This window comes from Cohnella algarum, from assembly GCF_016937515.1.
Taxonomy (GTDB): domain Bacteria; phylum Bacillota; class Bacilli; order Paenibacillales; family Paenibacillaceae; genus Cohnella; species Cohnella algarum.
The window spans coordinates 3919861-3977531 of the sequence record NZ_JAFHKM010000002.1; the positions used below are offsets into that span (position 1 = coordinate 3919861).

Below are 57671 nucleotides of genomic sequence, written 5' to 3' on the forward strand. Positions count from 1 at the left end.
CTTGATATCCGAGTGCCACAAGCGATTACGATGGCGCTTTTGGAACCGCCGTGCGGCGACGCCCGATTCGGCGTACATGCGCATATGGCGCGTGCTGTAACCGCGCTCTGCTAATCTTTCCTGCAGCGTGCTGCGCTTGATCTGCCCGGGTTTTATACGGCCTTCCCATTCCAGGATCTGAATGAGCTGGGCAACGCTTCGGCCGGGCACCTCCCGGCGCAGCAAAATGGCCTGCTCCACAATTTCTGGTGGAATGATCTCCTCTGACGGCTGGCGTCCCTTGCCTCGTGGCTTCAGGCCGCCGAAGCCGTCTTGGCGATACTTGGCCAGATACCGGCGCAGCGTCCGCTCGGAGAGTCCAGTTTGCTCACATATCTGTCGCTTGATCTGGCTGGCTTTGGCGGTGTCCAGCCCTTCCGCCAGCAGCGGCGACAGGAGCTGCATGCGTTCCGACGCGACGGCCTCTGCTTTCTTCTGATCTTTCATCTGTTCTGCACCTCGCTTGGTAGACTTCCAGATGAGTCTACCGCAGCATCTTGCCGGACAAGAATGCAGAACGGGTATGTAACCACAAATTTGAATTTGCGACCGGGCGGACAATTCGCGCCAGCCAGCCGGGGGCGTCCCCGACGTAGTGTCCGAAAGGGTGATGTGCAGTCTGCGTAGAGACGGACGGCTTCTTCGCAGGGTCCTGATGAAAGCGAATGGCGATAGATCTTAGAGCTCCGAGCAGGTATGTGGTCTGTTCGCGAAACCAGTTCTTCCAGCGAAGCAAAGTCGCGTCATCTGCCGCTACCGTAGATGGAGCCGCATGTTCCGATACGACTTGTTCCACGCATGCCGATTCGTACCGTTTGTACGGCACCACACAATCCGGGAGCTCATGGTGGATCTTCCGGCATTGTGTACAACGCAGCCGGCGAATGACGAGCAAGCGGCGATCTCCGTCCTCGCTGGTGAGCTTCCGCTTCCGACTGCCAATGACACTAAGCGCTTCTCCACAGCAGGGAGAGGGAACCAATTCTGCACATCGAACAAAAAACGCCGGGTGACTTCTCATCCAGCTCATACTTTGATACAATGACCATGTTGTTTGGGGGATGCATCCCGTGAGCCTGTTCCCGCAGGCCCACATACATGGGAGGCATCCTTTTCCTTTTCTGTGATACGGTCATTATATTCAGCAACTCTCGGACAGGCAATCCCGCCAGCAATTGGACGTTATCTTTCGGCGGCAACACGAAATGCTGGCATGACTATGGCGTAGCTCGTGGAACTTAACTCTGGTTACTCCAGCCTTATGAATAATCCGATACAAGCTTCGTCTTAAATTACTTGGATTCCAAGGTGTTCCAATACTTGTAGGACATACTAGGTTGTTGTCCTGATAAAGCTCACCTGCAATGTCCTTGTATTTCTCAACCAATCGTTTTTGTGCAAGCAATACTTCTACAATTTCGTCGTCAATTTCTATTGAACGTGTACCGGCAGATGTCTTCGTTCCATCGGTAATTGCCTGATGATCATCCTCGTGATCTAGGGTTCGAACTACCTGTATGATGTTATTATCGAAATCTACATCATCCCATCTCAATCCCAGAACTTCCGCTTCTCGCATTGCACAAATTAAGCCGAGATAAATCGGACAGTATGCCGGATCACCTTTAGCCGCTGTCAAAAGCAAATTCACTTCTTCTGCCTTTAAAATCTTATGATTAGTCTTGAGAAGCTTTGGTGACTCGATTTGTGCTGCGATATCTTTGGGGATCTTTTCATCCTTATAGGCTTGGATCAGAGCCATTTTGAGAACCTTATGCGTATCGTGGATGGATCTGCTTGATAGCTTTTTGTCGGTAACAACCTTCTTTTTCCCGTTAAATATTTCCTTATTCTTTTGCTTGAGTTCTTTGTAAAAGTCGTGGATGTGATCTTTCGTTAGCTCACTAAGCCGAACATGACCAATACTTTCAATTATGTGCTTTGCTCGATTAGTATATGAATTCAGCGTAACCTTCTTTAAGCTGAGTTCCTTGTCACTTAACCATTTCTCTAACCATTCCTTTAGGGTCATCTTTGTTGGCTCTATATATTTTCCTTTCAAAAGCTTATCTTTAGAATCAATTAGATCCTTGTACGCATCAGCAGGATTGGAGTAGCTCTGAGATTTTTTTTGTGACCGTTTTCTAGTCCTGGGGTCAGTTGTAGAGATCATAAAATAGTAAGATTTCGTCTTCGTATCGTTTCGTTCATAAACTCCAGGATATTTTTTCGTTCGTGCCATGATATTACGCTCCTAATTTATTTGAATAGTTGTGGTTAAAAAGGTCTTCTCCACGCCGGATTTTACATGCTTGGATGAATACCTCGAATATCTCGCATCCCCAATTTCCTAGCGCCAGATACAAGGAGAAATCGTCGTAATTGTTGTACAGGTTTAAGCCTGCTTGAACCAGTTGCCGATAGCCATTTGAAAGTCCTGCTTTATTGCATTGATCGTCAAAGAACCAGTCGAAGGGTCCGTTGTCATCCGAGACGGGATTCCCACTGCAAAAATCAAAGATGACAGGATGAGCAACAATATAGAAGCCAGTTCGATACTCTTTATCCTTGATTGCGATAGGGTACTTTTCAAGAAAGTAATTAAAGTTTCGTTCATGTTCATCGTTAACATAGAACATTTTAATTCCTCCATATTGTTCGCCGCCTGACTTTATGGCGGGAAAAAGGCATGAATTCGCCATTCGGTGTGGCGGAGCCAAACCGAATAAACAGCCGACAATAGCCTAATCCCTTCTGTACAATGACGGTGGATTAGGCTATTGTCGATTAAAAAGGAAAATGCTCCCGAACCTTTGGCGAGGATCCCCGGGAGCATTCACTTCATCATGTCAAAAATACTTTATTTCGGCCTTTCTTGCAAGGCTTATTTACGCACATTCGGAAATCAATCTCCTGACGTCCAGCTCTGCTGTGAAAACTGCGGTCGGCTTCTCCATAAACACGGTCGTTATTGGCGAGGAATTGTGACGAAGCATGAGGTCATCCAGATCCCGATCTACCGTCGATATTGTCCTACCTGTAGAATAACAATCTCCCTCCTGCCGGAGTTCCTGATTCCATGGGCCCGGTATGCGACTTGGGTGCGAGAAGCGGCATTAAAGCGCAAGCACAAGGGATTCTCTTGGCGGCAGACGACAGAAAGCACAACAACTCCTGCCGTGCGTTATAGCCGCCGTACGTTGAAACGCTGGTGGGCAAGACATCTGCGCCGCGCAGCGGATGCAGCACTATGGGTTGCTGGGAAACTCGTAGCCCAGGGGGACGACACGGATATGCTCCACCTTTACCCCACCATGATGAACCCAACGCCAATGGATACATTGGATTGGCTGGACAAACTGTTACCCCGATTCATCCCCGCTGGCGCATCCAGACGGGGCTATTGGACGTTTCTAAATGCGAGGTTACCTGTAGCATCACGCTTATAAATCCCTTCAGCATCCACCGCCAAGGAGCAAGGCAAACGAAAATCGCCTCCAAAATTGCTTTAAAAATCGCCTGGACGGCAAGTTGCCCTCCTGATCCCACAAAATATGCGCCCTCCCTGGCTTCTAGCGTCTATGCGATACTCTCATAGACCACAGGGAGAGGAGATTTAGCATGGATGAGCAAGCAAGGCAGCAAGAAGCCAACTTCCGTTATGGCTTAATTGCATCACTGGTTAGCCGCAAATTGGATCCCGGAGAACAGATGGCGTTGATGCGCGAAATTGTAAGCCATGAGTATGAAACGTCGTCGGGACAGCGAAGGAGAATTAGTCTACGAACGCTTGAGCGATATTTAAAAGCGTATCGCGAAGGCGGATGGGAGGCGCTGTTGCCCTCCGTCCGAGCAGACAAACTCACGACCAGGGAAATCCCCGAGGATGTGCTTGCCAAAGCGATTGCCTTAAAGCAGGAGCAACCCGGCCGAAGCGTCAGGCAGATTATTGCGATTCTGGAACTGGCGGCATTCGTGGCCCCCGGCACCCTGAAAGAAAGCACGCTTAGCAAGCAGCTTCGCCGCCGCGGCGCCACGCGCAAAGCGTTACTGAATACGGGGTGGAGCCACTTTCGCCGGTTTGAAGCCACGCACCGAAATAGCATGTGGCAAGGCGATGTGCAGCATACCCTTTACCTTCCGCATCCGGACAAGCCCGGCAAGAAGGTCATGGCCTATCTGGTTATTTTCATTGACGATTACTCTCGCTTCGTTGTGCATGGCCAGTTCTATTTCGAGGAACGTGTGGCCCGGCTGGAGGATTGCCTGAAGAAGGCGATTTTAAAGAACGGAGTGCCGGAAATGATCTATGTCGATAACGGCGCCATCTATTCTTCACACCATTTTGAGCGGATTTGCGGGCGACTGGGGGCAGAGCTTAAGCATACTCGCCCCGGACGTCCTATGGGACGCGGGAAGCAAGAAAAGTTCTTCCGATTTGTCGACCAGAGCTTTGTGCCGGAGGCATACGACCTGATTGAACAAGGGAAGATCCAGACGCTTAACGATTTGAATCGATTCTTCTCGGCGTGGCTTGAGATTGCTTACCACCAGAAAGTCCACAACAGCTTTAAGCAGCGCCCAGTCGACCGATACCAAAAAGACGACCACCCGATTCGCATGTTGCCGCCGCATGAACTCATAGAAGTATTCTTGCTGGAGGAATCCCGCAAAGTGGACAAAACGGGATGCATCTCGCTGCTGGGCACGATATTCGAGGTCCAGACAGAGCTTGCCGGCTCGAAGATTCAGGTGCGATTCGATCCGCACGACCTGTCCGTCATCCAGGTGTGGAAGGACGGCCAGCGCTATGAAGACGCGAAGCCAATGAAGCTCCGCGATCCGAAAAACCGGCCGAAGCAGGATGAACCGAAGGCCGTCATGCAACCGCCGAAGACGGGCCTCAACTATGTGGAATTATTGGTGGAAGAACAGAAACGGCAGACCCGCGAAGCGCAAGGCGCTGCGCTTTCGCGAGCGATGAAAGAGGTGAAACGCTCATGATTCGTGGTTTCTTCGGGTGGGAGCGCGTTCCGTTCACCCGGGAGATTGAAACACGGCATCTGCACCGCTCCAAGCGATTCGAAGAATGTGTAGCACGGATGCAGTATATGGTGATGACTCGCTCGATTGGCTGCGTCACCGGTGAAATTGGCTGCGGCAAGTCGACAGCCGTTCGCTACTTGAAAGACCAACTGGATCCGAACAAGTACCGGTTTATCTATCTGTCGGATGCGAATCTGAAACCAAGGGACTTTTACCGTGAACTCCTCCACCACTTCGGCTTGCCGCCCAAGTTTCTGCGCAGCGAAGCCAAACGGCAATTCCAGCACCTCGTATGGGATTTGTACGAGAACCAGCAGAAGGTCGCCGTTATTGTCGTGGATGAAGCGCACCTGCTTTCAGGAGACATGCTGCAAGAAATACGCTTTTTGACGAATTTTCGTATGGACTCGATTTCGCCGCTTGCCCTGCTGCTCATTGGACAGCCGGAACTACAGGCCACGTTGCAACTGAGAATCTTCAAGCCGATTACACAGCGGATGAACGTGCGTTTTCATTTGGAAGGCTTGTCGCTCGAGGAGTGCCGCGATTACATCTCCCACCAATTGGAGGTTGCCGGAAGTACAGGGCCGGTGTTTACGACAGAAGCGATGGACGCCATATACGCGCATGCTCGGGGGATATGCCGAGAGATAAATAACGTCTGCACCGCTGCGCTTCTGGATGCAGTGCTGCGAAAAGACAAAATGATTGATACCGTCCATGTGACGAGGATCCTAGCTGAATTTAAGGAACAGTGAGGGATGACAAATATGAATGAGATACGATTTCATGGAGATACCGAGCGTTGGAACGTGTACGATGGAGAAGAGTTGCTTTGCTCGCTACGTTGTGGTGATGCCGTGATGATTCAAGTAGGAAAGCACTTCTTGCCATCCAACCTTGAGCTCGATACGGACTGGTACGTGAAGTTTGGAAATTCGAAGTTCTGGCTCCACCGACATGCCAAGTACCGCGTCCGACCGCTGTTCTAACTGCTCTTCGGAGCAGTTTTTTTACGCCGACAAACAAAGGCGAAATATAATTGTCTCCGAAACGGCGGTGAGGAAAGCAAAAAGCCACCGTCATTGGCGGTTCCGAATCTACCGTCAATTAAAGTGGCTGATGACACCATATCGTCTTAGTTTTATTACCTAACCTGCTAGAAGTTAGGGAGCACTCTAAACGTTTCAAACGAGTAGAGCTTGTACCGCTGTGAAACAGCGGACAATTGAAGCGGTTTTGCATATGATATCTGGGAACGGAGACTTGTCAACAAGATTTCCCTTCCCAATATGGAACATTTATTATGAAGCCTCATTGCCTTCGAACCAGTTAAGAAAAACCTTCTTACTGATACGAATACTTCTTCCAATTTTGACACTACGAAATTCTCCAGCTTTGATTAGCTCGTACGCTTGCACTCTCCCGATATCTAGTTTAATGAAATCTTGTTTTCGTCCAAGGCCACCTATTTCAATGACAATCAACAGGAGGAGAAGAGCCTATGTCAGTGAAGAAAATAACTTCTTTATTCATCACAGCAATATTATTGTTCAGTATGTTCGGAACGGCATCGGCGGCACTGCCTGGGTACGGTGAAGAATTGCAGAATGCACCATCCGGTACATCGACCGTTACCTTTACAGACGTACCGACTACGCATTGGGCGAGCAAATACATATCGGAAATGGCATCCCGGAAAGTCCTCGAAGGTTACCCGGATGGCAAGTTCAGACCGGAAAATCAAGTATCCCGAGCCGAATTCGCTACGATCATTGTCAAAGCGTCGGGTCTTCAAGCGAAGAAAGTAAACTATTCATCGTTCAGCGATGTTAAACCGACAGATTGGTACTCGCCTTTCATCGAGGCTGTTAAAGATTATATGACGGGTTATCGTACCGCCGACGGGAGCTACATTTTCAACCCGACAGCCCCGGCATTACGTGAAGATATCACGGTCGCACTTGTAAAACTCAAGGGATACGACGTTTCCCGCCTTGCGAACCGGAGTATTATTGAGGCCATGTTCAAGGACTATGCAGGTATTTCCGAAGCCGCCAAGGATTACGTTGCAGTCGCTGTTGAAAATGGGCTCGTATCCGGTTATCAGGATGAAACATTCCGTCCGCAGGCTTCGATAACCCGTGCTGAGGCCGCTACATTGCTCTGGAGAGCTTATCAATACGGTAATGATAACAAAAGTGTTGGCGGCGGAAATCAAACGACCACAACAACGCCTACGCCGCCGGTAACGCAACCGACTTCACCGACAACGCAACAACCACCCCTGCCAGTGAAGTTTAGCGTGGATACCTTGGTGGGCGGACTCGGGAAAGGCCAAATCGATGGGCCAGTCAGACAAGCAAAAATTTCCGAAGTTCAAAGTATGGTTATCGATAAGGATAACAACATTTTCTTTCTTGATGGGGACGACAGGAACTTTTTGAAAATACGCAAATTCAACAATGCCAATGGTACAGTGGAAACAAAGACCATTGACCGGTGTCACCGCCGGGATATAATTGACCCACCAGCGCCGGAATGAAAATGACCCACCCCTGTAGAATATATCTCCTCTGTAGTATCGGCCAAGATATTTCAAGAGGAGGCAATATGCTAAGGAGTGGGACAGTGATTAGATTACATGAACTTCAAGCTAGCGGCAAGAGTATCCGTGAGATCATGCGGGAGACGGGTCATTCGAGAAATACGATTCGTAAATATCTAAGAGCCGATGGTATCCCTGAACCCAATTCCCGCAAGAAAAGAGCATCAAAACTCGATCCATTCAAGTCCCTGTTGGATCAGTACTTGGCCAGAGGCATATTCAATTGTGAGGTGCTTTTACGCCTGTTAAAAGATCAAGGCTACAGCGGCGGGATCACGATCATCAAGGACTATGTGAAACCGAATCGTCCTCCAAAACAGGCGCCGGCAGTACAACGCTACGAAACGAAGCCCGGACAGCAAGCGCAGGTGGACTGGAAGATTTGCGAGTACGTTGATCTAAACGGCGATGTCCGGAAGATCCCTGTCTTCGCTATGGTTTTGGGATATTCCCGCCTGACATACATGGAGTTTTCGAAGCGCTGCGACATTCACAGCTTCCTACGCTGTATGATGAACGCCCTTGAGTATTTTGGAGGCGTTCCGAAAACGATGCTTACCGACCAGATGAAAACCGTCATACTCGGTATGGGCGATGATCGTAAGCCGCGCTGGCATCCGTTGTTCGAGGACTTCGCTGCAACCATAGGTATGGTCCCTAAGGTGTGCCGCGTGCGACGTCCGCAAACCAAGGGCAAGGTTGAACGTAGCGTTCAGTTCATCGAGCAGAACTTCATGCCGGGAAGACAATTCACGGATCTCGGAGATCTGAACCGCCAGCTTCGGCAATGGTGTGACGAACAGAATCGCCGTATTCACGGCACAACCGGCGAAAGACCGATCGACCGTCTGGCCCATGAAGCGTTGGGGCCGTTACCAACTCCGGAGCGCTGGGCGAAGTACCGATTCGAGCCTCGGAAGGTCAGCCGGGACGGATTCGTGAGCTACGACGGCGTACGTTACGGTGTTCCTTGGAGATACAACTGTCGTGAAGTGAAAGTGCGGGAAGTGAACGGCCATGTTGAAATTTATTTCGAGAAGCAGCTCATCGCACGGCATGAGAAGAGGTACCGATCACGAACGCTTGTGATGTGCGAGAACCAGTACACTAACCTGAGCACTACTCAAGGCTATGCCTACCCAAGGCCTCAAGGAATACAAGTGCCCGAGCAGGACGTAGAGGTGCGACCACTTGATGTCTACGATCGCCTCATGGAGGTGGGCGCATGATTGAACTCGAACAAGCTCGCCTCCGTCTGGAGGAACTCGGCTTAGACCAAGCTGCCGAGGCTCTCGACGCAAAGCTGGAGGCCGCTAGCCGAAACCAAAGCACATACCTTTCATTCCTGAATGAACTGCTAGAAGCTGAAATTCTGGAGCGCCAGCGCCGAAACGTCGAAGTACGGATGAAGCTTTCGCATCTGCCGTACCGACGAACGCTAACCGAATTCGATTTCTCGTTTCAACCTGGGCTTGATGAGCGACTGATTCGGGAACTCGCCGCGCTAACGTTCGTCGGGAGGCAAGAGAACGTACTCTTTCTCGGCCCTCCTGGCGTCGGGAAAACCCATTTGGCCGTTGCAATTGCGATGGAGGCGATAGGACAAGGTTTACCGGTGTATTTTGTATCGCTGGCCCAGTTGGTTGGCGATTTACGGAAGGCGTACGAGGAAAACCGACTGGACAAGCGAATGAGGGTTTATCTTCGCCCTCGGATCCTCATTGTCGATGAGGTGGGCTACCTCCCCCTCGATCCGCTGGCTGCGAACCTGTTCTTCCAATTGGTCTGTGCTCGTTACGAAAAAAGCAGCATGATTCTTACCAGTAACAAAAGCTTTGGCGAATGGGGTGAGCTCATGGGGGACACAGTTCTGGCGACGGCCGTGCTCGATCGCCTCCTCCACCATTCCCATGTTGTGAATATCCGTGGGAACAGCTACAGGCTTAAGGAAAAACTAAAAACCGGAATCTATTCGGCACCAAGCGCGCAGGTGGGTCAAAAATATCCCGGCGCTAGTGGGTCAAATTAATTCCGGCGTTGACAACCGGACATTCGATTGGGATTATATCGCCGATGATAAAACAGTAACGCATCTGGATTACAGCAAGTTCAAACCGCAAAAGCTGGCATACAACGGAGCCAGCAATAAAGTTTATGTGGGTGGTACTAACCATATCGACATCATCTATGAACTGTCTCTCGTTGTTCAAGTAGCCACATAAAGCAGTGATAGCAATGGCAAGTTTGACTTTATCGGGTTTGATAATCATCAATCGTTGACGTTCGGCGTGAGCTATTATGGCAATGGCAGCACAAAGATATTTCAGGGAGAGAAGGGTGGACAAGCTTCCTCTTTAGCCAATAGCAAAGAATCGACAGGCGTTGATCTCTTGCCTCGTTCCATAGATGACCTGTATCGAACCATGTCAGATGCGATCATTGCAGAACAGGCAATCTATACATTGAACACCTATAACAAATCCCTCTCAAAGGTTCAGCTTTATCCTCGTAAAGTCGAAACCATTGCGACTTTCAACAATATCGAGTTTGACTGTCTGGTCGCACATGAAGGCAAATTCTATGTAGCCAGCGGAACTACTATTTATGAAATCGGACTGGACGGCAGCCGCTCGATCTACCTAGACGGAAAAGACCTGACCTACAATGACGGCAACCCGATCAATAAAATCAGCCAGTTGAGTTTCGACAGCAATGGCAACGTTATTGTCTACGACGACGACAACAAAGCAATCCGTCGAATCAATCTTGTATGACAGCAGGGAGCCGCGTGCTCCCTTCCCCTTTTCATACGATGCAAGAGGAGGGAACTACTTGGGTAACAGCTATTATTGCAAGAAGTGCCGAGCTGACCACGAAATAATGAGCCAAGTTGGCGTCCGGCATCTTCATCATACCCTTTCCGAAAAAGATGTCGCCAACTTCGTTAATTTAGCTACAACCGTACCGACTTACGAGGTAATCAGTAATGGTATTCCGGGGGTATTTGAAGGGACTGATGCATTCGTTCGAGAAGTTGCCATCGCACAGACGCTTCAGCAGAAATTTCCGAATGTCGATGCTTTCAAGACGGATGAAGGCTTGAAGGAATGGTTGACGGAGCAGTTGCAGGGAAGCAACAACGCCGCCGCCAATGCACTGAGCCGCATTCAGGGTGACGCGGCGGGAGAAGTGGATTTCATCCGCGAAATGCAGGGCAATCTCCGCAATCTCTTCACGAAAATCGATTTCCCGCGTAATGCGGACGGCAGGATTGTCAGCAATAATCCCGGCATTGATGCTATTGAGATTAACCGTTTCACCGGAGATATTGTAAGGGAATATCAAGTCAAGACGCTCCGTTCCGCAGACAGCATCAACGAGACGCTAAAGGATTTTCTGAACAACGATCACTACAAGCCTACAACCGTGCTTGTCGGGCCGCAGGAATTGATAGATCGTGCCCGTGAAATGGGTATCCCGAATCCGACAAAGGCAATGGGTACGCTTCAAGACAATATGGATTCCGCACATGAATTAAGCAACAAGATCCTGCATGGGCAACTTGCAATTGGCATGACACCAGTTTCTGTGGCAGGGGAAATGTTGAACGGAGCGGCCATCGGAGCAGTCGTCTCAGTCACCGTATCGGGTCTCATCACTTATCTGCAATACAAGTCCGGAAAGATCACCTTTGACCAGATGAAAATGAAAATCGCAAAAGACGGTTTGAAAGGAGCAATCACCGGAGGGGCACTGGCTGGCTTATCATTGTTCATTCCGGGCGGCATCATCGGCGTTGGCGTCGGTTTCGTGGTCGGCACAACGCTTCGCCGGTTGCTGAATGAAGCATATGGCGACGGCATGTTTGGCGGCGTTCTGGAGACGACCAAGGCCGTGCATGCTAACGTGAAGCTGTTAAACAGCGGTACGGTTTACATAGCACAACTTACGGAGATAAACGGGCAGACTTTGGCGAGGGCCGTTTCAACGGTGGATGACATGATTGCCGACCGCGTACAGGCCGACAATATCTACACCAAACTGGAGCGGGATACCAAAAACGGTATGCGGATTGATTACGGTAGAAACGCAGACAGTATTTTATCCCGACTGGATATGTTGCGAGATCGAATGCGGGGGGAATAACGTATGACACAAAAAGACGTAAATACACCAAATCTTCCGAGTAAACGGCAAGTAGACGAAGCGATTAGAGAAAATCCCCGGCTTGTCGATCAAAATCAGGTAAAGGCTATTGTACAACAATCCCTTTCTCAGCTTTCATCCATTGAGCACCGACTGGATCAGCTCGAAAATCAGGGAGTGATCGGGCGTGTCATTGGCTCTATAACCGGTTCCACGAATAAGGAAATGATCGCTCTCATGAGAGACTTGACGCAGGCCCAGCAGACGACGATCAAGCTTGTCCTGACGTTGGCCATCTACCACGCCCAAAACGTTACCGTCATGGATGAAATCTTGGGCGAGTTGGACAAGGCTAAAGGCTTACATACCCGGACAGCATCGCACATCGAATTCCTCTATGATCAAGTGCAGATGATTCGAGACACGCACCGACCAAAGAATAAGCAGTTGGCCGGAAGGCTGGCTATGTTGGCGGCAGGATTTCTCGTAGCGGTGTCCGTAATGACATATCTGTTTTGGAATCAATTCCTTTAAGTTGTCCCGTTTGATTAAACAGCCGAGGAGATGAAAACGTGTTTTGCACGAATTGCGGACACAAGTATCATGAAGATGAAAAATTCTGTGCTCAATGCGGAAAACCTGTAAACCGGGGTAATATATCCGGGAATGATCAACCGCAGAGCATGCGTCAACGTCAAGAAGTACCAAGGAAAAGGGTCCGATTCATTATTTCGGTTGCAGTATGCAGTCTGCTGATTACGGTCGGACTGACAGCAGGCATGTTTTACATTGCGGATAAAATTGAGCCATCCAAGCCGCCTTTACGGCCAATTGTAAAGAGCGGCGAGACTTCAACCAAACCATGGGAAAACTTGGTGCCGGCAGAAGTATCGTATAAGGATAAATTCGACAGTGCAGATGAATTGACCCAAGTGGCATTCCAAAACAATAGCAATGATGTCGCTAATTTATTGGCCGACGGAGCCGACCCTACTCAATCCAATGCCATATTAGTGGCTGCCGGAAACAAAAATATGAAAACCATGGAGCTTCTATTGAAACACGGAGCCAATCCCAACTACATGAGAGCAGGAAAAACGGCTTTGAATTACGCTGTAGAAAATGATGATATTGAAATGGCCAAGTTTCTTCTGGATTCGGGTGCCGATCCAAATGTAAGTACTGAATCGGCGATATGGAAAGCAGTGGAAAAAGGTTCAACCAAAATGGTCAAAATATTGCTGGACTATGGTGCCGATCCGAATCGAACTATCGTCAACAATAAATATTTGCTGCAATTCGCCAAGGAATCTGGACTGACAGAGATAGCTGACTTGTTAAAAAATGCTGGAGCAAAAGAGAGCAAACGAGGTTAGATATACGATAAATATGGCTGGGTTTTACATTACGGGCTGAACTTGATGGTTCGGCTTTTTCTGTGTTACGTTACAATTCATCAAGATTAACGATATATAGAATATTGATTAGCCGACAGTAACCATTCATCGATTGACTTTGTGGACTTTTGGCTTGTTTCATTGGGATTCTTTCCCTGGGTAAGGCGGTGCTGAGGTCGAAACATCCATTTTTTCAAGTTTACCACCCAATTCACGTTACAAAAGTCATCATCGAACAATATATTTCCTCAAATAGGAAATCAGAACTACTTCAAACAAGGAATTTCAGTGGGGGATGTCGAATAGGAAAAGTTGCGTGGTTTCGGGCGGAACAAGAGGTGAACTATGGAAATCATCAATAATATCGACAATCTTCTCGGCGAAAATTTGAAACTTGAAGTTCGCAAAGGCAGCAAAGTATCGATTGCTGCATCATGCTTCTCCATTTATGCATATGAAGCCTTAATGAAAGAACTGAATCAGGTGGAAGAAGTCCGGTTCATCTTTACCTCTCCCACCTTTATTGCGGATAGCATAAAAAAGGAGAAGCGGGAATTTTACATCCCGAAACGGAACCGGGAAAAAAGCTTGTACGGCACCGAATTTGAAATCCGGCTCAAAAACGAATTGACACTCAAAGCGATTGCAAAAGAGTGCAGTGACTGGATTCGTAAAAAAGTCACGTTCAAATCGAACCGTACTTCAGGTTCAATGCAAGGCATGCTGAATGTGCAGACTGCAAACAATGCTGTCACCTATATGCCGATCGATGGCTTTACGACCGTTGATCTTGGTTATGAAAAGGGCAATGCTCTCTCCAAGATGGTGAACAAGTTCACAGAAGCTCCGTTTACCAAAATGTATTTCGATCTGTTCGATCAGGTATGGAATGACAAAAGCAAGCTTGAAGATGTCACGAACCAGGTTGTGGAGCATATTTCATCGGTGTATAAAGAGAACTCTCCGGAGTTCATTTACTATGTCATTTTGTACAATATTTTCAACGAGTTCCTATCGGATATCACAGAAGACATATTGCCCAACGAAGCAACTGGATTCAAAGAGACGGAAATCTGGAAACGTCTCTATCACTTCCAGAAAGATGCGGTTCTTGGTGCGATTAATAAACTGGAAAAATACAATGGATGCATCCTGGCAGACAGCGTCGGTCTGGGAAAAACATTCACGGCTCTTGGCATCATTAAATACTATGAACTTCGCAACAAGTCCGTATTGTTGTTATGTCCCAAGAAACTCGGCGACAACTGGCTTACCTATAAACAGAATGTAACCAACAATATTTTGTATGCTGACCGATTCCGCTATGATGTACTCTACCATACGGACATATCGCGGGAAAGAGGCAAATCAAACGATATCCCGCTTGACCGGTTGAATTGGGGCAATTACGATCTGCTCGTCATTGATGAGTCGCATAATTTCCGTAACAACGAAGCCAAGAAAGATAAAGAGACGCGGTATCAGAAGCTGATGCGGAAAGTGTTAAAAAGCGGCGTGAAAACGAAAGTGCTCATGCTCTCCGCTACTCCGGTGAACAACAAATTCATGGATCTTCGCAACCAGCTTGCCTTGGCTTATGAAGGAAATCCAGAGGAAATCAACAGCAAGTTGGGGACGGAGCGGGGGATTAACGACATCTTCAAACGAGCTCAGTCCGCGTTTAACCAATGGTCTAAGATGGATGTTGCTGAACGTACAACGGAGACGCTTCTTGGTATGCTCGACTTCGACTTTTTTGAGCTGCTGGACAGCTTGACGATCGCTCGGTCACGCAAGCATATCCAGAAGTATTACAAAGCGGAGGAAATCGGCGAGTTCCCAAGGCGGCTGCCGCCTCTCTCCAAGTTTTGCGATTTGACCGACAGAACCGATGTGATCGGGTATAATGAAATTTTTATAGAGTTGTCCAGAATCAATCTCGGCATTTATGCACCATTCAAATACATTCAGCCGAGCCGATTGCGTTTCTATGAAGAGTTGTACGACACCAGCGTAAGGGGCGGGAGCGGGAACTTCAGGCAGATGGATCGCGAAGGCAGCTTGCAACTCTTGATGCGGATCAACCTGCTGAAACGCCTGGAAAGTTCAGTGGAATCTTTCCGATTGACCCTTTCCAAGATTGTCTCCAAAATTGATCAGACGCTACAGCAAATCGAAGCGTTCGAGCGAAGCGGGAAATCCGACGCTGTAGGTTATACCGATATTGAGGATGCCAATCTTGACGATGACGACTGGTTGGACGATGATTTCAGCATCGGGGATACAATCAAGATCAATTTGTCCGATATGGATGTTCTTCGCTGGAAAGAAGATTTGATGAATGATCACAACATTCTTTCCGCCTTGCTGACCGAAATGCAGAAAGTAACGCCTGAACATGATGCGAAGCTAAACACATTAAAGCAGGTTATTGATCACAAAATCAATCATCCGATCAATCCCGGCAACCGCAAAGTCATCGTTTTCAGTGCGTTCACGGATACCGCGGCGTACTTGTACACGCATTTATCTGCGTACATGAAGGCGAAGTACAATATCGACACGGCCAAAATCGTCGGAAGCGATGAGAACAAAAACACCGCTGGTTTGCGGAATGATATCAGCACATTGTTGACTTGCTTCTCGCCTCGATCCAAGGAGAAGAAGCTGACCATGCCGGATGTCAAAGGCGAGATTGATCTGCTCATTGCTTCCGATTGTATTTCTGAGGGGCAAAACTTGCAAGATTGCGACTATCTGATCAACTATGACATTCACTGGAATCCAGTGCGGATTATTCAACGATTTGGCCGAATAGACCGGATCGGTTCGCAGAACAAGGAAATTCAATTGGTGAACTTCTGGCCCAACATGACGCTGGATGAATACATTCAGTTAAAAGAACGGGTCGAAAATCGCATGGTCATCATGGATATGACGGCAACCGGCGATGATAACGTTCTGTTCAATCAATCCAGCGATCTGGAATATCGGAAGCAGCAACTTCATCGTTTGCAAAAGGAAGTCGTCGATCTGGACGATATGAACACAGGCGTCTCCATCACCGATTTGGGCCTGAACGATTTCCGCATGGACTTGGTGAACTATGTCAAGGAAAACGGAGAACTTGATTCCGTTCCGAGCGGACTGCATGCGGTTGTGGCTGCTGACGAAGAGAAGGGAGCAAAGCCCGGAGTCATCTTTGTTCTTCGCAATGTCAATGAGGAACTGAATCCCGACAAGCAGAACCGACTGCATCCCTTCTACCTCGTCTATATGAGCGAAGATGGTGAAGTCATCACCAATCATATGGATGTCAAAAAGACGCTGGATATCCTGCGAGCCCTATGCAGAGGGCAATCGGAACCGATGATGGAGGCCTGCCGCAGCTTCAATCAAGCGACGAAAGACGGCAAAAAGATGGACATGTATTCCATGCTGTTGGAAGAAACAATCCGCTCGATTGTACAGGTGAAAGAAGAAAACGATCTGGATAGCTTGTTTAGTTCGGGAGGTACGACAGCATTGATCGACTCGATTAAAGGGATTGAGGACTTTGAACTCATCACCTTTGTCGTCATCAGGCAGGTGAATGCGTGATGTTTCAATTGCCGTCAAGTACACTCGTAAACCGCAAAATTCCGAAGAACAAATTTTATGAGAAGCTGCATGCAAACCAACATCTGAAGGAATTGTTTACTGAACAAGTCGAATCGATCATCTGGAAACACAAGTTATCCAAGGAGACGATTCGTCTCGATCCGAAAGACGACATTGAAGAAATTCAGATATTCGAGATTCATTTGAAGGAGCAAACCTACTCCCTTGACTTGCTGCGGAATATTGACAAGGCGATCCCTTATCCCATTTTGCATGTCTTAATGTATGATGGTCAGGCCAAGCTCGCTATCGCCTACAAAGAGCGAAATCAAACCGACGACAATCGGTCTGTAGTTCGTTCCTACCACGAGACGGACTGGCAACCGGCGGAGAGTATCGAGCTGGATATCCTCCAAGGACTCAATCTAAAGGTTGTTTATGAGAACATCATCCGTCAACTGGTTCCCATTAAGATGAAGCCAGAAATTGAGCTTTCAGAAGTTTTGGAACGGCAAGCCCAAATTGACAAGCTGACGCAAGAATGCCACCGGCTAGAGTCCAAGATTCGGGCTGAAAAACAGTTCAACCGCAAAGTCGAACTGAACATGGAACTGCAACGAAAGAAGAAAGAGCTAAATAGACTTCTTGAAAGCTGAACAGGAGGTTCAAAGATGAAACAATTGACGATGAAATCGGTTGATTTAACCCAAAAGAACATTGAGAAGATTGCAGAATTATTCCCGAACGTGATAACAGAGGCAAGAGATGAACATGGCAAAGTGACACGAACCATTGACTTTGACCTGCTCAAACAAGAATTGTCCGATGTGCTAGTAGAAGGGGAGAAAGAACGGTATCAGCTTACGTGGCCCGGAAAGAAACAGGCGATCCTTAACGCGAACACACCGATTGATAAAACGTTGCGTCCGGTCAAGGAAGACAGCGTGGATTGGGACAACACGCAAAATCTTTATATTGAAGGCGATAATCTTGAAGTGTTGAAACTGCTTCAGGAGTCGTATTTGAATAAGGTGAAAATGATCTATATTGATCCACCGTATAATACGGGAAAGGACTTTATTTATAAAGACGATTTTAGAGGGCCATCAGATGAATATCTTGAAGATTCCGGACAAGTTGATGAAGATGGGAATAGACTAGTTCAGAACACTGAATCAAATGGACGGTTTCATAGTGACTGGTTGACTATGTTGTATTCAAGACTGAAAGTGGCAAGAAATCTATTAAGGGAAGACGGCGTAATTTTTATTAGTATCGATGATAACGAGATGCATAATTTAAGAAAATTATGTGATGAAATTTTTGGGTCTGGTAATTTTATTGCTACAGTTGTATGGGAAAAAATTCATACTCGTAAAAACTCGGCAAAATATTTCTCTGAGTCACATGATTATATTCTTTGTTATGCAAAAAACAAGGTTAGCGATTCCACAGATGTAGGTTGGATAAGAAAATTGCTTAAAAGAGAAGATTCAAGTATGTACACTAATCCGGATAATGACCCTAAAGGCCCTTGGAAACCGGACCCGATCTATGCAAATAATCCATATGATGCAGATTATGAAATTGTTAAACCCAATGGCGTTATTTTGAAAAGACCGGAGGGAAAGTACTGGAGATACAGCAAGGAAACAATAGACAAGGCAATTACCGAGAATAGGATATTATGGGGTAAAGATGATTCTTATCCAACAATAAAGAGGTATTTAAGCGAAGTTCAGGATGGAATAGTGCCAATAACAATATTTTCACGGGAATTTGCAGGAGACAATGCTTATGGAAATAATGAGTTAAAGGCATTAATGGGTGTTGATAAAATTTTCAGTTATCCTAAACCTACAAAGCTTATCAAGAGACTTTTAGAACTAACCGTAGATATTGATGACATTGTTCTTGATTTTTATTCCGGATCAGCAAGTTCAGCACATGCAATCTTGGAATATAATTCTGAAAACAATTTTAATGTTAGGTTTATTATGGTTCAACTTCCAGAACAAACAGCCGAAAATTCAGATGCCTACAAAGCCGGTTACAAAACCATCTGCGATATCGGCAAGGAACGAATCCGCCGTGCCGCGAAGAAGATTAAAGAAGAAACAGGAGCAGACATCGATTACGGCTTCCGGGTATTCCGTGTGGATTCATCGAACATGAAAGATGTTTACTATACACCGGACAAGCTGAAACAGGGCGATATGTTCGATCTCGCCTCAAATATCAAAGAAGATCGGAGCGGGGAAGATTTGCTCATCCAGGTCATGCTGGAACTCGGCCTTGAGCTTTCGTTGCCAATGGAAACGAAGCAGCTTGAAGGGAAGACCGTCCACTATGTCGCCGGAAACTCTTTAATTGCATGTTTTGATGATAACGTGCCGGAATCCGTTATGAAACAAATTGCAGCAGAACATCCGCTTCGGGTTGTATTCCGCGACAGTTCCTTTGAAGATGATTCTGCTCGCATCAATGTAGAAGAATTGTTCAAGATGCTCTCTCCGAGCACAGAAATTCAAGTGCTTTAAGGCGGTGAGCTCAAATTGAAGATCAAATTCAAACATCAGCAGTTTCAGTTGGACGCCGTAAAAAGTATCGTGGATTGCTTTGAGGGGCAACCGAATGAGTTGTCCCGATTTACTCTTGACCGAGGCAGAAGACAAAAGCCGGAACAAATGGTCATGGATGATCTCGCGAATGCCGAACAAGCGAATATTGGATTCAAGAACAACGCCATTCAATTGATTGATCAGGAAATCTTGAAAAACATTCAAACGGTGCAACGGAAGAACGGTCTGAAAATATCCGAGAAGCTTGAGGGCAAATATAATCTGACGATCGAAATGGAAACCGGGACAGGCAAAACCTATACGTACATCCGTACCATGTTCGAACTGTATCAAAAGTACGGATGGAGCAAGTTTATTGTCGTTGTTCCTTCAATCGCCATTCGTGAAGGTGTGCTCAAGACGTTCCAGATCACGGAAGATCACTTCATGTCCGAGTACGGCACGAAGGCACGATACTTTGTGTATAATTCGAAGCAATTGCATCATATTGAGAAATTTGCCAGCGACGCCGGGATCAATGTCATGATTATCAATTCGCAGGCCTTTAATGCGAGAGGGAAAGATGCAAGACGGATTTATATGGAACTGGATGACTTCAACAGCCGCAAACCGATTGACGTACTGGCGAGCACGAATCCGATCCTGATCATTGACGAGCCGCAATCCGTTGAAGGCAAGCAGACGAAAGAATCCCTGAAGGCATTCAATCCGTTGTTCACCTTGCGATATTCGGCGACACATCGTGAAGATTACAACAAAGTGTACCGGCTCGATGCTTTGGATGCGTACAACAAAAAGCTGGTGAAAAAGATCAGCGTGAAGGGGATTACGGCCAAAGGAACAAGCGGCACGGACAGCTATCTGTATCTGGAAGGAATCGATGTGAGCACGAAGCATGCTCCGGTGGCCCGGCTGGAATTCGAAGTGAAGACAAAAACGGGTCTTGCCAGGAAGACGCATAAAATCAGACAAAATGATGATATATACCAATTATCCGGTGAGCTTGAGCAGTACAAGGGATACAAAGTTTCCGAAATTAATGGGCAAAAAAACAGCATAAGCTTTATAAACGGTGTAACGTTATACGCTGGTGACGTACAGGGGGATGTAGGAGAACTGCATTTCCGCCGTATTCAGATTCGGGAAACGATCAAGTCCCATTTTGAAAAAGAACGTGCGTTGTTTCATCAAGGGATTAAAGTGCTTTCGCTCTTTTTCATCGACGAAGTAGCGAAGTATCGGCAGTATGACAAAGATGGTTCGGAGCTTAATGGTGTTTATGCGGAGATGTTTGAGGAAGAATACACGGCCTTGCTCAATGAGCAATTGTCGCTGTTTGCCGATGATCCATACATTCAGTATTTGAATCGGATACAGGTGAAAGAAACGCATAAGGGTTATTTCTCGATCGATAAGAAAAGTAACCGCTATGTCGATCCGAAGGTATCGGCAAGAGAGACGGACTCCGATGATGCGGACGCTTATGACCTGATTATGCGGGATAAAGAACGATTGCTAAGTTTCGCGGAACCAACCCGGTTTATCTTCTCCCACTCTGCTCTTAAGGAAGGTTGGGATAATCCAAATGTGTTCCAAATTTGCACGCTGAAAAATAGCGATTCCACCATCAAAAAACGTCAGGAAGTCGGGCGGGGACTGCGGCTTTGTGTCAATCAGAATGGTGAACGGATGGATTCGAGTGTACCAGGTATCGACGTTCATGAAATCAATGTGTTGACCGTCATTGCCAGTGAGTCGTACGAGCAATTTGCGAAACAGCTGCAAAATGAAATCGCCGAAACGCTGTCCGATCGTCCACGCAAAGCAGATCGCGACTTCTTCCTGGATAAGGTGTTGAAGAATGCACGCGGCGAGCAATTGAAATTAGAAGATACCTTAGCAAGCAAGTTACTGTACACGTTTATTAAAAATGATTATGTGGATGATCAGTACAATTTGACGGATGTTTATTTTAATGCTGTAGAAAACCAGAGTCTCACACTTCCTGAGGAATTGACGGACTTTCAGGAACCGTTGGTCGAATTGGTTAAGTCGATTTATGTAGAGGGCAAATCGAATCTGGCAGATAATGAACGGAGTCGCAATATTGCTTCCGTTACGGTCAATAACAATTTTTATAAAAAGGAATTTCAAGAGCTTTGGAACCAAATTAATCGGAAGTCCGTTTATACTGTCAAATTTGACTCCGAAGAACTTGTGGAAAAGTGTGTGTGGGCGTTGGACAACCATTTACAAGTGCCTGCGATCCGATATGCAATCAGGCATGGCGAAATGAACCGAATTGAATCTGAGCAACAGTTAAAATCGGGGGAAGCCTTTCAGACGCGAGAAACCAAAACAGAGCTTGTGGAAGTGAAACCGGATTTTCGGGTGAAATACGATTTGGTCGGAAAGCTAATGGACGAAACGCGGCTGACGAGAAAGACGATCGTGGCAATTTTAACGGGAATCAAAGAAGTTACATTCCTGCAATTCCGCAAAAACCCGGAAGAATTCATGCTTCGTGCCGCCAAGCTGATCAACGAGCAGAAGGCGACGACGATCATTGAATCCATCACATATGATGTTCTCAATGATACGTTCGAAGCGGACGTATTTACGAAAAATACATTATCAGGGCAATTAGGGCAGAATGCGATCCCGGTTGAAAAACACATTTACGACTATGTTGTGACGGATTCCAAGATCGAGCGTGCTTTTGCTAGAGAGCTTGATGTCAGCAATGAAGTTCGTGTGTACGCGAAACTGCCGCGGGGATTTTTCATCCCGACGCCAATGGGCAATTACAATCCGGACTGGGCGATTGTCTTCAAAGAAGGCGAAGTGAAGCACATTTACTTCATTGCAGAAACGAAAGGCTCCATGGAATCCTTGGAGCTCCGGGAAGTGGAAAAAGCGAAGATCGAATGTGCTCGCAAGCATTTTGCGAAGCTGAATACAGGCCAGTTGAAGTACGATGTTGTGAACAGTTATGAGAAGTTGTTGGAGATTGTGAAATCCTAATTTATGCGAGGATGGGGATGTTCCCCATCTTCTTTATCTTTTTTGCCACGTTTTTTTGGTTCTGGTCGTTGACACTGTTGTGGACTAAGTTATAATTGAGGCATAGAATAAAACGGAAATGGGAAAAATGGGGATAACAGGTTATGATACAACAATTCATGCCAAATGGCAATCTCACACCTGGGATTCACACCTATACAATGCACGAGTTTGAACAGCAATTCATTAATGAATTTACAACTTCAATTAGACGCTCACTCATTTACACAAATTTTAAGCATTGGCTTAGTCAATTACTGCAAGTCCTACCTCCACGATATGTTTGGCTGGATGGCAGTTTCCTTACTCAGAAAGTTGATCCTAATGATATTGACCTAGTGGTGTTTTATTATCCTGAAGATATTCAGAACCAGACTCAAGCTACGGAACTTCAACAATTAATAAATCGGGTTTCTAGAAATTATAATTGCGATGCATACTTTTCTTTGTCATTTGAACATTGGACTTCTCAACAACTGGCTGTTTTTCCTCAACAAAATCATAAAATAATGCAAACCTACTGGATGGGTCAATTTGGGTTTGACAGAGCCAGACAACCAAAGGGTATGGTACAGATAAATCAGCAAGAACTGATATTAAGTGTGACAGGAGGTGTAAAATCATGAACGCCTTCAATGAACTAACAAATCGGATTAAAGAAACAGAAGAGATTATCGATGTATGTAAAGCGAATCACAAAGCAATCGGATTACCTGATTTTATATCAGAATTGGAGATAAGCTCTTTAGAGCAACGATTAATCGATTTGCAACAGCTTCAAATTAATGAGGAGAAACAGTCTGAAGAGTTGGAAGTTAAGGTAAAGACAACAGGTCTTCCTTCTGGTCAAATACCGGTGAGAACACTAACGACTGTCCTTGGAGGATTACAGTCACTAACTGACAGTGTTGCCAATACATTGTTCAATCAACCAAGTAACCGTGGCCCGATTCCTCAAGAGATTATTGAGAGGAACTCATGGATTCTAAAAGCAGTTAAAGCGGGGTCATTTATTGCAGTCATTGACTTGAACCATGAAAGCCAAATGTCAATTGATGAAGCACCTCAACGTCAAATAATCTCAGAGCTTTACAGTTTATTCAATGCTTCTGATGATGAAGAACCTTTATTAGAAGCAATCTCATCATTAGGAACTCGTACCCTCAAATATTATATGGATTGGACTAAGAGCATACGCGATCTAAATGTTCCCGTGGAAATTAACTGGGTCTCTACACAAGCTCAAAATGAGGGGATAAAAGCATCTTTTGATCCAGATAAGGCGGGTAAGATATTTACCATTCTTAATGAACGATTGACTTCTAGGGAGGAAGAGGTTTTCTTACAAGGAAGATTAACCGGGATTAATGTTAGGACAAATTCATTTGAACTTTGCACAGCAGATGGCAACAAAATTGTAGGGAGAATAGTGAAAGACAAGGTTTCGAAGTCTGTAGGGTATGTGGATAAAAGATGTCGTGCCGAGTTAATAAAAGTAATTACTCAAAGTTCTGCTGGTAAAGAAAAAATATCATGGACATTAAATGATGTTCAAGATGCAGAATAACAAATTAATAAAGAATAAGGAGAGGCGGAGTTTTTGCCCCTCCTTTGTTGTTTAGTTTACCATATCAAGTGATACGGTGATCTGTATCTGTGGTCACAACAATGGTCACAAAACCCCCGAAAACAGCCGGAAACCTAGGGATACATAAAAACAGAGTGATGCCCGAAAACCCTTATAGGAGTAGGCTTCCGGGCATTTTGAGATACGCGAGGACAGTACATCTCCACACTGGCAGCGATGAGGTCAGGGGTTGAACCCCGGAATGGGGGCGTTCCGCGCGCAGGTTTCTACGGGGCCCCCGGAAAGTAATCGGAATAAGCTACTATGCTTCACTTCACTTTGCGGGGTGTTACGACGAGCACGGCATCGATATCAACCTAAGCGCTCTCCATCGGCGAATCAGCTTCGTCAGCAAAGTTAATCAGGATATCGTTATCCCCCTTGGCACCAAACGGGCATTTCCCTCGCAAACAAGAGGGGAGAAATAAAAAAGAGCGCTACTTCAGCGCCCCGCACTCATAAGCGATGTCCATGGCACGTTGTCCGTTTTCCGGGCGGACGATGGCGGTTAAAATAATGTCCGTCCCCGAAACCATATTCCCGGGTCCCCCGGCGCTGAGTCCGCTTGCGCTGGCGCTCGCCGCGGCCAAGATGCCGGGGTCCCGGCTGAAGTCCCCGCCCAGCGTCAGCGATCCGAGGCTCGGAATATCGCCCGTAATCGGATTGCCCGGGTCGGCTCCGTCGCCGGGAACCCCGTCGAACCGGTCGATTCGGGCTTCAATGACTTCGAACTCGCTTTTCATTTTCTCCAAAGCTTCTTGAGCCTGTTCCGGGGTATTGAAGTATACGATAACCGCCTTTTCGTTTTCGGGCAGCATGTCTGGGCTCCTTTGCCGAAATTTTGCGTCGGGTTCATTGTGCCCTATTTCGGCAAATCTAACCAAGTCCGGAGAACGTCTGGAAAAGAACCGCCGATGAGCTCCCCCGAATCGCTGCTTCGATTCGGCCCTCCATCCCTTCCGGCGGAAGCCATGCGGCGAGCTCCTTCACTTTGGGGTTCCATCATCAGCATACCGTTTTTTTGAGCGCGGCATTTCTTGCGAATTGCGGGGTCGCGTCATCGAGCGGCCGTCCCCCGACGGACTTACGCTTCCCGTCTTACGAAAGGTCCTGGGGAAAATAAAGCGTGACCGCCGTTCCCCGTCCCGAACGGCCGATCATGCGCAGCTTCGAATGGGGGCCGTATTTCAGCCCGAGCCGGCGATAGGTGTTCGCCAGCCCGACATGGGCGGAGGGGCCGTCGTCGGACGACAGCATCCCCTCGATCTCGGCCAGCCTTTCCGGGCCGATGCCGGGCCCGTTATCGATCACGGTGATTTTCAGCGTGCGCTCTTCCATCCGAAACCGGATCTTGACGGCAAGCCGTTCCGCATCGCCCTGCTCCAGGCCGTATTGAATGCTGTTTTCAATGAGCGGCTGCAGGCTCAGCTTCAGTACCCGGCAAGTTTCCAGCCCTTCGAACGATTCCCATACGACCGTCAGCCTGTCCGGGTGGCGCATCTGCTGGATATGGACGTAATTGCGGCAGTACAGCGCTTCTTCCTCGAGCGAGACGAGGTCTTCGGCCGTGCGAACCGCATAGTCGAGCATGTCGGACAGCTGTTCGATCATGCGGCTGACGGCGTTCGGCGATCGGGTCAGCTCGACGCTTTTCCAATACACCGAGTGCAGCGTGTTGGACAAAAAGTGAGGATTCATCTGCGATTGAAGCGCGCGCAGCTCGAGCACCTCCTCGCGGTATTTGCGCTCCGATAGCTGGATTTTCAAATAACGCTGCTGCAAAAACGCTTCCAAAATTCGCTGGACGATCAGCTCGTACAGATCGCGTATCCGTCCGCCTTCCTGCGGCAGCGTCTGCTGATCGGCGGAATTGAGCGTGCGGATAATGCCGTCCACTTGCCGGTAATGCTTGCGCGTCATCCCGAAGGCGAACAGGCAGCTGATGAGCACGGAAAACAGCGACAAAAGGACGGTAAACTCGGTCAACGTCCGCACGGGACCGTAAAGCGACCGGCTGGGCACTGACGTCGCCAGAAACCAGTCGAGCCGGGGAATCGGCATGACGGTGACATGCCGGCCGGCTTCCGCGAAGGAAACCGGCGAACCGCCGGCTGCCTCGGCGGAACCTTCGGCGGCTTGCTTCAGCCGGGCGGCCGCGGCGCCGGACAGCTCGGGGCCCGAAAGTAGAAACGGCCGGAAAGCTCCGTCCGTGACCAGCAGAGTCTGATCGGGGAATTGGCGTTGTTCTTCGAACGAACGCGCGAAATAGGAGGGATCGACGTTGATCGCGATCACCCCTTTGCCGGAGGCGATCGGTTTGGAAACCGTCACGATGTCGCGCGTCGCGCTCGCGAGGGCGAACTCCTGAATTTGCCTGGCATCGGTCCGCATTTCTCCCCGGAACGGGCGGCCGACCGTTTCGAGCCAGCCGCCGTCGAAGAACGAATCCGGGTGGGTCAATCCCTCGCGCGACGACAGGAACCGGCCGGCCGGGTTGTCGTAATAGACGTAGATCGAATGGATATAAGGCTTGGAATTGGCCGGCACTTCGATGACGTTCCGCAGGTAAAACAGCGCTTCCCGCTCATCGTAGCTGAACGATGGCTTCGTCAGTACCCGTTTGAGCATCATTAAAATTTTCGGGTCCTGGTCGAACGACAAGCTAAGCGAGTCCATCTCGCCGGCGACGATTTGCAGAAAATCGCCGTATTGCCGAAGCGTCTGCTCGTTGTCCGCTTCGATGCCTTCGCCGATGTACCGCTGCGTAATGAAAATCGACAGCGAGCCGAGAATCAGAACGGGAATAAGGCAGAACAGCAAAAAACGAAAAAATTGGATAAGAAAAAAACGGCGGCGCAGGGAAGGGCGGATGAACCGCCGGACGCTGCTACGCTCGTCGATACTGGCCAGGGGTTTTTCCGAAGTAGTCTTTGAAAGAGCGAATGAAGTTTTTGACATTGGCATACCCCACCATTTCGCTGACCTCGAACATTTTCCAATGCGGCTCCTGCAGCAATTCGGCCGCCTTTTCCATTTTGTAAGCGAGTACATATTCGGAGAAATTCATGCCGGTCGCCTTTTTGAAGTACGTACTGAGGTACGTCGGGTTCATATGAACGACGCCGGCCGCGTGCTCCAGCTTGACGGAGCGGTAATGGAGCGCCACGTAGTCCGTGATTTTGCGGATGATCGGGTCGTCCGCGTTGTTCAGCATGGCGTTCGCGTGACTTTCCCCGGGAGCGGCATCGGGTTGATCTTGCGAATGGCGTTCCCGATCCAGCGTCTCCTTCAGCTCGCGGAACACGTCCATCAATTCCCGGTACTTGGCCGGCTTGACCAAATATTGCCGCACGCCGTACGCCATCGCCTGGCGGGCGTATTCGAAATCGCGGAACGCGCTGAGCAGCACGATTTTCACCGGCAGGTTTCGCTGATGAATTTCCTTCGACAGCTCCAGCCCGGACATCCGCGGCATCCGAATGTCGCACAGCACCGCGTCGACCGGGTGCGTAAGCAGATAGCGCAGCGCATCCTGGCCGTTGTCCGCCTGTTCCGCGATTTCGAACGAGACTTGATCCCACGGAAACGAACTGCAGAGCGTCTTGCGGGTATCCGTGTTGTCGTCGACCACGAGCAGCTTGTACACCGTCATGCCCCCTTTTTTCTACTTCATCATAATATAAAAGCGCACGGCTGTTAATCGCTTCAAAACGAGGACCCAAAGACGTCAGTGTTTTCCAAAGAAAAGAAACCGCTTTATTGGAAGCGCTTAATGTTCGGCCCCATTTCCAAACTTCCACCCCTTAGCAGAAAGAAAGCGCTATGATACGATGACGTTGGCGCCAAAAATCGACACGAATCAGGGGGAAGGATGCGAAAATGAAACGAAAACCTTGGGCTGCGCTCGCCGCGCTACTGGCCTTGATGCTCATGCTAGCCGCATGCGGGGGGCAATCGGGAGGCGGCGCGAACGGAGGCGACACGGTGCCGGCGGGCGAAGGCGGCGCGTCGGCGGAGGGCGGCAAAGCCGATCCGGTCACGATCCGCTTCTCTTGGTGGGGCAGCGGTCCCCGGCATGAGGCGACGCTCGCGGCGATCGAGAAATATATGGAGCTGAACCCGTATGTGAAGGTCGAAGCGGAGTACATGGGATTCGACGGCTATTCGAAAAAGCTGGCCACGCAGTTCGCGGGCGACTCCGCGCCGGACTTGTTTCAGTACGTGAACTCGTTCAACGACCAGCTCGGCGACTACTTGATGGATTTGAAGCAGGCGGAGATCGACACGTCGACGTTTCCCGAATCGGCGCTGCGCGATTTCGCCACGTACGAGGACAAGCTGATTTTCATCCCGACCGGCCAGGACACGTTCGGCGCGATTTACAACGAAGCTTTCTTCGAAAAGCACGGCATTCCGCAAGACAAGTCGTGGACGTGGGACAGCCTGATCGAAATCGGCAAAAAGGTTCACGAGACCGACCCGGACGACTACTTGCTGACGGCGGACATCGACGTGATCGAAAGGGAGATCATCATCCCGTACGTCACCCAGCGGACGGGGAAAATCTGGATCAACGACGACTTTACGCCGAACTTTACGGAGCAGGATCTGGAGGGCGCCTACAGCTACTTGCTGCAGCTCTATGAAAACGGCGTCATGGAGCCTTTTGGAAACAGCACCGCGTTCGTCGGCAAAATGGAGCAAAACCCGAAATGGGTCAACGGCGAAATCGGCATGCTGTTCGACTATGCGGGCGCGTTCGGCAAATACGAACAGTCGGTGAGCGGCGCCAGCATTTCGATCGGGCCGTTCCCGGAGCATCCGGACGCGAAGCAAAGCGCGAATCCGATCACGGCGGGGACCGGCTTCGCCATCAACGACTCGTCGAAGGTGAAGGAAGAGACGGCCAAGCTGCTCGACTGGCTCGTCAACGATCCGGAAGCGGCCGTGATCCTCAATACTCAGCGCGGCATCCCGGCTTCCGGCAAAGCGCTCGAAGCGCTCGGCGCCTCCGGGCAGCTCAAGCCGGAGATCAAGGCCGCCGTCGAATACGCGGGCACCCGGACCGCTCTGCCGATCACGGTGCTGAGCGACAACGCGAGCATCCGCGTGGCCCATGAAGACGCGATCCAAAAGGTCATCTACAAAAAGCTGACGCCGCAGCAAGGCGCGGCGGAAGCGATGGCCAACATCAAGGAAAAGCTGGAGGAGCTGAAGGCCGAAGCCCGTTAACGGGCGGCCGATCCCGGCTTCCGCGGCGGCGGCCCCGCGCTTCGGGCGCAGGAGCCGCCGGTTTTCTTCGCCGCGCGCAAGGACCAGCCGAAAGGAAGTGACCCGTCTCTTGAAAAACAGAACGATGCGGCATGCCCTGTGGGGGCTGCTGTTTATTTCGCCGTGGCTGCTCGGCTTTCTGGGCTTTCAGTTTTACCCGCTGGCGATGTCGTTTTACTATTCGCTGACCGATTCCAGTCTCGTGAAGACCGGCGATTTTATCGGGCTGGACAACTACGTCAAGCTGTTCTCGCAGGACAAGGATTTTTTCCCTTCCATGCGGGTCACGCTTCTGTACACGTTCGTCGCGGTGCCGATCAAGCTGGCGTTCGCCTTGCTCGTCGCCGTTCTCCTGAATCGGAACAGCAAGGTCATGCACGTTTACCGGACGGTTTATTACTTGCCGTCCATCCTGGGCGCAAGCGTGGCCATTTCGCTGCTTTGGCGGTTCCTGTTCATGAACGAAGGCGTCGTCAACAGCCTGCTCGGCAAGCTGGGGCTGCCCGGCGTCGACTGGCTCGGCGATCCGGACGTCGCGCTCTTTACGATTTCCCTGCTCGTCGTATGGCAGTTCGGCACCTCGATGGTGCTGTTTCTCGCCGGGCTGAAGGGTATTCCTTCGGAACTGTACGATGCCGCGAAGGTCGACGGCGCGGGCCGTTTCCGCACGTTCGGCGCGATTACGCTTCCGCTGCTGACGCCGATTCTGTTCTTCAATCTCGTCATGCAGCTGATCGGCGCGCTGCAGGAGTTTACGGCCGCTTTCGTCGTCACGAACGGCGGTCCGATGAAGGCGACCTACCTGATCGGCCTTAAAATCTATGACGAAGCGTTCCTGGAGATGCGCATGGGGTACGCTTCCGCCGTCTCCTGGGTGCTGTTTTTGTTCATCCTCCTGGTGACGCTGATCCTTTTCCGCAGCTCGAACCGGTGGGTGCATTACGAGGATGGGGGGCGAAAATGATGCCTACGGCTTCGCGCCGACTCGCCAAAGCAAGCCTTCGCCATCTGGGGCTGGCGCTGATCGGGCTCGTGATGGTGTACCCGTTGATCTGGCTTTTTTTCGCATCGTTCAAAACCAATACCGACCTGTTCGGATCGCTCGGACTTTGGCCGGAACGGTTCGTGTGGGATTCGTACGCCAAAGGGTGGCAGGGCACGGGCCAGTACACGTATACGACGTTTTTCCTCAATACGTTTCTGCTCGTCGTTCCGACGGTGCTGTTTACGGTCGCCTCCAGCCTGATCGTCGGCTACGGCTTCGCCCGGTTTTCGTTTCCGCTGCGCAACGTCCTGTTTGCCGTCATGGTCGCGACGCTGATGCTGCCGCAAACGGTCATTCTGATTCCGAGGTACCTGATCTTCCGCAACCTGGGCTGGCTCGACAGCTACTGGACGTTCATCGTGCCGGCAATGCTCGGCTGCTTTCCGTTTTTTATTTTCATGATGGTGCAGTTCATCCGCGGCCTGCCGCGCGAGCTGGACGAGTCGGCGGTTATGGACGGCTGCGGGCCGGCCGGCATTTTGTTCCGGATTCTGCTTCCGCTGACCGTGCCGGCGATCGTGTCGGGAACCATTTTTCAATTTATTTGGACTTGGAACGACTTCTTCAACCAGCTCGTTTTTATCAGCAGCGTCAAAAAGTATACGATTTCCCTCGCGCTTCGCATGACGATCGATTCGACGGGGGGAGCGACGGACTGGAATCAGGTGATCGCGATGGGGATTCTGTCGATCGTTCCGACCGTCCTGGTCTTTTTCCTGGCGCAGCGGTACTTTGTCGAAGGCATCGCCACGACGGGCATCAAAGGATAGAGAAAAATCGGACAAAAGACGGGGAGTTGAAAACGAATGGAACGAGAGGAAAGCGAATCCGGCGTTTCGCCCTGGATGCCGGATCCGGGGGACGGCACCTATCGCAATCCCGTCCTGCATGCCGATTATTCCGATCCGGACGTGATCGGCGTAAACGGCGACTTTTACATGACCTCGTCGAGCTTTCACCATATTCCGGGCTTGCCGATTTTGCATTCGCGCGACCTCGTCAATTGGCGGCTGATCGGTCACGCGCTGCGGAGGATGCCGCTTCCGGGGTACGGCCGGCCGCAGCACGGCAGGGGCGTATGGGCGCCGAGCATCCGGCATCACGCGGGGAAGTTCTGGATTTTTTACGGCGATCCGGACGTCGGCATCTTCATGACGACGGCGGAAGATCCGGCCGGCGAGTGGTCGCCCTTGCATCTCGTTCAGGCGGGAAAAGGGCTGATCGATCCTTGTCCGCTTTGGGACGAGGACGGGCGGGCTTACCTGGTGCATGCGTTCGCCGAAAGCCGCAGCGGCATTCGGGACAAGCTGCGCGTCTGCCCGATGGATCCCGACGGCCGCCGTATCGGCGAAGGACGGATCGTATTCGACGATCCGGTTAACCATCCGACGATCGAAGGCCCGAAGTTTTACAAGCGGAACGGTTATTATTACATTTTCGCCCCCGCGGGCGGGGTCCCTCAAGGCTGGCAAACCGTGCTTAGAGCCTCGAACCCGTACGGCCCTTACGAAGACAGGATCGTCCTGCGCCAGGGCGGCTCGCCGGTGAACGGCCCGCATCAGGGGGCTGGGTGGAGCTGGAAAACGGCGAATCGTGGTTCCTTCATTTTCAGGACAAGGACGCGTACGGCCGCATCGTCCATCTGCAGCCGGTCGCGTGGGAGAACGATTGGCCGCGGATCGGCGAACCCGGGGCGGACGGCGTCGGAACCCCGGTTCTTCGGTTTCGCAAGCCGGCGGCCGGCGTTGGTTCGCCGGTTGCGGCGCCCGCCGCGACCGACGAATTCGCGGCGGGAAGGCCGGGCCTGCAATGGCAGTGGCAGGCGAACCCGTTGCCGGAGTGGACGCCGCCCGGACCGGCCGGCGGCCTGCGGCTGCGCGCGATGCCGCTTCCGGAAGGCGCCGCGACGCTTTACGACGCGCCGCATCTGCTGCTGCAAAAGTTTCCGGCCCCCGCGTTCGAGGCAACGGTCGAGATGGATGTCGCCGCTTTGAAGCCGGGGGACGAAGCGGGGCTCGTCGTGTTCGGCTTCCGCCACGCCCGGCTTGCGGCGGGGCGGGCCCGCAGCGGGGACCGGTTCCTTGCCTATACGGAGGGCGATCCGGCGGACGAGCGCGTCCTTTGGCGCATGCCGCTTACGGACGAGCGAATCGGGCTGCGGCTATCCGTGGCCGAAGGCGCCGTCTGCCGATTCGCCTATCGCTCGGCCGGCGAGCCGTTTCGCCCGGTTGACGCCGGGCCGTTCGAAGCCGCTCCCGGCCGGTGGGTGGGGGCGAAGGTCGGGCTGTTCGCGGCCGGCGCGGACGGCGATGCCGGTTATGCGGCGTTCGGGCCGTTCCGGGTGACGCCGTGATCCTTCGCCCTGCGGAGGAGAGCTTCTCGCTAGCGCCGAAAACTTTGCGATACCCGAACGAAGGGGCTTCCCGAATGGTCGAAAATCGACCTGAGGGAGGCCCTTTCTATTTCATTTTAGGAGGGATGCTCCGGTCGAAACGATTTTGACAACCTTCGCGTCCTTCATGGATAATGGACCCATGAGAGCGGCCCGCGCGGCGGCTTCTAGATCGCAAGGAGAATGGAGCGTTGTCATGAAATCACTTGTACTGGCCGAGAAGCCGAGCGTCGCGAAGGAAATCGCCCGGGTGCTCGGCTGCGGGCAAAAGCATAAAAGCCATATGGAAGGTCCGAATTATGTCGTCACCTGGGCGCTCGGCCATCTCGTCACGCTGGCCGAACCGGAGGATTACGATACGAAATACAGGACATGGAATCTGGAGGAGCTGCCGATCCTCCCGGAGCGAATGAAGCTGAAAGTGCTCAAGGAGACGTCGGGCCAGTTTCGCGCGGTCGCCCAGCTGTGCAAACGGTCCGACCTTGGCGAGCTCATTATCGCGACGGATGCCGGCCGGGAAGGCGAGCTGGTCGCGCGCTGGATCATGGAGCTTGTCGGTTGGCGCAAGCCGTTCAAGCGGCTGTGGATTTCTTCGCAAACCGACCAGGCGATCCGGGACGGCTTCCGCGATTTGAAGCCGGGCCGGCAGTACGACGCGCTCTACCGGTCGGCGGTATGCCGCGCGGAAGCGGACTGGCTCATCGGCCTGAACGTGACGCGCGCGCTGACGACAAAGTACGATGCGCAGCTGGCGGCCGGCCGCGTGCAGACGCCGACGCTGTCCGTTCTGATCGAGCGCGAGCGGGAGATCCGCGAATTCCAGCCGAAGCCGTACTGGACGGTGGCGGCCGATTTCGGCACGTTCCAGGCCGTATGGCGCGAGAAGGACGGCCACGACGGCCGGATATGGGACGAGGCGCAGGCTCGGGCGATCGCGGAGCGCGTCGGCGGCCGAACCGCCAAGGTAACGAAGCTGCGCACGACGGAGAAAAGCGAGCCGTTTCCGCAGGCGTACGATTTGACCGAGCTGCAGCGGGACGCGAACAAGCGGCTCGGCTTCTCGGCGAAAATGACGTCGAACGTGCTCCAGCGGCTGTACGAGCAGCATAAGCTGGTCACGTATCCGCGCACCGATTCCCGCTATATATCCAGCGATATTGTGCCGACGCTGAAGGGGCGGCTGGACAGCATCGCCATAGGGCCTTATGCGGCGCTGGCCCGCAAGGCTTTGCGGGGAACGCTTTCGGTGTCCAAGCGCTTGGTCGACGACAGCAAAGTAAGCGACCACCACGCGATCATTCCGACGGAGCAATACGTCAACCTGTCCGCGCTGTCCGGCGACGAGCGCCGCCTGTACGACTTGATCGTGCGCCGCTTTATCGCGTTGTTCTACCCGCCGTACCGATACGACGAAACGTCGGTCGTCCTCTCGGTCGATGGCGATCATTTTCACGCCAAAGGCCGGATCGAGAAGGATGCCGGCTGGAAAGAGGCGTACGCCGCCGGTGCGGGGTTCTCGGCCGTCGACGACGGGGACGACGAGGACGAAGGCGCGGAGCGCGGCGACGCCCAGCCGGCGCAGCGTTTGCCGGAACTGGCTTCCGGGCAGACGTTTCCGGTGAAAGCTTGCCGCCCGAAGGAGCTGCGAACGCAGCCGCCGGCCCGGTACACCGAAGCGGCGCTGCTCGCCCGGATGGAAAAGCACGGGCTGGGGACGCCGGCCACCCGCGCCGACATTATCGAGAAGCTGCTGTCCACCGACACGATCGAAAGAACGCAGAACCGGCTTGCTCCGACCGGCAAAGGAAGCCAGCTCTACGAGCTTGTCGTGAACGAGCTGCGCAGCCCCGAGATGACGGCGGAGTGGGAGCGGGAGCTGGAACGGATCGCCAAGGGAAGCGGCAACCCGCAAGCGTTCATGGCGGGCATCCGGGAGCGGGCGCGGTTGTGGGTCGAGGAAATCAAACGGGAGGCCAAGGAATACAAGCCGCACAACCTGACGGCGTATCGATGTCCGTCCTGCGGCAAGCCGCTCAAGGAAGTGAAGGGCAAGCGCGGCAAATCGTACGTCTGCTCCGACCGCGAATGCGACTACCGCCGGGCGGCCGAACCCGCGCTGACGAATCGGCGCTGCCCGACTTGCCGCAAGAAGATGGAGCTTCGCGACGGCAAAGCCGGGAAGTTTTTCCACTGCCGGCCGTGCAACGTGATCGAGAAGCTCGGCGACAAGCAGGGCGGAGGCCGGGCAGCCAAGCACGAGCAGCGCAAGCTGATCGAAAAATACAGCGACAACGCCGCGGCGACAAACAGCTTGGGCGATGCCCTGCGGGCCGCCTTGGGGCAGAAAGAGGATTAATGTTTTTTCTCGCCTGAGATTTGCGATGGCTCTGATCTTAACCAATTACAGTTAATTTTGCTTTTGACACCAGAACACCTGTTTGGTATAATTTGTCTATATAGGCCGAGCCTCCTTGCCCATGGAGGATATCACCTGACGTATAGCTGTTATTGGTGGGATTTATTTTGCGTGAGCGGGAGGCACGGACGATGAGCGAACGGTTATTGGAATCGATATTGGACGAGCTTAGAGGCGTGAATCGGCGATTTGACGGGATCGATCAGAGGCTTGACGGCATCGATCAGAGGCTTGACGGGATCGATCAGAGGCTTGATGGTATGGATCAGAGGTTTGACGGGATCGATCAGAGGCTTGATGGTATGGATCAACGTTTCGATGGTATCGATCGGCGGCTCGATCGAATGGAGGGAACGCTGAACGAAGTGAAGGTTGCGGTGCTGGAAACGCACAAATGGGTGGAAAATATCGCCGAAGTGCAGCAACAGCACGCGTCTGCGATCGAATCGTTAAAGACGGAGCAGCAACGGCATGGCAAGATCATCGAGGCTCTGGCCGTGAAGTCGTTTGAGCATGACTCGGATATTCGCGAGCTGAAGAGAGCGAGATAAGGTTTATGGAAGTTGCCATTGCGAAATTTAAGCAGCCCTCCGACAGGGGGCTGCTTTTACTATAGGCGGGTTGCGGGCGATAATCCGGCATTACGGGGCCGGACATTCGACTTCCGGGGCGAAGCTTTTCTACCGCGCAAAAAGACCCCTCAAACAGGCAGAACGCGCACCCGTTGATTTGGGTTGCCCGGATATGAACGAGATCCCGAAGCTTCTCTTCGATCGCACTGTTTTTTTCGGCGTTGCTGAATTCCATCATTTTTTTGAAAAATTCGGGAGACTCCTGCATGTAATTTACGCGCTGCGCCATCATGTTTTCCCTCACTTTGTTTTTTTATTGAATTCCGCAGACTCGATCTCTTCCTTGTCGTTCCGTCGCCTCCTCCCGAGATCGCGTTTCGTATGTACGACGATTCGGTGCATTATGTTGTGACCGAACGGAAGCCCGGGAGTGCGTTCAAATGAAAAATCGCAAAAAAAGCCCGGCCACAGGCCGAGCAGAGGAAGTTTAGGCCAATTTTTCGATCACGATCGATGCGCTGACTACAGGCGTTCCGCCTCCGATACTTGCCTGCAGCGTCTGTGCTCCGGTGTTGTCGATCCGATTCAGCGTCAGGACGCCGCCGGCTGTCAACTCAGCGATCACTTGGCCTTGGTAAGGATTGTTGCCCGCGCCCGAGCCGTAATTGCTGCACAAAACAAGAGACGCGGGAGTCGGACCGGCGGCGTCCGGATCAAAGAACATGCCGAACGCGCTGTTTCCGGCCGTCGGGAATACCTCCCAGCTAATATGATAGAATCCGGTTTCGTTCACGTTAACCGTGGAAGGGCTGGTAAACGTGAACGCAGTTCCGTTGATGAGGGAGTTATTGAACGTCACCGCGCCCCCCTGGCCTCCGGGACGGGTGCGGGCGCGACGGTCTGGTTGACAGTGCTGCATAGAAACGAAAACGAAGAAATTCCGCCTGCCGGTCCCGCCGGGCCTTGAGGACCTGGAGCACCTTGAGGACCTGGAGCACCTTGAGGACCTGTAGCACCTTGAGGACCTGTAGCACCTTGAGGACCTGTAGCACCTTGAGGACCTGGCTCGCCTTGAGGACCTGGCTCGCCTTGAGGACCTGGTTCGCCTTGAGGACCTGGCTCGCCTTGAGGACCTGGTTCGCCTTGAGGACCTGACTCGCCTTGAGGACCTGGCTCGCCTTGAGGACCTGGTTCGCCTTGAGGACCTGACTCGCCTTGAGGACCTGGAGCGCCTTGAGGACCTTGAGGACCTTGAGGACCTTGAGGACCTTGAGGACCTTGAGGACCTTGGGGACCGACTACTGTCGGCTTCGTAACGTTAACTTCGGGAGGGGGACAGTTTACTTTGACGATTTTTTTAAACACTTGCGGTTTTCTTTTTTTATCGACATGCGGTTTATTTTTTTTGATCTCATGCGGCTTTTTGCTTTTAACCGTCGAACCGACCACTACCGTCTTTTTTTTGCAGTGTTTACGATCTGGACAACTCAAGACATACACCTCCTGTAAATTTGTCTACAGCGTATGTCCTTGGCGACGGGCTTGAATGGACGAACAACCAGAATATAGTAGACTATGGTCAAATTTGAGAAAAATAGGCAAAAACACAAGGTAGGCTAAAAGACATGAAAGCTTCTATGAATTGGGCGGTTTATACCGTTTCGAATAGTTGACAGGCAGGGGCGGCATCCGATGGCTCTAGGCCGCTTGTTTTTTCGGGCAACGGATCACGAACAAGGTTTCCTTGCCGGGAACGCTCGATACTTGCACGGTCCCTCCATGCGACTCGACGATCTGTTTGACGATCGATAGCCCCAGACCGAGCCCTTCCCCCTTTCTTCCGCCGTTTGCGCGATAGAAGCGTTCGAAGATTCGGTTGCCCTCCTCTTCCGGGATTCCTTTTCCTTTATCCTTGATTGCAATGAAAATATCATTCTCGTCTTCCAGAAGCCGGATCCCCAAATAGCCCCCTTCGTCTCCATAGCGGATGGCATTGTCGATCAAGTTGCGGATTGCCCGTTCGAAAAGCGCGGAATCGATGCTCGCCTCGACGTCCCGGTCGGGAATATCCACGTCGATCGTCATCTGTTGGCCGTCGAGGAACAGCATGTACTCGGCCACGATCTTTCTGAGCAGTTCGGACAGATTATGAGGAGCGAGATGAAACTCAAGCGTGTCCGAATCTTGCCGAGCGATGTCCAGCAGTTGGTCCAGCAAGCTATCCATGTAGCGGGAACGCTGCAGGATGATTTTTGCGCTGGCCTGCAGTTCGTCCTCGTTTTTGTATAGACCGTTGCGAATCGTCTCGGCGTAACCGAGCAGCATCGTCAGCGGTGTTCTCAAATCATGCGAGAGGTTGGGTAGCAGCAGTTTGCGGCGATTTTCGAATTGCTGGATTTCGCTCGCCTGACTGCGAATCCGCTGAGCCATCGAATTGTAATGTCTCGTCAGTTGTCCGATCTCGTCCTTCGACGCATCCTCCAGACGGATCGCGTCGCTGCGAAGGTTGACTTTGTTCATTGCATCGTTTAATTTGCGAATGCGTCCGTTCATCGACGAAAAAAACCAGATGGACAGCAAATAGGGCACCAGTAAGGAGATCAGCAAGGGCAAAGCATAGGTAAACAGGACTTCGAACGTGCGCACGTAGAAGTAAAATTGCCCCGACTTCATCGCTTCGCTCGGCAGGCTAATGAATAAATAATAGGACGCATTTCCCCGATCGACAGGATAAGCGAATGAAATTGTTTCGCCGTCCGTCCACAAGTTTCTCGGCATATTGAGAAAGCGATCCGTTATCTGTTTAAAGTCATAGGATCTGCTCGTTCCGGACGTATCGTAAAGCACGGAGCCGTTTGAATCCACCCATTCGAACCGAAGGGACGGCTGCTCGAGATGAATCCGATCCAGTATCGGCTTAACGTCGGCCCCGCCGGGCTCGGGTTCCAGTCGTTCAATCGCATCGAGAGTTTGTTGCGAGATGGCGTTCAGCTTATTCAAATCGTAGCCTTTGTTCCAGACGGAGCTCGAGATGAAAGACAGAACGATAAAAAGCGTCAGGCTTCCGACGGCGCTGATCGACATGATCAGCCATAGCTTCGTCTGATTTCTCATCTTCCGTCTCCCGAGAATCGATAGCCGACGCCCCGAACGGTATGAAGGTGATGCCTGGACCCGTCGGCGCTTTCCAGCATGGCTCGCAGCCGACTGATAAAAACGCTCAAATTGTTGTCGTCGTAATTTTCGTGCTGCCAAATTTGCCGGTAAATCTCCCGCTTGGTCAGCACGCGGTCGGAATTGCGCATGAACAGCTGCAGCAGCTCGCATTCGACAGGGGTGAGGTCGTGCCGGATTCCGTCATTGTGCAAAACGAAATTGTCCACGTCGAGAACGAGCTTGTTCAAACGGATAACTCCGGACGGAAGCGGCGACTGGGGGCGGTGTCTCCGCAATTGGGCTTGAACCCGGGCGAGCAGTTCCATCGGGCTGAACGGTTTCGTAACGTAATCGTCCGCGCCCAAGCCAAGCGCTGCAATCTTGTCCTCGACCTCCCTTCTTGCGCTGAGTGCGATAACAAGAGTCTCGGGATGATTTTCGCGCAATTGTTGAAGCACCTCGAAGCCGTTGCCGTCATCCATCATGATGTCCAGGATCATGATTTCGAAGCGTTCCTCCCGCATTCGCTCCATCGCCTGCCGTCCGGATTCGGCTTCGACGGTTTGGAAGCCTTCCCGTTCCATATGTATCCGGATCAGTCCGCGGATCTCGGGTTCATCATCGACGATAAGCATTCGGTACATGGCCGTTTGTTCCTCCAAAGGTAGCAGCGATTAAGATCATCATACATGAAGTGACGAAGAGCTTGCTATCCCGATCATTAAGATTCCGTTAAGAAAAGTGAAGCCGTCGGTCGCTAAAATGGGTTATAGGTCAGGGCTTGCTCGAAACCTTATGACGGATTCCCCGAATCAAGTCCATGCATCGAACCCATGGGACGAAACGACGAAGTTGCGGGAGTGGCGGCGATGAGCGTTACGATTATTCTCTACGCGGAACAAGCAACGCGGCTTGATTTTTGTATCGAGAGCATTCAAAGGCATACCGGGCCTCCGTACGAGTTGATTGTCATCGACGAGTTGGATGATCCCGCCGAGGCCGAGCGTTATGCGGAAAACCCCGGAGTTCGTCTAATGGGTTGGCCAGGGAAGCTTAGCGCTGCGGAGGGGTTCGGGATTGCGGCTTCCGTTGCCGAATTCGATACGCTAGTGTTCATGCATGATCATATTGCGGTAACCGGCGGGTGGCTTTCGGATCTGATCGAATGCTTGAACGCTGACAGAACGCTGGCATTAATCGCCCCCGTGATGAATGACGGAAAAGGAGAACAACTGCTGGATTGCGAGTATTCGGGAATCGATTCGCTGTTTGCCCTCGCAAGGGGGAGGCGCGCCGTTCGGTCGCGAGGAATTCGAAAAGTCGGCGAGCTGGCGGGGGCGCTTTTTATGACGCGAAGAGAAGTTCTGGAGGAGATAGGCGGATTCGATTTTGAACGCGGCGGGATCGAAATCTCGCGTTTGTGCGAAAGGGCGCGCGATGCGGGGTACGGAATAGCGGTTGCGAAGGATTGCGTCGTCGTTAATCTGCTGCCTTTCGAAAGCGGGAAGGGGCCGGTTCCGGAAGCTTCTTCGGAAAAGCCTGACCGTTTGCCGACCGTGACTTTATGCATGATCGTCAAAAACGAAGAGCGGACGCTCGCGCGCTGTCTTTCCAGCGTCAGCGATGTCGTCGACGAGATCGTCATCGTCGATACCGGTTCGACGGACCGGACCAAGGACATTGCCCGCGAGTTCACGGACCGGATTTACGATTTCGAGTGGACGAACGATTTCGCCGCAGCCCGCAACCATGCGTTCAGTTTGGCGACTACGGACTACATCATGTGGTTGGATGCCGACGACGTGCTGCTCGCCGAAGATGCCGCCCGATTGAAAGCAACATTAAACGACCTGTCGGCGGGCATCGACGCGATATCCATGCCTTATCATCTGGCTTTCGACGAGGATGGGCGCTTGCTGAGCAGCCTGCGGCGGAATCGGATCGTCAAAAGGGAACGCGGGTTTCGTTGGATCGGCCAAGTTCACGAGTACTTGGAGGTTCGCGGCGAAATTCTCGAAGCGGAGGCTGCCGTCACCCATAGGCGCGTGCACACCGATACGAATCGCAATCTCTTGATCTATGAAGAGCGAGAACGGGCGGGCGAACGATTTTCGTCGCGAGATCTTTTCTATTACGGAAACGAGCTTAGCGATCACAAGCTTTGGGACCGGGCGATCGAGCAATACGAACGTTTTCTGACTCGGGACGACGGCTGGCGGGAAGACCAAATTGCCGCATGCGGCCGGTCCGCGGATGCGTATCATGCGTTGGGGAAACTCAAGGATGCGAGAAGGAAAGCGCTCCAGGCTTTCCAATATGATTCTCCCAAACCCGAGATCAGCTGCAGGTTGGGCTTTTATCATATGGAAGAAGGCGATTACGCGGGAGCGATCCCCTGGTATGAACAAGCGCTCCGCATCCCGTCCTTCGTGAAGACGAACGCGATGGTGCAGCATGGCTCTCGAACCTGGGTGCCGCATTTGCAGCTTTGCGTTTGTTATGACCGCCTGCAAATGTACGATTTGGCTCGCAAGCATAACGAGGAAGCTGCCAAATATGTTCCGAACCACCCGAGCGTTTTGCAGAATAGAGCTTATTTCAATCGTTTAGTCGAGGGAAGATTACAGGAAGCGAGGATTTGACCCATGAATGATCGGTACTTGAAAAAAGAACTCAGAAAATCTCGCAAGTCGGCCCGCCGGGATCATCGATCTTCCCGCGTATCCAAGCATTTCATGACGATCGGGGCCATCAGCTCCGTGGCCGGGCTGGTCCCGCCATGGGCGTTTTCCAACGCGCAAGCGGCGGCGGCCGGCCCTGTCGGATTCAAGGATGTTCCGCAGAGCTTCTGGGCCTATCCGGACGTGATGAAGCTGGCTGCCATGGGAGTCGTCGGCGGCAATCAAGCAGGCGCGTTCAATCCGAACGGAACGACGACGCGTCAGGAAGCCATCGTCATGATTCTTCGGCTTCTTGGCGTGGAATCCCCGGAGAATAATCTTACGCAGACCGCGCTTTCTTCGGATCCGTGGGCTCGGGGCTGGATCGCCTTGGCTATCGAGCGCGGCCTAATTTTAACTGGCGAAGAGAATACCTCCTCGCCGAACTGGGGGAAGACGGAGGCTACCCGCGAGTGGATGATAAAAGCGATTATTCGGGCACTCGGCCAAGAGGACGAGGCAGGCCGATTAGCGGATCGCGCTTCTTCGTTTGCGGACGATTCGAAAATATCGGCTTCGGCTCGAGGCTACGTGAACGCAGCCATTAAACTGGGCCTGATTTCCGGTTTTGAAAGCAAAACCTTTCGTCCCGAATCCGTCCTCACGCGTTCGGAGGCGGCTGCCTTCGTATCGCGGGCCGAGCTGTATTTGGAGGGGACGGATCGGGTCGTCCGCGGGATGCTGGTTCGTTTATCGGCGAATGACGTGACGATCTTGTCCGACAGCGGCGAATCTCTGCGGTTCGATATAGGGGCCGGAGCCGTCGTTCATGGGAGGAATCTTCAGCCGGGCCAAATGATTGCTGTCGTACATCAAGAAGATACGGCGTTCTACATCGAACCCAGCGCGAGCTTGTCGTTTATCGCGCAGCAAAATAAAAATGCTCAGGAGAATTGGCTAAAGTCTATTTTCGAGGGAATCGTTGCATTTGACGCCGCTCAATCCGAGTCCTATGCCCAGTATCAAATGGTTACGTACGATGGAAGCACGTACATCGTGCTGAATGCATCGCCCAAAGGCCTGCCGAACGACTCGGCCGATTACCTGCTTATTGCCGCTGCCGGAGCGGATGGATCGCCGGGCTCTTCGGGAGCGGCCGGAGCTGCCGGCGCAACCGGAGCGGCCGGCGCAACCGGAGCGACGGGCGCTATCGGGGCGACGGGAGCAACGGGAGCAACCGGGGCGACGGGCGCTATCGGGGCGACGGGAGCAACGGGAGCAACCGGGGCGACGGGCGCAGCCGGAGCGGACGGGGCAACGGGAGCAACGGGAGCAACCGGGGCGACAGGTCCTGAAGGTCCAATGGGACCTCCGGGGCCTCCTGGAGCAATCATTCCTTAAGGCAGGTCAGTCAACTGAATGCAAAGGCGGCGGTCGGTGTTGCCGGCCATGCCGCCTTTTTTTTCGATGTTTAGTTGTCGTAAGGATCGATCGTTTGAATGGTGCCGTCTTCGTTGTAGTTGAGCTCCGTATATTTCACGCAGCGTTTGTTGTCGGCGCCGCCGGACAGCGAACTGTCGTGATAAAACAAATACCATTTATCCTTGAACCGGACGATGGAGTGATGGGTGGTCCATCCGACGACGGGCGTCAAAATCGTTCCCTGGAAAACGAATGGCCCCGTCGGATTTTCGCCGACGGCGTAAACGATTTTATGGGTCGTGCCGGTCGAATAGGACAGGTAATAGAGTCCTTTATGCTTATGCACCCACGGCCCTTCGAAATACCGGCGGTCTTCGTCGCCGGCCGCAATCGGATGGCCTTCCCGATCGACGATGGATATTTCCCGGGGAGATTCCTTGAATGTCAGCATATCCTCGTTCAATTCGGCTACCCGGGGGCCGAGCGCGGGCTCCGATCCGGAAGGTTCCTTCCCTTCCGGATCGAACCGGCCGGTTTGCCATTTCTCCAGCTGTCCGCCCCACAGTCCTCCGAAATAGACATAGGCCTTTTCGTCGTCGTCGACGAGAACGGCGGGATCGATGCTGAAGCTTCCCGGAATATAGTTCGGTTCGGGCTTGAACGGGCCGGACGGAGAAGAGCTCGTCGCGACGCCGATCCGGAAAATATCGTCTTTATCCCGCGCGGGGAAAAACAAGTAGTAAGTACCGTTTTTGTAAGCGGCGTCCGGCGCCCACAGCTGCTGCTTGGCCCAAGGGATATCTCGCAAATGAAGCGCTTCCCCGTGATCGATGCAAGGGGAGCCTTCGTCCTCCATCGATAAAACGTGATAATCCTCCATGTCGTACTGGTCGCCGTTGTCGTTCGAAACTTTTTCGTGATCGAGGTCGTGGGATGGATAAATGTAAAGCTTTCCTTCGAATACGTGAGCGGAAGGGTCCGCCGTATAAATATGGGTGACCAGCGGTTCGTTGCGTTTGGTCGAATCGGCCATCTCAAATCCTCCCCGGTTAACTCCTTTATTCAGATCCTCTACCTATTTTAACAAAGAACAGACGAGTGAAAACCGTTGCTTCTTTCAAATTTCACCGAATTTATTCACAGGATTCTTTTTTTTCGCGTCCGATTTTTTCAATGCAAAAAAGAAAGAGTATGCGATGATATAAAGCGGGTATCAATTTACGGATATGGGAGTGACTCTTATGGCGAAGCTTCTCGAGCCGTCGCGTTTCGAGGCGGCCCGGCAGTTCATGAAGCGGCGGGCAAGGCCGCTTGAACGGGCCGTTTATGAGCATGAATTCGAATCGGGCTCCGAAAGCGAGGTGCTCAAGGAACTCGCCGAATTTCAAAACCCGGACGGCGGGTTCGGCTGCGGGCTGGAGCCGGATCTGCGGTGCAAGGAATCGTCCGCCCTGGCCACGACGCGCGCGCTGGACATCCTCGAAGGGATGCCTCCTTCGGACGAAAAGCTTGCGACGGCCCGCAAGGCGCTCGCTACTCAGTCGTTTCGGACTCCGATCTCCCGGCGGGTCCGCTCGTCCTCGGGTTCCGGTTCGTCAAGACGGGAGAGCGCGAAGGCGTCGGCAGTCTTTACGCGGGAGGCCGAAAAATCGGCGAGGGCGTGATCGGGCATACGGGCCTGCTGGGCTACACGCAGGACTCCTTCTTCGTCGGGGAGAACGGGCCGACGCCGGTCAGCGAGAGCTACGCGGCCCCGTTCCGCTTCGGCGGCACGCTCAAGTCGGTTACCTACACGCTTGGGGGCTTCGCGCCGGACATCGAGTCCCGGCTGGCTCTGGAGCTGGCGACGGAATAAACGAAATCGTACGTCTGCTTTTAGATGTAGAAGCCGGTAGGCAGGTTCTCCTTGGTCGGAGCCATGGCGTTGCCCGCTGCGAGCACGTTCGGATGGATGCATCCGCGAAGCTGCTCGGCGAACTTCTCTGCAGAATTTTGCCCCCGGACGGAACGGAAACAGGCAGTCCTTCGACGATGAAGGAACTGCCTGTTCGTTTATCCTGCGATCAGCTGCAAGCGCAGTTGAGGACCGGCTTGCGGGCGGCGGTCGTCTCGTCGAGACGGCGCACGACGGTGTCGTAAGGAGCGTTCAGGACAATCTCCGGATTTGTGCGGGCCTCTTCGGCGATCCGGATCATCGTGTCGATGAAGCCGTCGAGCGTCTCCTTGCTCTCCGTCTCGGTCGGCTCGATCATGATGCACTCCTCGACGTTAAGCGGGAAGTAGATGGTCGGCGGATGGTAGCCGAAGTCCAGCAGCCGTTTGGCGACGTCGAGCGTGCGGACGCCGTATGGCTTGAGACCTCGTCCCGACATGACGAACTCGTGCTTGCACACGCCCGGATACGGGATCTCGTAGTAAGGGGCGAGGCGTGCCATCATGTAGTTGGCGTTCAGCACCGCGCACTCGGAGACGCGGCGCAGCCCTTCCGGCCCGTAGGTCCGGATGTACGTGTACGCGCGGACGAGGATGCCGAAGTTGCCGTAGTACGCCTTCACGCGGCCGATCGATTGCGGACGGTCGTAGTGGAAGTAGTACGTGCCGTCCTCGCGGCGGGCGACGATCGGCTTCGGCAGGAACGGGATCAGCTTGGCTTTGACGCCGACCGGACCGGCGCCGGGGCCGCCGCCGCCGTGAGGCGTGCTCATCGTCTTGTGCAGGTTAAGGTGCACGACGTCGAAGCCCATGTCGCCCGGGCGGGTAATGCCCATGATGGCGTTGGAATTCGCTCCGTCGTAGTACAGCAGGCCGCCCGCTTCGTGGATGATCTTCGCGATCTCGACGATTTGCACCTCGAACAGGCCGAGAGTGCTCGGATTCGTGAGCATGAGCGCCGCGGTGTCGCTGCCGACGGCCGCGCGCAGAGCGTCCAGGTCGACCATGCCGCGTTCGTCGGACTTGATCGTAATCGTCTCGAAGCCGGCGACGGTCGCGCTGGCCGGGTTCGTTCCGTGCGAGGAGTCCGGCACGATCACCTTCGTGCGGGTTTCGCCGCGGCTCTCGTGGTACGCGCGGATCATCATGAGGCCGGTCCATTCGCCGTGAGCGCCGGCGGCCGGCTGAAGCGTCACTTGATCCATGCCGGTCAGGGCGGCGAGGTCGTTCTGCAGCGTGTACATCAGCTCAAGAGCGCCTTGGATGCTCTCTTCCGGCTGATACGGGTGAATCTTCGCGAAGCCGGCGAAGCGGGCCGTTTCTTCGTTGATCTTCGGGTTGTACTTCATCGTACAGGAGCCGAGCGGGTAGAAGCCGTTGTCGACGCCGAAGTTGCGGCGGGACAGCTCGGTGTAGTGGCGGATGACGTCCACTTCGTACACTTCCGGAAGCTGGGCCGGAGTCTCGCGCAGCATGGAAGCCGGAATCAGCTCGGATGCCGGAACTTCAGGGACGTCGCACGGCGGCAGCGAATAGGCGACGCGGCCCGGCTTGCTCAGCTCGAAGATCAGCGATTTTTCCGGTTTCGAAGAGACGTTCTGGAATCCGCCCGTCGCCGTCTGGGCGGCAGCCGTCGTACTCTCGTTTATCGACGTGTTCATGCTACCGCTTCCCCCAATCTGCTAGCGAAGCTGTCGATTTCGGTGCGCGTGCGTTTCTCGGTAACGGCGATCAGCATGTGGCCTTGAAGCTCCGGATAAGCGATTCCCAGGTCGTAGCCGCCGAGGAAGCCGGCTTCGAGAAGCTTCAGGTTCGTTTCCTTGACGGAGGCTCCCTCCGGAAGCTTCACGACGAATTCGTTGAAGAACGGGGCGCCGAAAGGCAGCTCGAAGCCGCGCTTCTTCAGTTCGCTTGCCGCGTAATGAGCTTTCTGCAGGTTCAGGTTGGCGGCGTCGATCAGCCCTTGCTTGCCCATCGTGGACAGATAGATCGATGCGCACAGGGCGAGCAGCGCTTGGTTGGAGCAGATGTTGGACGTCGCTTTCTCGCGGCGGATGTGCTGCTCGCGGGCTTGCAGCGTCAGCACGAAGCCGCGCTTACCGCCTTGGTCGGTCGTCTGGCCGACGATCCGGCCCGGCATCCGGCGCATGAGCGGCTCGGCGACGGCGAAGAAGCCGCAGGTCGGGCCGCCGAGCGATTGCGAGATGCCGAGCGGCTGCGCATCGCCGACGCAGATGTCGGCGCCGAGCTTGCCCGGCGTCTCGAGCAGGCCGAGCGCCATCGGGTTGGCGCTGACGACGAACAGGCCCTTCGCGCCGTGGACGATCGGCTCGATAGCAGCGAGGTCCTCGACCGCGCCGAAGAAGTTCGGCGACTGCACGAGCACGGCGGCCGTGTCGGTCGTAACCGCGGCGCGAAGAGCGTCCAGGTCGGTCACGCCGTTCGCGCAGCCGATTTCCGCGATCTCAAGGTTAAGTCCATGAGCCATCGTTTTAAGAGCTTGGCGCGCCTCCGGATGGACGGAGCGGGAGACGACGAGCCGCTTGCGCTTCGTCGCGCCGGCGGCGAGGGCTCCGGCTTCGGACAGCGCCGTTACTCCGTCGTACATGCTCGCGTTGGCGACCTTCATGCCGGTCAGCTCGCAGATATAGGATTGGAATTCGAAGATGGCCTGCAGCTCGCCTTGGCTGATCTCCGGCTGATACGGGGTATAGGCGGTATAAAATTCCGAACGGGAAATCATATGGTTGATGACGACCGGAAGGTGATGGTCGTAGATGCCGGCGCCGAGGAAGCTCTTGTAGCGGTCGGTGTCGGCGTTGCGTCCGGCCAGCTCCTTCATGTGCTCGAGCAGGGAAAATTCGTCGAGCGCGGAGGACATCGGCATCGTGCCCTTGTAGCGGATCGCTTCCGGGATGTCGCGGAACAGGTCCTCCGCCGAGGAGACGCCGATCGTCGCGAGCATCTCGTCTTGATCCTGCTCGGTCATCGGAATGTAGCGGTGCAGATTAGCCATTTCGGCGGATCACTCCTTGGAAAGTTTCTTGTAGAATGGGGTTTTGACGATTTCGGCTTTCCGTTTCTTGCCGCGAATCTCGACTTCCACCACGGTGCCGAGCGCGGAATATTCGGCGTCGATCAGAGCGAGTCCAAGGTTGCGCTTAAGCGTAGGGGATTGGGTTCCGGTCGTCACTTCGCCAATCCGAATGTCTCCGGCGTAGACCGGATAATGGGAGCGAGGAATTCCGCGGTCAATCATCTCGAGGCCGACCAGCTTCCGCGGCAAGCCTTCTTCCTTCTGCCTGACGAGCGCATCCTTGCCGATGAAGTCTTCTTTGTTCAGTTTGACGAAGAAGCCGACTCCCGCCTCGAGCGGAGTGATCGTGCTCGACAGCTCTTGGCCATATAGCGGCAGGCGGGCTTCAAAGCGGAGCGTGTCGCGCGCGCCGAGTCCGGCGGGCACCACGCCCAGCGGCTCTCCGGCGGCCAGAATCGCGTTCCACACCGTGCCGGCTTGCTCGGAAGGAACATAAATCTCGAAACCGTCTTCGCCCGTATACCCTGTCCGGGAGACGATCGTGCGGGCGCCCGCCAGAACGATGTCCTTCTTGAAATGGAACGAAGGCAACTCCAGCACATTCGACTCCGCTCCGGCCGCCTGAAGAATCTCAACCGCCAGTGGGCCTTGAAGCGCGAGCAAGGCGTATTTGTCGGAGACATTTTCAAGCAATACGTCCCCGATCAGGTGCTCCCTCAGCCAGTCGAAATCCTTGTCGATGTTGGACGCGTTCACGACGACCAAGTACTGATCCGCCGAGATCCGGTAGACGAGCAGATCGTCCACGACGCCTCCGTCCGGATAACACATCAGCGTGTATTGCGCCTGCCCGTCGGCCAGCTTCGAGACGTCGTTCGTCGTCATGCGGTTCAGGAAGCTCTCCGCGAACCGGCCCGTCACCATGAACTCGCCCATATGCGAAACGTCGAACAGGCCGGCCTGCTGCCGCACCGCGTCGTGTTCCCTCTGAATTCCGGTGAAGTGGACGGGAAGCTCCCAGCCGCCGAAGTCGATGCAGCGGACGCCGGGGAGCTCGGAGTAGAGCGGGTACAGCGGGGTTCTTTTCAGTTCGGTCATCCTTGTGATCCGCCTCCTCGGTTCTTCTCAACGCACGCCAAAAAGGACAGTCGCAAAAAGAAGCGCGTCCACGGCCGAAGCCGTCTGCGTCTTCACTTTGCTCTGTCCTTTGTACCTGAGAGTTACCTTAGATCCGGGTGGATTTAAGTTTCCCCGTGGGTGATTCCGCCGCCGTCCCGAGCAATGGCGGAATGCTCTCCAGAGTCGCGTCCGGCAAAGGTCCTTTTGCCTGAGAGATTCTCCTCGAACCCGAGGGTTACTCCTTCGGCGCCGCCTCCGTGGTGCGTGCGGGCGGTCTCTCCCGTTGCCATCATCCGCTCGTTTTCATTTGTCATAGTCTATTCATACACGAGAAGGGGAGGGAGTGTCAATGACCAAACCGCGCGATTTTTTATTTTTTGTCAGGTATCTTGACACTGCCCTTGTTTCTGAATTAATCTAAGCGTGTCACACCAGCACAGAAATCGAATAAAGCGGATGACGATGGTAGGGAGAGACCGCCGGAGCGACAAGGCACCGGGCGGCACCGAAGGAGCAAGTCTGCGGCCAGCCAGCCGACGATTAATCTCTCAGGTAAAAGTACCGCCATCCGACGCGACTCTGGAGAGAGCGAATAGCCACCAAAGGGGTAACAACGGTCTTAAGCGACTGTTTTAAACTCTCAGGTACCCGGGACAGAGAACTTGGCGTTAGCCGGTTCGCTGTCCCTTTTTACTTGTCTACCAAACCCTTCGGAGGTGCCTTTCCTTGAGTCTGCTTACTTACGATCCCGACATTCACGCCGCAATCGAACGAGAACGCGACAGGCAACTGAAGACGCTGGAGCTGATCGCTTCCGAGAACATCGTCAGTCCGGAAGTGATGGAGGCGATGGAAGCGATGGGAACCGTCCTGACGAACAAATATGCCGAAGGCTACCCTGGCAAAAGATATTACGGAGGCTGCGGGCACGTAGACGAAGCGGAAATCCTTGCGATCGAGAGAGCGAAGTCGCTGTTCGGAGCCGCCTATGCCAACGTACAGCCGCATTCCGGCGCCCAGGCCAACACGGCCGTGCTGTTCCACCTTCTCAAACCGGGCGATAAGCTGATGGGAATGAACCTGTCGAGGGCGGGCATCTCACCCATGGCAGTCCGGTCAGCCTATCGGGCAAATGGTTCGACGTCGTCTCCTACGGGGTAGAAGAACAGACTCATCGGATCGACTACGATCAGGTAGAGGCGCTCGCCAGGAAAGAGAAGCCGGCCCTGATCATTGCCGGAGCCAGCGCGTATCCGCGCTTGATCGACTTCGCGAAGTTCAGGGAGATCGCGGACCTCGTCGGTGCCAGGCTCATGGTCGATATGGCGCACATTGCGGGACTCGTCGCGGCCGGGCTTCATCCGTCTCCGGTGCCATACGCCGACGTTACGACGAGCACGACGCACAAAACGCTGCGCGGACCGCGAGGCGGTCTCTTGCTCGCGAACGACGAAGAGACGGCCAAGGGACTGAACAAATCGATTTTCCCCGGTATCCAGGGCGGTCCGTATGCGAAGCGGGTCGTCGGCAACGCCGAGACGCTTCGCATACGCTGAAGGAAGAATACGCGACGCTCGTTTCCGGGGGCACGGATAATCATCTGATACTGATCGACGTTCGTCCGTGGGGACTGACCGGCAAGGAAATGGAAAGATTAGGACACTGCATCGCCGACGCGCTGAAGAATCGCGACGATCCGGCAGCAATCGCCAGGGTCAGGGAGCAGACCGCGGAACTCGCGGGAGGTTTTCCTCTGTTTTCGCGCGGGTAAGGATCTCAGGGCGACAGGAATAAATCAAATTCGAGAGGAAGCTGACAAATGAGCGAAGTTAAAGCGGGACTCGGTTATACGGAAGAGCATGAGTGGGCGAAGGCGCAAGGCGCCAACGTCGTGCGCATCGGCATTACGGATTTCGCGCAAAGCCAGCTTGGCGACATCGTGTTCGTGGAGCTGCCGGAAGTGGGCGCGACGCTTGAAGCGAACGAGACGATGGGCACGATCGAATCGGTCAAGACCGTCTCCGACCTGTTCAGCCCGGTCAGCGGCACGGTGACGAAGGTCAATGAAGAGCTGCTGGACGCTCCGCAAAAGGTGAATGAGGATCCGTACGGAGAAGGTTGGATCGTCGAGGTGGAAGTGAGCGGCGACGCGGCGGAAGCGGTAGCGGCTCTGCTCTGCGCCGACAAGTACGCGGAATTCATCGCGAACACCTAAACGCCGAGCTCGGGAGAGGGGCGCAAAATGCGGACGCCGGGGAACAGGTAGTCATCATTTCCGGGTTTATCCGTACCCGCGCCCGCCTCTTCCGCGCGATCGCTCCGCGATGACCGGCTGAAAAGGAAGCGGCATCGGCATACATAGTCCTGGGAGGGAATTCGGGCATGCGATTCAAGCACGTTTTCTCCATTATCGGACCGGTGATGGTCGGCCCGTCAAGCTCGCACACCGCGGGTGCGGTGCGGATCGGACGAGTGGCCCGGCAGCTGCTTGGGCGCCAGCCGGAAGAAGCCGAGATTACGCTGTACGGATCTTTCGCGGAGACGTACTCCGGACACGGCACGGATCTTGCCCTTGTCGGCGGGCTGCTCGACTTCGATGCCGACGACGAGAGAATTCCGGAGGCGTTCGCCGAGGCGGAACGGCTTGGCCTGCGCTTTATCCTAAAGCCGGGATCCGCCGGCACGATGCCGCATCCGAATTTCGCGAAGATTACGGCGAGAGCCGGGGGGCTTGAAGTGTCCGTCCAAGGCGCGTCCATCGGAGGCGGCAACATCGAGATTTATTCCTTGAATGGATTTGACACCGGATGTTCGGGCTACTACCCGACCATCGCGATCTCCCATGAGGATCGGGTCGGCGTGCTGGCCTCCATTACGGGAACGGTGAGCCGCTCGGGGCTGAATATCGGCTTCATGAAATTGTCTCGCAAAGAGAGAAGCGGAGCGGCGATGACGGTCGTCGAGAGCGATCGGAGGCCGGACGAGGAGCTGCTTGAGGCGCTTCGGCAGCTGCCTCACGTCGAAAAGGTATCGGTTATAGACGTTACGTAACCTCGGAGATGATGCCCGAAATCAGAAAATTGGCATAACTGCTTTCCGCATTTCGCATAAGGAGAGGGTATCGATGCGATTTCGAACGCTGAACGACATTGCGGAGATTTGCAGGGAAGAATCGCTGACGATCTCCGAGCTTATGATCTTGGAGCAGGAGAAGGAGACCGGCCAGCCCAAAGAAGAGATCGTAGCCCGGATGGCCGGTTATTACCGGGTCATGAAGGAAGCGGTTCGCAAGGGGCTGGAGACGGAGACGAAGTCCCGCAGCGGACTCGTTGGCGGCGACGGCCGCAAGGTGAACGAATATGCGTCGGTGCGCGAGCCGTCCGTCGGGGATTGGGCAGGCAAAGCGATGGCGTACGCGCTCTCCGTCTCCGAGGTCAACGCCTCGATGGGGCGGATTGTGGCGACGCCGACCGCCGGCTCCTGCGGCATCGTTCCCGGCGTATTCGTCAGCTCGCAGGAGCGGTTCGGCTGGGTCGACGGGAAGCTGGTGCAAGGGTTGTTCAGCGCGGGCGCGATCGGCTACGTCATCGCGAACAATTCGTTCATCTCCGGAGCGGAGGGGGGCTGCCAGGCGGAGGTCGGCTCCGCGATCGGCATGGCGGCCGGAGCCCTGGTCGAGCTTCGCGGAGGAACGCCCGAGCAGGCGGTGCATGCGGTCGGGCTAGCGCTTAAAAATACGCTCGGCCTCATTTGCGACCCGGTCGCCGGACTGGTCGAGGTTCCGTGCATCGTCCGCAACGGGCTTGGAGCGGTGAACGCGCTGGCGGCGGCCGATATGGCCATGGCGGGAGTAAGGAGCGTCATTCCGTCCGACGAAGTCATCGGCGTCATGCTGGAAATCGGCGCGAAGATGCCGAGCGAGCATCGCGAGACGGCGCTCGGGGGCCTGGCGCAGTCGCCGACGGGACGCAAGCTGACGGAGCGGATCAAGGCGGCCAAGTCATCCGAGCGCACTTCTGGCTAATAATGAGACGTAAGGGAGATGATCCATCCGCATCCTGCGCTGTCCGAGATCAAGAGCTTGCCTGATATTATGAAATTTCGACTATATGGATGAAAATGGCGCTATCGATTGAAACAATCGGCAATCGACGGAAAAGAACAATGGCGACGAAGGGATAGCCTTACTGTCGTCATTGTTCATTTAATCCATTTTTTCTTGAATTAGAACCGGACGACGAAAACCTCGCGATCCGCGGGCACGGAACGGGTTGCCAACAGCGTATTGTCCGCGTTTCTGACCCGCAACGTATAGGATACGGTAGTCAGGGTGGCAATCGTAGTGAATACCGCAACGCCGAATTCATCGAAGTTGGCCGTGATATCGGCAGTTCCCGGTCTCGACAGCGTCGCCGTCCACCCGGTCGTTTGTCTGGGGATATTGTTCAGGTCCGTTGCGATTACCGTGAAGTTGGGCAGCACCTGTTTAATTTTTCTTCTTTGATTTTTCGGGGCTGCGGCTCTGACGCGTTGCACTATAATCGCTTTTTTGATCATCATCAGTTTTTTTCGGTTCGCCAATCGACTCGCCTCCAATCTGTTGAGATAGAATAGTTAATGTCGATTCGGCTTGGCTTGTACCTTACGTTAACCTAGCTTTCGCGAAAAAGGGTAGAATCCTAGATTTATAGGTAACTTTTACGGCGGCAATAGTTTATAGAGAGCAGGCGGAACGTGCGGTTTGGGATAACCGCTTGCTTGCGTATCGCGCTCCTGCCGTTCCAAATACCTCCGAAGAAGCATCGGCCCCGCCACGCTGCCGGCGAAGGGGATCAAGCTTGGCGCATGGAGCTTCGTCAATCCCTGGTAGAAAAGCCAACTGAAAAAAACGTCGTAGACGACGAACCGGACCACATGCTCGCGGGTGATGACGACGACGACGATTTCGCCGCGCTTCCTTTTCGCCATAAGCTTCCCCTCCTCTGGTCAAGGGACAACTAAGCTTATGCGGACCGGGCTGTCCATCATGAACAAAAAGACTCGTTCGCCCGAACGGGTCTATTCCCGTTTTGGAAATTGCGAATTTTGTCGTATTTTGAAAGAAATAATGGAATTAAATTACTTGAAATTCCACTTTTATATAGTAATAAAGGATTATTTATAGGTTCTGATATAACAAGCATAGTTCCGAAGTTCGATATTAGGGGATCATAGGCTATTACAACAATGAGGGATTCTATGGCAGACTACCCGATCAACGATCAAATGGTCGAAATGTTCATCTATGAAACATCGCAAAATATCGAACAATTGGAGCAGTCTGTCGTCATGAGCGAAGCGGAAGGCTTTACTCCCGTCGCCGTGAACGAAATCATGCGGAACATGCACACGATCAAAGGCTCCGCCGCCATGATGATGTATACGGCCGTATCAACGCTTGCCCATGCGATGGAGGACCTCTTTTTCTATTTGCGAGAGCGGAGGCCGGAAAGGGTGGATTACTCCGTTCTGTCCGATCTTGTGCTGGACGGCATCGACTTTATCAAGGTTGAGCTGCACAAGATCAAGGCCGGCGAGGAAGCGGACGGAGACGCTTCCTTGCTGATCGCAACGATTCACGAGTTTCTTGCTTACGTGAAGCAGACAAACGAAACGAACGAGACAAACGAAGCGTCGGCTGCGGAGGCTCCGACGGCCAAGCCGGAGATGTCCCGATTCGACGGCTCCGACGGCCCGGCCGAGCCCGTATACGAGGCCGTCGCGTTTTTCCAGGACGGATGCGAGATGGAGAACGTTCGGGCGTTCGGGATCGTTCACGGGTTAAGCGAGCTGGCGACCGTCCTCTCCCACGAGCCGAAGGATCTCGTCGGCGACGAGACAAGCGCCGAAGCCATTCGGAAAGGCGGATTTCGTTTAAGGTTCGCATCGGCTAAACCGGTCGAAGAGCTTCGGGCGTTTTTGGACGGAACGTTGTTTCTGCAAAGCCTTGAGCTCTTTCGAGCGGACGGCGAAGCTCCTCCCGCCCCGGAGGCGACCCTCGGGATGCCGCAACCCGCCGACCGGCAGGCGGCGAAGGCGCTGCCTAAGGATTCGGCGGAATACGGCCAGCCCGCCCAGAGCATGATCAGCGTCAACGTCGACAAGCTGGACCGGTTAATGGATCTGGTCGGCGAGATGGTGATCGCGGAAGCGATGGTCACGCAGAACCCCGATTTAAAGGGGCTTCAATTGGACCGGTTCAACAAGGCGGCGCAGCTTCTGCATAAAATTACAAGCGAGCTGCAGGACGCCGTCATGTCGATCCGGATGGTGCCGCTGACCGCGACCTTCCAGAAGATGCACCGGATCGTCCGGGACATGAGCCGGAATCTCGGCAAGGAAGTCCGGCTGCGGCTCGTCGGCGAGGAGACGGAGGTGGACAAGAACGTGATCCAGCACATTTCGGATCCGCTCATGCACTTGATCCGGAACGCGATCGATCACGGAATCGAGCCGCCCGCCGACCGGCAGAAAGCGGGGAAGCCGGCATTCGGTACGGTCACGCTGGAAGCGAAAAACGCCGGGGGCGACGTGTACGTGCTGATCAAGGACGAAGGGAGGGGACTGTCGAAGGCCAAGCTGCTGGCGAAGGCGCGGGAGAACGGACTGCTCGCGAAGCCGGAGAGCGAAATGAGCGACAAGGAGATTTTCGGCCTGATCTTCCTCCCGGGTTTTTCCACCAAGGACAGCATTTCCGAGTACAGCGGCCGCGGAGTCGGCATGGATGTCGTATCCTCCAATCTTTCGCAGATCGGCGGTGTCATATCCGTCGACAGCGAGGAAGGAAGCGGGACGACGATCATGCTGAAAATCCCGCTCACGCTGGCCATTATCGACGGGATGACGATCCGGGTCGGCTCTTCGCGATACACGGTTCCGACCGCCTCGATCGTTCAATCGTTCCGCCCGGCGGAAACGGACATCATCCGCGATCCGGACGGCAACGAGATGATTCTCGTCCGCGGCAGGTGCTATTCGATCGTTCGTCTTCACGAATTGTACGGCGTTCGGTCGGATACGTCTTCCTTCACGGAAGGGATCCTTGTCATGGTCGAGCATGACGGCGCGGCATACTGCCTGTTTGCGGACGAGCTGCTTGGCCAGCAGCAGGTGGTCGTGAAGGCGTTGCCCGAATACATCAAGAGGATGGGCAACATTCGGGGGCTTGCCGGATGCACGCTGCTCGGCGACGGCAGCATCAGCCTGATTTTGGACACCGGGGCCCTGAACGGAGCGATCCGGTAAATCGGCATTGCGGAAAAGGAGGCGGATTCGAGCATGAGTCAACTGGAAGAGCGGTTGTCCGAACCTTACGAAGAGGACACGCTGCAAGGGAAATACCTGATTTTCAAGCTCGGCGACGAGTCGTACGGCATCGAAATCAGGTTCGTTATCGAAATTATCGGGCTGCAGCCGATTACGGTCGTGCCGGAGCTTCCCGAATACATTCAGGGAATCATCAATCTGAGAGGCAAAATCATTCCGGTGATGGACGTAAGGCTTCGGTTCAAGAAGCCGTTTCGGGAATATAACGACCGCACCTGCGTCATCGTGACCGATATCGAGGAAATGACCATCGGCCTGATCGTCGACAGCGTGTCGGAGGTGCTCGCGATTTCCGAGGCGGAAATCGTCTCCCCGACCGAAATGAACAAACTGTACAGCAGCCGGTACATTAAAGGAATCGGCAGCGTCGGCGAAGACGTAAAGCTTCTTCTGGATTGCGACAAGCTGCTGCAGGATAAGGACCTGGCTTTGCTCGAATCGCTTTGACCGCAACATGACGGATGCAACCGAACCGACTGGGAGGCAACAACATGATGAACAAAATGACCATTAAAAGCAGGCTGTTTACGATTTTCGGATTTCTGATCGCCGTCATCGTCGGTCTTGGCGTTTTCGCGGTCGTATCGCTTGGCAACGTGAATCGCCAATCCACGGTCATCAGCGACAAATGGCTGCCGGATACGAATAGCGCAAACGTGCTGAATACGATGACCTCCGACTACCGAATTTTGGAGTATCGCCACATTCTCGCCTCCTCGGCCGAGGAAATGGAGCAGCTGTCCGGAGAAATGGCGGAAGCCGAGCGGCAAATCGAGGCCGAATTGAACGCCTATCGGACAAGAACGAACGACGCCGAAAGCGGCCGCATGCTGGATGACGTTCTCTCCGGCTGGAACAGCTACAAAGCGATTCGCGAGCAAGTCGAGGCGTTCAGCATCGGACTGGAAACCGATGCCGCGATGAATTTGATGCGGGGAGATTCGCAAGCGCTGTTCGACGAATTTTCCGCGAATCTGGTCGAACTGGTCGACTATAATCAAAATCATGCCAAGATCGCGAGCGACGAAGGAGATGCCGTTTACGCCAGCACGAGAAACCTGATGATCATCGTCATCGCTGTCGTCGCGCTGATCAGCGTCATCGTCGCCGTGCTGCTGATCAACAGCATCGTTCGTCCCCTTCGCCTGCTGACCGACACGGCGGACAAGCTGGCCG

General features: G+C 53.3%; 51 protein-coding genes, 3 pseudogenes and 4 riboswitches (2 of these 58 only partly in view). Of the genes and pseudogenes, 35 read left to right on the top strand and 19 right to left on the bottom strand.

From position 1 onward, the window contains the following. The 4 genes in view from JW799_RS17535 to JW799_RS17545 are tightly spaced (at most 45 nt apart) and all read right to left on the bottom strand, a layout consistent with a single transcriptional unit that may run on beyond the window. Positions 1–486 carry the start of a DDE-type integrase/transposase/recombinase gene (locus JW799_RS17535; protein WP_080832320.1) on the bottom strand. 867 nt of this gene lie to the left of the window's left edge, so 486 of the gene's 1353 nt are visible here — the first part of the coding sequence; it begins with the start codon at positions 484–486; the stop codon falls past the left edge of the window. A gap of 37 nt (positions 487–523) precedes the next feature. Next, positions 524–1135, bottom strand: a complete 612-nt coding sequence (locus JW799_RS28800) for a DUF6431 domain-containing protein (RefSeq protein WP_338026234.1) — start codon at positions 1133–1135, stop codon at positions 524–526. A 45-nt stretch (positions 1136–1180) separates the two neighbouring features. Next, complete coding sequence (locus JW799_RS17540) at positions 1181–2281, bottom strand: tyrosine-type recombinase/integrase (protein ID WP_205430895.1); 1101 nt, start codon at positions 2279–2281, stop codon at positions 1181–1183. 4 nt (positions 2282–2285) lie between these two features. Continuing rightward, positions 2286–2678 (bottom strand): DUF2538 family protein, encoded by a 393-nt coding sequence (locus JW799_RS17545; protein ID WP_205430897.1) that lies wholly within the window; start codon positions 2676–2678, stop codon positions 2286–2288. Between the two features lie 207 nt (positions 2679–2885). Between JW799_RS17545 and JW799_RS30195 the strand changes: the two genes are divergently transcribed. The 4 genes from JW799_RS30195 to JW799_RS30200 all read left to right on the top strand — a co-directional run bounded on the left by JW799_RS30195 (position 2886) and on the right by JW799_RS30200 (position 6077). Then, entirely contained in the window at positions 2886–3488 is a 603-nt protein-coding gene (locus tag JW799_RS30195; RefSeq protein WP_420830679.1) for a DUF6431 domain-containing protein, read from the top strand. Positions 3489–3660: 172 nt separating this feature from the next. Continuing rightward, a complete protein-coding gene (locus JW799_RS17550; RefSeq protein WP_205430340.1) occupies positions 3661–5043 on the top strand; it encodes a DDE-type integrase/transposase/recombinase in 1383 nt (460 codons plus the stop codon). After that, positions 5040–5843 carry an ExeA family protein gene (locus JW799_RS17555; RefSeq protein ID WP_080832318.1) on the top strand — a complete coding sequence of 268 codons (804 nt, stop codon included), beginning with the start codon at positions 5040–5042 and terminating at the stop codon, positions 5841–5843. Before JW799_RS17550 ends, JW799_RS17555 begins: the two co-directional genes overlap by 4 nt. A gap of 12 nt (positions 5844–5855) precedes the next feature. Then, a complete protein-coding gene (locus tag JW799_RS30200; RefSeq protein WP_176220599.1) occupies positions 5856–6077 on the top strand; it encodes a DUF5348 domain-containing protein in 222 nt (73 codons plus the stop codon). A 312-nt stretch (positions 6078–6389) separates the two neighbouring features. Here JW799_RS30200 and JW799_RS17565 read toward each other — a convergent pair whose 3' ends face one another. Continuing rightward, positions 6390–6572 (bottom strand): helix-turn-helix domain-containing protein, encoded by a 183-nt coding sequence (locus JW799_RS17565; protein ID WP_240353324.1) that lies wholly within the window; start codon positions 6570–6572, stop codon positions 6390–6392. Between the two features lie 17 nt (positions 6573–6589). Between JW799_RS17565 and JW799_RS17570 the strand changes: the two genes are divergently transcribed. The 13 genes from JW799_RS17570 (at position 6590) to JW799_RS17630 (ending at position 24048) form a co-directional block, all read left to right on the top strand. After that, a complete protein-coding gene (locus tag JW799_RS17570; RefSeq protein WP_205430904.1) occupies positions 6590–7630 on the top strand; it encodes an S-layer homology domain-containing protein in 1041 nt (346 codons plus the stop codon). 68 nt (positions 7631–7698) lie between these two features. Continuing rightward, positions 7699–8922 (top strand): IS21 family transposase, encoded by a 1224-nt coding sequence (gene istA, locus JW799_RS17575; RefSeq protein ID WP_080832869.1) that lies wholly within the window; start codon positions 7699–7701, stop codon positions 8920–8922. Beyond that, on the top strand, positions 8919–9722 hold the full coding sequence (gene istB / locus JW799_RS17580; protein ID WP_080832870.1) for an IS21-like element helper ATPase IstB: 804 nt from the start codon (positions 8919–8921) through the stop codon (positions 9720–9722). The genes istA and istB overlap by 4 nt, the downstream gene beginning before the upstream one ends. 259 nt (positions 9723–9981) lie before the next feature. Next, positions 9982–10467, top strand: a complete 486-nt coding sequence (locus tag JW799_RS17585) for a hypothetical protein (RefSeq protein WP_205430905.1) — start codon at positions 9982–9984, stop codon at positions 10465–10467. Positions 10468–10525: 58 nt separating this feature from the next. Next, the gene (locus tag JW799_RS17590; protein ID WP_205430907.1) at positions 10526–11839 is read left to right on the top strand and encodes a hypothetical protein; all 1314 of its coding nucleotides are present in this window, start codon (positions 10526–10528) and stop codon (positions 11837–11839) included. Positions 11840–11842: 3 nt separating this feature from the next. Next, complete coding sequence (locus JW799_RS17595) at positions 11843–12373, top strand: hypothetical protein (protein WP_205429570.1); 531 nt, start codon at positions 11843–11845, stop codon at positions 12371–12373. Positions 12374–12411: 38 nt separating this feature from the next. Further along, the gene (locus JW799_RS17600) at positions 12412–13215 is read left to right on the top strand and encodes an ankyrin repeat domain-containing protein (RefSeq protein WP_205430909.1); all 804 of its coding nucleotides are present in this window, start codon (positions 12412–12414) and stop codon (positions 13213–13215) included. A 366-nt stretch (positions 13216–13581) separates the two neighbouring features. Next, entirely contained in the window at positions 13582–16836 is a 3255-nt protein-coding gene (locus JW799_RS17605) for a helicase-related protein (RefSeq protein WP_205430911.1), read from the top strand. After that, complete coding sequence (locus JW799_RS17610) at positions 16836–17492, top strand: DUF4391 domain-containing protein (RefSeq protein ID WP_205430913.1); 657 nt, start codon at positions 16836–16838, stop codon at positions 17490–17492. Before JW799_RS17605 ends, JW799_RS17610 begins: the two co-directional genes overlap by 1 nt. A 15-nt stretch (positions 17493–17507) precedes the next feature. Then, positions 17508–19376, top strand: a complete 1869-nt coding sequence (locus JW799_RS17615) for a site-specific DNA-methyltransferase (protein ID WP_205430915.1) — start codon at positions 17508–17510, stop codon at positions 19374–19376. Between the two features lie 15 nt (positions 19377–19391). Continuing rightward, positions 19392–22442 (top strand): type III restriction-modification system endonuclease, encoded by a 3051-nt coding sequence (locus JW799_RS17620; protein ID WP_205430917.1) that lies wholly within the window; start codon positions 19392–19394, stop codon positions 22440–22442. A 143-nt stretch (positions 22443–22585) separates the two neighbouring features. Beyond that, entirely contained in the window at positions 22586–23107 is a 522-nt protein-coding gene (locus JW799_RS17625; RefSeq protein WP_205430919.1) for a DUF6932 family protein, read from the top strand. After that, positions 23104–24048 carry a hypothetical protein gene (locus JW799_RS17630; RefSeq protein WP_205430921.1) on the top strand — a complete coding sequence of 315 codons (945 nt, stop codon included), beginning with the start codon at positions 23104–23106 and terminating at the stop codon, positions 24046–24048. The genes JW799_RS17625 and JW799_RS17630 overlap by 4 nt, the downstream gene beginning before the upstream one ends. A 497-nt stretch (positions 24049–24545) precedes the next feature. Here the strand turns inward: JW799_RS17630 and JW799_RS17635 are convergent, their stop codons facing one another. From JW799_RS17635 to JW799_RS17645, 3 genes are all read right to left on the bottom strand, one after another. Further along, the gene (locus JW799_RS17635) at positions 24546–24926 is read right to left on the bottom strand and encodes a hypothetical protein (RefSeq protein WP_080840815.1); all 381 of its coding nucleotides are present in this window, start codon (positions 24924–24926) and stop codon (positions 24546–24548) included. Positions 24927–25206: 280 nt separating this feature from the next. Further along, on the bottom strand, positions 25207–27066 hold the full coding sequence (locus JW799_RS17640; RefSeq protein WP_176220938.1) for a cache domain-containing sensor histidine kinase: 1860 nt from the start codon (positions 27064–27066) through the stop codon (positions 25207–25209). Then, positions 26996–27754 (bottom strand): response regulator transcription factor, encoded by a 759-nt coding sequence (locus JW799_RS17645; protein ID WP_080841109.1) that lies wholly within the window; start codon positions 27752–27754, stop codon positions 26996–26998. Before JW799_RS17645 ends, JW799_RS17640 begins: the two co-directional genes overlap by 71 nt. A gap of 233 nt (positions 27755–27987) precedes the next feature. Between JW799_RS17645 and JW799_RS17650 the strand changes: the two genes are divergently transcribed. The 7 genes and pseudogenes from JW799_RS17650 to JW799_RS17675 all read left to right on the top strand — a co-directional run bounded on the left by JW799_RS17650 (position 27988) and on the right by JW799_RS17675 (position 35783). Continuing rightward, a complete protein-coding gene (locus tag JW799_RS17650; RefSeq protein WP_080840813.1) occupies positions 27988–29340 on the top strand; it encodes an ABC transporter substrate-binding protein in 1353 nt (450 codons plus the stop codon). A gap of 109 nt (positions 29341–29449) precedes the next feature. Beyond that, entirely contained in the window at positions 29450–30343 is an 894-nt protein-coding gene (locus JW799_RS17655) for a carbohydrate ABC transporter permease (RefSeq protein ID WP_281256560.1), read from the top strand. Next, positions 30340–31194, top strand: coding sequence for a carbohydrate ABC transporter permease (locus JW799_RS17660; RefSeq protein WP_080840812.1), 855 nt, complete (start codon positions 30340–30342; stop codon positions 31192–31194). Before JW799_RS17655 ends, JW799_RS17660 begins: the two co-directional genes overlap by 4 nt. 75 nt (positions 31195–31269) lie before the next feature. After that, positions 31270–31890, top strand: a pseudogene (locus tag JW799_RS28805) (glycoside hydrolase 43 family protein); the annotation flags it as partial. A gap of 104 nt (positions 31891–31994) precedes the next feature. After that, entirely contained in the window at positions 31995–32777 is a 783-nt protein-coding gene (locus JW799_RS28810; protein ID WP_338026286.1) for a beta-xylosidase family glycoside hydrolase, read from the top strand. Between the two features lie 235 nt (positions 32778–33012). Beyond that, positions 33013–35172, top strand: coding sequence for a DNA topoisomerase III (locus JW799_RS17670; RefSeq protein WP_205430923.1), 2160 nt, complete (start codon positions 33013–33015; stop codon positions 35170–35172). Between the two features lie 191 nt (positions 35173–35363). Beyond that, the gene (locus tag JW799_RS17675) at positions 35364–35783 is read left to right on the top strand and encodes a hypothetical protein (RefSeq protein WP_080840807.1); all 420 of its coding nucleotides are present in this window, start codon (positions 35364–35366) and stop codon (positions 35781–35783) included. Here JW799_RS17675 and JW799_RS17680 read toward each other — a convergent pair. The 5 genes and pseudogenes from JW799_RS17680 to JW799_RS30215 form a co-directional block, all read right to left on the bottom strand. Further along, positions 35713–36096, bottom strand: a complete 384-nt coding sequence (locus JW799_RS17680) for a carboxymuconolactone decarboxylase family protein (protein WP_338026287.1) — start codon at positions 36094–36096, stop codon at positions 35713–35715. The two genes, JW799_RS17675 and JW799_RS17680, sit on opposite strands and share 71 nt — an antisense overlap. A gap of 195 nt (positions 36097–36291) precedes the next feature. Then, on the bottom strand, positions 36292–36663 hold the full coding sequence (locus JW799_RS28815; protein WP_240353325.1) for a hypothetical protein: 372 nt from the start codon (positions 36661–36663) through the stop codon (positions 36292–36294). An 839-nt stretch (positions 36664–37502) separates the two neighbouring features. After that, positions 37503–38918, bottom strand: a complete 1416-nt coding sequence (locus tag JW799_RS17690; RefSeq protein WP_205430925.1) for a sensor histidine kinase — start codon at positions 38916–38918, stop codon at positions 37503–37505. After that, on the bottom strand, positions 38915–39187 hold the full coding sequence (locus JW799_RS30205; protein ID WP_420830690.1) for a winged helix-turn-helix domain-containing protein: 273 nt from the start codon (positions 39185–39187) through the stop codon (positions 38915–38917). Before JW799_RS30205 ends, JW799_RS17690 begins: the two co-directional genes overlap by 4 nt. Before the next feature lie 135 nt (positions 39188–39322). Beyond that, positions 39323–39604 (bottom strand): annotated as a pseudogene (locus JW799_RS30215) (response regulator); the annotation flags it as partial. A 225-nt stretch (positions 39605–39829) separates the two neighbouring features. On the opposite strand from JW799_RS30215, the gene JW799_RS17700 reads away from it, so the two are divergent. Further along, on the top strand, positions 39830–41602 hold the full coding sequence (locus JW799_RS17700) for a glycosyltransferase (RefSeq protein ID WP_205430927.1): 1773 nt from the start codon (positions 39830–39832) through the stop codon (positions 41600–41602). Positions 41603–41605: 3 nt separating this feature from the next. Then, positions 41606–43021, top strand: coding sequence for an S-layer homology domain-containing protein (locus JW799_RS17705; RefSeq protein ID WP_205430929.1), 1416 nt, complete (start codon positions 41606–41608; stop codon positions 43019–43021). 70 nt (positions 43022–43091) lie between these two features. On the opposite strand, the gene JW799_RS17710 is transcribed toward JW799_RS17705, so the two are convergent. Next, a complete protein-coding gene (locus JW799_RS17710; protein WP_080840802.1) occupies positions 43092–44075 on the bottom strand; it encodes a glycoside hydrolase family 43 protein in 984 nt (327 codons plus the stop codon). A 208-nt stretch (positions 44076–44283) separates the two neighbouring features. Between JW799_RS17710 and JW799_RS17715 the strand changes: the two genes are divergently transcribed. Continuing rightward, the gene (locus JW799_RS17715) at positions 44284–44706 is read left to right on the top strand and encodes a hypothetical protein (protein WP_205430930.1); all 423 of its coding nucleotides are present in this window, start codon (positions 44284–44286) and stop codon (positions 44704–44706) included. Then, complete coding sequence (locus JW799_RS17720) at positions 44703–44897, top strand: hypothetical protein (RefSeq protein WP_205430932.1); 195 nt, start codon at positions 44703–44705, stop codon at positions 44895–44897. Before JW799_RS17715 ends, JW799_RS17720 begins: the two co-directional genes overlap by 4 nt. Before the next feature lie 208 nt (positions 44898–45105). Here the strand turns inward: JW799_RS17720 and gcvPB are convergent, their stop codons facing one another. From gcvPB to gcvT, 3 genes are read right to left on the bottom strand one after another with little or no spacing between them, the layout of a single operon-like run. Continuing rightward, positions 45106–46635 carry an aminomethyl-transferring glycine dehydrogenase subunit GcvPB gene (gene gcvPB / locus JW799_RS17725; protein WP_205430933.1) on the bottom strand — a complete coding sequence of 510 codons (1530 nt, stop codon included), beginning with the start codon at positions 46633–46635 and terminating at the stop codon, positions 45106–45108. Further along, positions 46632–47990, bottom strand: coding sequence for an aminomethyl-transferring glycine dehydrogenase subunit GcvPA (gene gcvPA / locus JW799_RS17730; RefSeq protein WP_205430934.1), 1359 nt, complete (start codon positions 47988–47990; stop codon positions 46632–46634). Before gcvPA ends, gcvPB begins: the two co-directional genes overlap by 4 nt. Before the next feature lie 9 nt (positions 47991–47999). After that, positions 48000–49109, bottom strand: coding sequence for a glycine cleavage system aminomethyltransferase GcvT (gcvT, locus tag JW799_RS17735; protein ID WP_205430935.1), 1110 nt, complete (start codon positions 49107–49109; stop codon positions 48000–48002). 100 nt (positions 49110–49209) lie between these two features. After that, a riboswitch (glycine riboswitch) is annotated at positions 49210–49313 on the bottom strand. Between the two features lie 3 nt (positions 49314–49316). Then, a riboswitch (glycine riboswitch) is annotated at positions 49317–49423 on the bottom strand. A 164-nt stretch (positions 49424–49587) separates the two neighbouring features. Beyond that, a riboswitch (glycine riboswitch) is annotated at positions 49588–49703 on the top strand. 4 nt (positions 49704–49707) lie between these two features. Beyond that, positions 49708–49789, top strand: a riboswitch (glycine riboswitch). Positions 49790–49856: 67 nt separating this feature from the next. Here gcvT and glyA point away from each other — a divergent pair. The 4 genes and pseudogenes from glyA to sdaAA all read left to right on the top strand — a co-directional run bounded on the left by glyA (position 49857) and on the right by sdaAA (position 53154). Then, a pseudogene (glyA, locus tag JW799_RS17740) lies at positions 49857–50901 on the top strand (serine hydroxymethyltransferase). 48 nt (positions 50902–50949) lie between these two features. Further along, the gene (gcvH, locus tag JW799_RS17745; RefSeq protein WP_205430936.1) at positions 50950–51345 is read left to right on the top strand and encodes a glycine cleavage system protein GcvH; all 396 of its coding nucleotides are present in this window, start codon (positions 50950–50952) and stop codon (positions 51343–51345) included. 167 nt (positions 51346–51512) lie between these two features. Beyond that, entirely contained in the window at positions 51513–52181 is a 669-nt protein-coding gene (gene sdaAB / locus JW799_RS17750; protein ID WP_205430937.1) for an L-serine ammonia-lyase, iron-sulfur-dependent subunit beta, read from the top strand. 73 nt (positions 52182–52254) lie between these two features. Beyond that, positions 52255–53154 carry an L-serine ammonia-lyase, iron-sulfur-dependent, subunit alpha gene (sdaAA, locus tag JW799_RS17755; RefSeq protein WP_080840790.1) on the top strand — a complete coding sequence of 300 codons (900 nt, stop codon included), beginning with the start codon at positions 52255–52257 and terminating at the stop codon, positions 53152–53154. Between the two features lie 200 nt (positions 53155–53354). Here the strand turns inward: sdaAA and JW799_RS17760 are convergent, their stop codons facing one another. Next, positions 53355–53711, bottom strand: coding sequence for a hypothetical protein (locus JW799_RS17760; protein WP_080840789.1), 357 nt, complete (start codon positions 53709–53711; stop codon positions 53355–53357). 117 nt (positions 53712–53828) lie between these two features. Beyond that, positions 53829–54098 carry a hypothetical protein gene (locus JW799_RS17765; protein WP_080840788.1) on the bottom strand — a complete coding sequence of 90 codons (270 nt, stop codon included), beginning with the start codon at positions 54096–54098 and terminating at the stop codon, positions 53829–53831. A gap of 270 nt (positions 54099–54368) precedes the next feature. Between JW799_RS17765 and JW799_RS17770 the strand changes: the two genes are divergently transcribed. The 3 genes in view from JW799_RS17770 to JW799_RS17780 are tightly spaced (at most 44 nt apart) and all read left to right on the top strand, a layout consistent with a single transcriptional unit that may run on beyond the window. Beyond that, positions 54369–56414 carry a chemotaxis protein CheA gene (locus JW799_RS17770; RefSeq protein WP_205430938.1) on the top strand — a complete coding sequence of 682 codons (2046 nt, stop codon included), beginning with the start codon at positions 54369–54371 and terminating at the stop codon, positions 56412–56414. Positions 56415–56447: 33 nt separating this feature from the next. Continuing rightward, a complete protein-coding gene (locus JW799_RS17775; protein WP_080840787.1) occupies positions 56448–56942 on the top strand; it encodes a chemotaxis protein CheW in 495 nt (164 codons plus the stop codon). Between the two features lie 44 nt (positions 56943–56986). After that, a protein-coding gene (locus JW799_RS17780) for a methyl-accepting chemotaxis protein (protein ID WP_080840786.1) crosses the window boundary here: on the top strand, positions 56987–57671 show its start. It continues 1145 nt past the right edge of the window; only the first 685 of its 1830 coding nucleotides appear in the window; it begins with the start codon at positions 56987–56989; its stop codon lies beyond the right edge, outside the window.

Bases quoted from the DNA above. Each gene is read 5' to 3' on its own strand.
- JW799_RS17770 (WP_205430938.1), top strand. From the start codon at position 54,369: ATGGCAGACTACCCGATCAACGATCAAATGGTCGAAATGTTCATCTAT.
- sdaAA (WP_080840790.1), top strand. From the start codon at position 52,255: ATGCGATTTCGAACGCTGAACGACATTGCGGAGATTTGCAGGGAAGAA.
- JW799_RS17675 (WP_080840807.1), top strand. From the start codon at position 35,364: ATGAGCGAACGGTTATTGGAATCGATATTGGACGAGCTTAGAGGCGTG.
- JW799_RS17690 (WP_205430925.1), bottom strand. From the start codon at position 38,918: ATGAGAAATCAGACGAAGCTATGGCTGATCATGTCGATCAGCGCCGTC.
- JW799_RS17635 (WP_080840815.1), bottom strand. From the start codon at position 24,926: ATGCTGCCCGAAAACGAAAAGGCGGTTATCGTATACTTCAATACCCCG.
- JW799_RS17550 (WP_205430340.1), top strand. From the start codon at position 3,661: ATGGATGAGCAAGCAAGGCAGCAAGAAGCCAACTTCCGTTATGGCTTA.
- JW799_RS17595 (WP_205429570.1), top strand. From the start codon at position 11,843: ATGACACAAAAAGACGTAAATACACCAAATCTTCCGAGTAAACGGCAA.
- JW799_RS17705 (WP_205430929.1), top strand. From the start codon at position 41,606: ATGAATGATCGGTACTTGAAAAAAGAACTCAGAAAATCTCGCAAGTCG.
- gcvT (WP_205430935.1), bottom strand. From the start codon at position 49,109: ATGACCGAACTGAAAAGAACCCCGCTGTACCCGCTCTACTCCGAGCTC.
- JW799_RS17640 (WP_176220938.1), bottom strand. From the start codon at position 27,066: ATGTCAAAAACTTCATTCGCTCTTTCAAAGACTACTTCGGAAAAACCC.
- JW799_RS17570 (WP_205430904.1), top strand. From the start codon at position 6,590: ATGTCAGTGAAGAAAATAACTTCTTTATTCATCACAGCAATATTATTG.
- istA (WP_080832869.1), top strand. From the start codon at position 7,699: ATGCTAAGGAGTGGGACAGTGATTAGATTACATGAACTTCAAGCTAGC.
- JW799_RS17605 (WP_205430911.1), top strand. From the start codon at position 13,582: ATGGAAATCATCAATAATATCGACAATCTTCTCGGCGAAAATTTGAAA.
- gcvPA (WP_205430934.1), bottom strand. From the start codon at position 47,990: ATGGCTAATCTGCACCGCTACATTCCGATGACCGAGCAGGATCAAGAC.
- gcvH (WP_205430936.1), top strand. From the start codon at position 50,950: ATGAGCGAAGTTAAAGCGGGACTCGGTTATACGGAAGAGCATGAGTGG.
- JW799_RS17700 (WP_205430927.1), top strand. From the start codon at position 39,830: ATGAGCGTTACGATTATTCTCTACGCGGAACAAGCAACGCGGCTTGAT.
- JW799_RS28800 (WP_338026234.1), bottom strand. From the start codon at position 1,135: ATGTGGGCCTGCGGGAACAGGCTCACGGGATGCATCCCCCAAACAACA.
- gcvPB (WP_205430933.1), bottom strand. From the start codon at position 46,635: ATGAACACGTCGATAAACGAGAGTACGACGGCTGCCGCCCAGACGGCG.
- JW799_RS17630 (WP_205430921.1), top strand. From the start codon at position 23,104: ATGAACGCCTTCAATGAACTAACAAATCGGATTAAAGAAACAGAAGAG.
- JW799_RS17625 (WP_205430919.1), top strand. From the start codon at position 22,586: ATGATACAACAATTCATGCCAAATGGCAATCTCACACCTGGGATTCAC.
- JW799_RS17610 (WP_205430913.1), top strand. From the start codon at position 16,836: ATGTTTCAATTGCCGTCAAGTACACTCGTAAACCGCAAAATTCCGAAG.
- JW799_RS17710 (WP_080840802.1), bottom strand. From the start codon at position 44,075: ATGGCCGATTCGACCAAACGCAACGAACCGCTGGTCACCCATATTTAT.
- JW799_RS17765 (WP_080840788.1), bottom strand. From the start codon at position 54,098: ATGGCGAAAAGGAAGCGCGGCGAAATCGTCGTCGTCGTCATCACCCGC.
- JW799_RS17615 (WP_205430915.1), top strand. From the start codon at position 17,508: ATGAAACAATTGACGATGAAATCGGTTGATTTAACCCAAAAGAACATT.
- istB (WP_080832870.1), top strand. From the start codon at position 8,919: ATGATTGAACTCGAACAAGCTCGCCTCCGTCTGGAGGAACTCGGCTTA.
- JW799_RS30200 (WP_176220599.1), top strand. From the start codon at position 5,856: ATGAATGAGATACGATTTCATGGAGATACCGAGCGTTGGAACGTGTAC.
- JW799_RS17540 (WP_205430895.1), bottom strand. From the start codon at position 2,281: ATGGCACGAACGAAAAAATATCCTGGAGTTTATGAACGAAACGATACG.
- JW799_RS17650 (WP_080840813.1), top strand. From the start codon at position 27,988: ATGAAACGAAAACCTTGGGCTGCGCTCGCCGCGCTACTGGCCTTGATG.
- JW799_RS17715 (WP_205430930.1), top strand. From the start codon at position 44,284: ATGGCGAAGCTTCTCGAGCCGTCGCGTTTCGAGGCGGCCCGGCAGTTC.
- JW799_RS17680 (WP_338026287.1), bottom strand. From the start codon at position 36,096: ATGATGGCGCAGCGCGTAAATTACATGCAGGAGTCTCCCGAATTTTTC.
- JW799_RS17545 (WP_205430897.1), bottom strand. From the start codon at position 2,678: ATGTTCTATGTTAACGATGAACATGAACGAAACTTTAATTACTTTCTT.
- JW799_RS17555 (WP_080832318.1), top strand. From the start codon at position 5,040: ATGATTCGTGGTTTCTTCGGGTGGGAGCGCGTTCCGTTCACCCGGGAG.
- sdaAB (WP_205430937.1), top strand. From the start codon at position 51,513: ATGCGATTCAAGCACGTTTTCTCCATTATCGGACCGGTGATGGTCGGC.
- JW799_RS17775 (WP_080840787.1), top strand. From the start codon at position 56,448: ATGAGTCAACTGGAAGAGCGGTTGTCCGAACCTTACGAAGAGGACACG.
- JW799_RS17670 (WP_205430923.1), top strand. From the start codon at position 33,013: ATGAAATCACTTGTACTGGCCGAGAAGCCGAGCGTCGCGAAGGAAATC.
- JW799_RS17660 (WP_080840812.1), top strand. From the start codon at position 30,340: ATGATGCCTACGGCTTCGCGCCGACTCGCCAAAGCAAGCCTTCGCCAT.
- JW799_RS30195 (WP_420830679.1), top strand. From the start codon at position 2,886: ATGTCAAAAATACTTTATTTCGGCCTTTCTTGCAAGGCTTATTTACGC.